The organism is Alkalibacterium psychrotolerans, assembly GCF_054784355.1.
In genome coordinates this window covers 1-57,671 of the sequence record NZ_BAAGPH010000023.1, presented here as the reverse complement: position 1 = coordinate 57,671, position 57,671 = coordinate 1, and the positions used below count along the sequence as shown (strand labels likewise).

Below are 57,671 nucleotides of genomic sequence, written 5' to 3'. Positions count from 1 at the left end.
TCGCCCGAAAAAACGGATTGTTTGTTGGAAGTTCAAGCGGCGCAGCATTTGCGGCAGCACTGAAAGAAGCAAAAACATTACCTGAAGGAAGCACCATAGTTACCATTTTTCCGGATGGCAGTGAGCGGTATCTTTCGAAAAATATTTATCATTATAAAGGAGACGATACAAAATGAAGATGAAAACAACATTTATACACGGTGGTATTAGTCATGACGAAGCAACTGGATCGGTGAACGTACCCATTCATCAGACTACGACCTACAAACAGGACAAAGTGGGTGTGCACAAAGGATTCGAGTACTCAAGAACCGGTAACCCGACTCGATTGGCTCTGGAAAAGCTGATAGCTGATATGGAAAACGGCCTTCGCGGCTTGGCTTTCGGATCAGGATCTGCAGGAACCCACACCATTTTTTCACTCTTTTCAAAAGGTGATCACATTATTGTGGGAGATGACGTTTACGGCGGAACCTACCGACTAATCAATAAAGTATTAAAACGTTTGGGCTTGACCTTCACTGTCGTGGACACAAGTGACCTGAGTACAATTGAACCGGCTATCACTCAAAATACTCGAGCGATTTTCCTTGAAACGCCAACGAACCCGCTGCTGAAAGTAACGGATATTGAAGGGGTAGCGAAGCTTGCGAAGGAGAAGAACCTGATTACGATAGTGGACAATACCTTTGCCACACCTTATCATCAGCGTCCGCTTGATTTAGGTGCCGATATCGTCCTGCACAGTGCCTCGAAATATTTAGGAGGACACAGCGATGTGGTTGCCGGACTAGTCGTTACAAAGAGAGAAGACCTCGCTGACGAGTTGAGTTTTTTACAAAATGCGATTGGTGGTATACTGGGACCACAGGACAGCTGGCTGGTTCAGAGAGGCATCAAGACTTTAGGACTAAGAATGGATGCTCATGAGTCCAATGCTAAAAAAATAGTTGAATTTTTAAGTCAGCATGATAAAGTTGAGAAAGTATATTATCCCGGTCTGGCGAGTCATCCTGGTCATTTAACAGCTAAAAAACAGACCAGTGGTTTCGGCGGTATGGTGTCGTTTGAATTGCAGGAAGGTTTGTCAGCAAAAATGTTTGTAGAAAGCCTCTCATTAATTACATTGGCTGAAAGCCTGGGAGCGGTAGAAAGTTTAGTCGAGATTCCCGCATTAATGACCCACGGATCGATTCCAGTAGAAGATAGACTGAAATCGGGTATAAAAGATGAGCTGATTAGACTGTCAGTCGGTATCGAGGACAGTGACGATTTACTTGAGGATTTAGCTAAAGGATTTTCGAATTTATAACAGCAGTATTAGGGAGATCATATGAAAGCATTCAGAGAATTCATTGAGACATATAAAAAAAATGATCCGGCTGCAAGGAGTACGCTTGAGATTGTGCTGACGTATCCCGGGCTATGGGCAGTAGCGTACCACCGAGTGGCGCACTACCTGTATCATTATAATTTGAAATTAGTCGCTCGAATGCTTTCGATGTTTGCCCGCTGGATGACCGGCATTGAAATCCATCCCGGTGCAACAATAGGCAGACGATTGTTTATTGATCATGGCATGGGAGTGGTTATAGGAGAAACGGCTGTTGTAGGTGATGATGTCATTATTTTTCACGGAGTCACACTTGGAGGCAGGGGAGACGAGACAGGTAAACGGCATCCCACTATTAAGGACGGCGTACTCTTGTCTGCACATGCTCAAATTATCGGCAATGTAACAATCGGTCAGTATGCAAAGATTGGAGCAAATGCTGTTGTCTTGAATGATATTCCCGAAGGTGTCACTGCTGTCGGTATTCCGGCCAAAGTTGTGAAGTCCAGAAAAGAAAATGAACAGTCTGCACCAGCTGAAAAGGAGTAGGCTAATGGGAAGAGAATTTTTAACAGTATTCAAAGACTGGGCTGAAGAGTATGATACAGTGGTAGCAGGAGGCGACCGGCAGTACCAGGATGTGTTTGAGAATTATGATGACATTTTGGATGAAATCGTAGTTTTATCGGGGGAATCAGTCATTGAGTTTGGGATTGGTACAGGAAACTTGACGAGCCGATTGCTGGCAGCTGGAAAGCAAGTGTGGGGTGTGGAGCCGTCGCATGAAATGAGAAGCGTGGCTGAAGAAAAGCTACCCCCTCACATAACTATCGTTGACGGAGACATGCAGAACTTTACAAAGCCACCTTATCACGTTGACAGTATAGTGAGTTCTTATGTGTTTCACCATTTATCCGACGATGAAAAGAAAGATGTACTCAAAGATTATGCAGCATTGTTAGCAGATGGAGGCAAACTGGTTTTTGCCGATACAGCATTTATTTCTGAAAAGGAAAAAGATAAACTGATTAGCCAGTATCCTGTTGAAGATTATCCAGACTTGATAGACGACTTGAACCGGGAATATTATCCCTATATGTCAACTGTCTATGAAGGGCTTAAAGAAGCAGGGTTTCGAAGAATTGGCTTTACTCAGATGAATCGATTTGTCTGGATAATAGAAGCAGAAATCTAATGATTTAAAAGGAGAAGATAAACATGACAGAGACAAAGATGAACGTAGAAAGTTTTAACTTGGATCATACAAAAGTAAAGGCACCTTACGTTAGAGTGGCCGACAGAAAAACGGGAAGCCAGGGCGATCTCATCGTCAAGTACGATATTCGTTTTTCTCAGCCTAATAAAGAGCACATGGATTCAATGGCCTTGCATTCACTTGAGCATTTAACGGCAGAACATATCCGCAATCACGCTGATTATGTTGTTGATTTCGGACCAATGGGTTGTCAGACAGGGTTTTACCTGACTGTACTGAACCATGATAACTATGATGAAATTCTGGACATTCTGGAAAAGACAATGCTTGATATTCTGGACGCAGATGAAGTGCCTGCCAGCAATGAGAAACAGTGTGGCTGGGCAGCTCACCACACATTAGAAGGAGCAAAAGAAGTGGCTCAGAAGTTCCTGGATAAAAAAGATGAATGGTCAGTTGTCTTCGCAGACTAAACTATCCCGTTAAACACAAACCGTCTGAGCTTAGTAAAAGTTCAGGCGGTTTTTTTATACACTACATTTTGTGATAGGGTAAAGTAAATTTATCGGACAACAGGAAAGTAAAAGACAGAACGTGCTATAATGAAGCCAAATGAATCAGGGGGAGAGTAATATGTCTGAAAAAGTGTTCGATCTGGAAAGTCAGTTGCTTGCTAACTACAGAAAGGAAGAAAGTGGAGACGGCGTTTCGGGGGAAAGGTTAGCGCGTCGTTTAGGAGAATTATCAAGAATCGGTCTGACAGCGGATAACGGGTCACGACGCCCAGGATTTTCTCTTGAAGAAAAAGAAGCCAAAGATAAAATTATAGGCTGGATGAAAGAGGCCGGTTTAAAAGTCAGGCAGGATGGTGCCGGAAATGTCTTGGGCAGACTGGATGGAAACAATCCGGCTAAGCCTGTTATTATGAGCGGTTCACATGTTGACACGGTTCCTAACGGAGGGCATTTTGATGGGGCATTGGGGGTTCTGTCAGCACTTGAGGTAGCTCAGGCTTGGAAAGATACGGCTTATATGCCAGGCAAACCCTTTGAGGTCGCTGTCTTTACAGACGAGGAAGGTTCCCGCTTTAACGGTGGGCTGACGGGAAGTGAAGCCATGATGGGTGACTCGGATATGGAAGGGTTACTGAAAAAACGCGATTACGATAATCGTCCGTTTGAAGACGTTTTAGCAGATGTCGGCTTAAGTGTGGACGGATTTAAGAATGCCAAGAGAGACTTCGAAGAAATCGAAACCTTTGTGGAAGTACACATCGAACAAGGCAAGCGGCTTGAACGGGAGAATCTGCCGTGCGGAATCGTGACGGGGATTGCCGGACCTTACTGGCTGAAACTGACCTTTAAAGGCAAAGCTGGTCACGCAGGGAACACACCAATGAATGACCGACGAGATGCATTAGTGACTGCAGGAGAGTTTATTCATTTTATCAGCCATCTTCCGGGCAGAATCAGTGAGTCGGCAGTAGCGACTGTAGGTAATATTGAAGTAAAACCGAATGGCACCAATGTGATACCGGGAGAAGTCATCGTGTATGTGGACATAAGAGATATTTATGAAGACTCCAGACAAAAACTGATTGATAAAATCAGACAGGCAGCAGATGATCTATCAAGACCGAGAGAAATTGAAGTGATCTATGAAACCGTTCATGATGTCCTGCCTGTACCTGTGAGAAAAGAACTGCAGCAGAAGATGGCAGAAGCAGCAGAAGAGTCAGGGGTCAGTCCCTATTATCTCTCAAGTGGTGCCGGACATGATGCCATGATTATCGGCCGTCATTTGCCGTCAGCACTCTTGTTCGTCAGAAGTAAAGATGGAGTCAGCCACAATCCGGAAGAATGGTCCGATTTGAATGACTGTGTGAAAGGCGTCCAGATTCTAAAAACTTATATTGAAAAGCTGCAGCAGGAGAGTATTTAAAAAAGGAGAGGTTCAAACAATGAGTTCGGTCACCTATTCGACACTTCCTTTTCTTCAGTTAGCTCCTTTTGAAGCAGTAAAAACCTGTCTGGCTAACGGAGCAGATAAAGTAGAGATTTTTATGGAAGGCCCGTATTGGTCAGACATGACTGATGGACAGTGGCTGGACTTGGCAGAAAAACTGAACCAGTTACCCTGTGAGTATAGTGTCCACCCGCCCCAGTTTGATTTGAACCTCTCGAGTAACTGGCAGGGTATTCGAGAGGCAGCTGTAACAGAGTATAGAAGGGCTATTCATTTTGCCGGTGCCATTAACGCTTCTCATGTCGTCATTGACCCGGGTCATAGACAGTTGGCCCTAACCAGTCTGGAGGGAACAAGAGAGACCGCTAAATTGGGAATTGAATCACTATTAACCGATGCAGAGAATTGCAACGTTCGTATTGGCATTGAGAATGGCCCGGTTGCCCGTCAATTATTATTCAATGAAGAAGAGTACATCCTATTTATCCAGTCATTCAATCATCCGATGGTGGGTGCAATACTGGACACTGGCCATGCCCGACTTGCCAACTGGGAGAGTGATCGTGTGATTAGACATCTCGGGTCCAGCTTACTGGCTGTTCATCTTAATGATACAAGTGGTCGGGTAGACAACCACCTGCCTTTGGGGAAGGGCGTTATCAAATGGCAATCCGTCTTTCATGAATTGAATCAGCTGACCAGCAGCCCGGACTTAGTTTTGGAGCTGAATTCTGAAACAGGAGTGGAAGCTCTTCTTAAAAGCCGGGAGTACATCCAGACTTTCATGCAGTAGCAACCTATTTAAGTTAAGAAAACACAAAATGGAGCAGCTTATCAGGCTGTAGATGAATAAACTGTCTTATGCCACTTTCTGAAAGAGAAAGTGGCATGAGGCAGTATTTTTTTATAGAAAAAAGCACACGACTTCAATAGAAGAAGTCGTGTGCTTTGTATGAATAATCCTTTTATCTGCGGTTTCTGCCGCCTCGACCAAAAATCAGGAAGAGTCGCAGTACACTTAAGAATGAAGCGATGGCAGCTGCCACATAAGTTAATGCTGCAGCGTTGAGTACCTTCTTGGCTTGCGGTATTTCTTCACGCGTCAGCAGTCCCTGTTCTTCGAGTACACGAATGGCACGTTTAGATGCATCAAACTCGACTGGAAGGGTAATGAGCTGAAACAGTAAAGTTAACGAAAACATCAGTATTCCGATGTTAATGAGTGTTTCATTGTAGCTCATAAATATTCCAAGAAAAAGAATAGGAAAAGCAGCAGTCTGTCCAAAATTAGTTACCGGTACAAGAGCCGCACGCAGACGAAGCGGACCATAATTGTCTCTATCCTGCATGGCATGACCAGCTTCATGCGCAGCAACCCCAATAGCAGCAACAGATGTGGAGTTACGCGTTGTATCAGACAAGCGCAAAACGTTATCCTGAGAATTATAGTGATCTGTCAGGTTCCCTCTGATACCTTCCAGGCGGACATTCTGTAACTGTGATGCATTTAAGATTTGTCGGCACACATCTGATGCTGTGTAACCGCGTTGACTTTTGACTTCACCGTATTTACTGTAAGTGGACTGAACATACATACTGGCGAATCCGGAAATAACCATACCGATTATGATAAGGATCATTGTCGGATCCCAATACAACGGGAAAAAAGGCATGATGTTGACCCCCTTTAAACTTTCAATATATTTTAAAATCTCATCGATTCTTCCCTAATTATACCATATTCTAACCCTAAGTAGGGTAAGAGCAGTTAAAATAACTATGTGTTCTTTGTGAAAGTTATATGACAGCAATGTGCTCAGGTGCGCGGGTTCCTTTTTAAAAGAGGGGGAATATGCTACTTAAGATACATGAAAAAGAAAAGGTTTACATTTCCAAGTAAAAATTTAGTAAAACTAATTGTTATTATTTACTAAAAAATGTACAATGAGAGTGACTAATAAAAAAGGAGCGAGATAGATGAAACGAAGCGAGCTGCTCAAAGAATTTAAAGAAGTATTTGGCTATCCGGGTGACAGAGTCTTTTTCTCACCAGGACGCATTAATTTAATCGGCGAACATACAGATTACAATGGAGGAAAAGTATTTCCCTGTGCCATCACAATGGGGACTTACGGGGTGGTCAAAAAACGGACAGATAATAAGGTGCAGGCTTTTTCCGGTAATTTTCCAGAGGTAGGCTTGCTGTCATTTTCACTCGATGACCTCAACTATAAAAAAGAAGACAATTGGACGAACTATGTCAAAGGCATGATTAAATACATTCAGGAAAAGACGCAGCCGCTGGATAAAGGCTTTGATTTGTATATCTACGGTACGATTCCTAATGGAGCCTCCCTGTCATCATCAGCTTCTCTTGAGCTTCTAACGGGCGTTATTGTCAGATCGCTTTACAATTTGTCTATCAGTCAGCTTGAACTAGTCAAGCTTGGCATGCGTACAGAAAATGAGTTTCTGGGATTGAATTCCGGAATTCTGGATCAGTTTGCTATCGGTATGGCTGAAAAAGGAAAGGCAATGCTACTGGATACCAATACGCTTGAGTACGAACAGGTGCCTGTGGATTTGCCGGATCACAAGATTATCATCATGAATTCCATGACCCGAAGAGAACTGGTGGATTCGGAGTACAATACCAGACGCCAGCAGTGCGAAGAAGCACTTGAGCAGCTTCAGCAAGTGGTGTCTGTCGAGAGCCTGGGTGAACTGACGGAAGAGTTATTTGAAGAGCATAAACATGTCATCAAAGACGATGTACTGATGAGGCGCGCGCGTCATGCGGTGTATGAAAGTATCCGGACAGAAAAAGCAGCGCAGGCTTTGATGGATGGCGACTTGGCAACCTTTGGACAGTATATGAATGACTCTCATGTGTCCCTGCATGACGATTATGAAGTGACTATAAAAGAGACCGACCTGCTGCCTCATTTGGCCTGGGAACAAGACGGGACTGTTGGCGCACGCATGACTGGCGGTGGGTTTGGCGGCTGCTGTATTGCGATTGTTGAAAACGAACACGTTGATACCTTTATCAAACAGGTAGGGCAAGGCTACGAAAAAGAAATAGGGCATCCTGCCGAGTTTTACATTGCAGAAACTGAGGATGGCACAAAGGAATGGGTGGAAAATGAGTAAGGAAAAACTGAATGGGATTGACCAGACAATAACGGATTTTGTTGAAGCAACTGTTCAAAACGGGATGATGGATGCTATTGACACTATTTACGTGACCAACAGGCTGGTTGAACTCCTCGGAAAAGAATCCATTGAAATGCTTGAACCTTCAGAGAACTTGCCGTCGTCACTTAATTTGCTGGACAACATGATTGACTACGCTGTTTCAGAGACTATCATTGAGGACCTCCCATCTGCTAAAGATGTTTTTGGTGCCAAATTGATGAATATCATAACGCCTTTTCCCTCTGAAGTTAACCGCAATTTTTGGGAAGCCTACAAAAATGGACCAAAAAAAGCCACGGACTTGTATTTTGAATTAAGCAAGCAGACGAATTATATCAAGACGAGAGAGATTGCCAAGAATATCGAATACAGTCATGACACAGAATACGGAGAGCTGGAGATTACCATTAATCTCTCCAAGCCTGAAAAAGACCCCAAGGAAATTGCCAAAGCACGTCAAAAGACAACACGCTATCCTGAGTGTGCTCTCTGTATGGAAAATGAAGGCTATGAAGGGCATTTGACTCATCCCGGAAGAGCGAATCACCGGATTGTCCGGATGGAAGTTAATGGCGAGGAATGGGGGTTCCAGTACTCTCCTTATGCTTATTACAATGAGCATGCCATCTTTCTGTCCCGTGAACACCGCGAGATGAATGTCGGCATTCGAGCGATTGAAAATCTGCTTGATATACTGACGACTCTGCCTCATTACTTTGTCGGCTCCAATGCAGGGCTGCCTATCGTTGGCGGTTCGATTTTATCCCATGATCATTACCAGGGCGGGCGCTACACATTCCCTCTGGAAGAGGCAGAAGCAGACTACGCCTTTGAATTGCCAGAGTACAGCAGTGTGAAAGCCAGCGTCATCAAGTGGCCGATGTCTGTCATTCGACTGCGTGCATCCGATAAAAGCGAATTAATACAGGCTGCAGATTGGGTGATGACCAGATGGGAGCAGTATTCAGATGAATCGGTAGGCATTTTTGCCGAAACTGACGGCACGCCGCACAATGCTGTTACACCAATAGCGAGACGAAAAGGGAAAGACTTTGAACTGGATCTTGTACTAAGAAACAACCGGACATCAGAAACCTATCCGGATGGTATTTTTCACCCGCATCCTCCTGTCCAGCACATTAAGAAAGAAAATATCGGACTGATTGAGGTTATGGGGCTGGCAATTCTCCCACCAAGACTCAAGATGGAGCTCCAGGAAGTGAGAAATTACCTTCTGGGTAAACCAAATGAAATTGATGCCATTCATCTTGATTGGGCAAACGAGATTAAAGGCGCACATGAGGTGACAGAAGAAAACGTGGAAGCTATTGTAGAAGAAGCCGTTGGAGAAGTATTCCTGCAAGTATTAAAGGATGCAGGTGTCTTTAAACGGGATGAAACAGGCGTAAAAGCTTTCAAGCAATTTGTTGATTATTTAACGAAAAATTAAAACAACTGGAGGAATTAACGTGTTCATAACAAGTAAACTTTATGGAAAAGTAAATACGACGGATGTAGAAGAATATACTGTGACTAATTCAAAGGGTGTAGCCATCAGCGCGATTCCTTTTGGTGCAACCTTAACCAAAGTAATCACACCCGATAAAAATGGCAACCTGGCTGATATTACATTAAATGTAGAAAGTCTGGATGATTTTATCACTCATCGTCCTTTTTATGGTGCAACAATCGGTCGCGTAGCGGGCCGTATTACTAAAGGGCAGTATTCTTTAGGCGGAACAGACTATCAGCTTGATGTCAATGAAGGAAACAACCTCCTGCATGGAGGGTCGGAAGGCTTTGACACGAAGCTTTGGCACATAGAAACAGAAACAACGGACAAGGAAGGCCGCCTGATTTTTACTTACACGAGTCCGGAAGGAGAAAATAATTTCCCTGGGAACTTGTGGGTAAAGGTGACCTATACATTAACAGAAGAAAACGAATGGATTATTGACTATGAAGCAAAGACAGATGCCCCTACACTGTTTAACCCGACTAATCATGTGTACTTTAACTTGACTGGAGATATCAAGCAGTCGATTGTGAACCACGAGCTCTACTTAAACAGTGAGTTTTTTGCGTCACTGGGAGAAGAGAATCTGCCAAGTGGTAACCTGGAAAAAGTTGAGGGGACACCATTTGATTTCACTACTCCTAAACAGGTCAAGGAAGCAGTGTTATCTGATCACCCACAAATCAAGCCACTAAATGGGCTGGATCACCCCTTTGTTTTGAGTCCGAAGGAAGAGGAAGCTCAAGGTGTATTATATGATCCGGAATCGGGTCGAGAAGTAACGCTTTATACTGACTGCAATAGTGTTGTTGTCTTTACACATAACGGTGAAGTGGATGATTATTCCATCGAGGGCGAGCCGGCCAGACAGTATGCAGGCATCACACTTGAAACGCAGACCCTCCCAGATGCAGTGAACCAGCCTGGGTTTGGAAATATTATTTTAAGACCAGAAGATACCTTCACGTCTAAAACTACCTATAAATTTGGCGTGCGAAATGATTAAAAACAGAAAGTAGGCGCAAAGTCATGGCAACACTCAAGGATATTGCTAATAAAGCGGGAGTGTCAACCTCTACAGTGTCCAGAGTATTAAATTACGATGCCACATTGTCTGTAGGTGAAGAAACGAAAAAACGCATTTTTGAAGTGGCTGAAGCCCTGGAATACAAAAATTTAAAGCGCGCGTCTTCCAAGAAAAAAGGCACCGTTGCTATTATCAACTGGGTCAGTGAATCAGAAGAACTGAATGATGTCTATTACATGTCCATCCGAATGAGCGCTGAAAACAAAGCCAAAGAACTTGGCTATGATTTCATTCGAGTATACGATCAGGACGAACTGAACGAGGAAGCTGCCCTTTCTGGGATAGTGGCGATAGGCAAGTACAGCCAAAAACAGGTTAAGAAGCTTGAAGACAATAATGTACCGGTCTGCTTCGTCGATTTTAAGCCCTATACAGAGAGTGACTGTGTACTGGTGGATTTCAAGTCAGCAATTAAAGATAATATTGACTTCCTGATCAATCAGGGGCACACAAAAATTGGCTTTATCGGTGGCGAGGAGTCCTTCAGCGATGGGACCGGTCACTGGATTGATCCGCGTGAGAAAATCGCCCGTGAGTATTTGAAGCGCAAGAAGCTATTCCGCTCAGAGTACTTTTTCACTGGTCAGTTTAGAGTCGAAGACGGCCGGACAAATATGCTGGCAGCACTGGACCAGCTATCTGAAGAGGAGCGACCTACGGCTTTTATAGCGGCTAATGATGCCATAGCAATAGGCTGTCTGAAAGCCTTGTATGAAAAGCAGATCAAAGTGCCGCAGGAAATGAGTCTGATAGGTTTCAATGATATCTCTACGGCAAAATATATTACCCCGGCTCTGACTACCGTTAAAGTCTACACAGAAGAAATGGGCAGGACAGGTGTCCAGCTTCTGCATGAAAGAATAAGCGAAGGAAGAGAAGCTAGCAAGACCGTTATCTTATCAACCAGTTTGATTGAACGTGAAAGTACGCAAGCTTCAAAAAAATAGTCCAACACACAACAAAACACCTCTACCCATTTGAAATGGGCAGAGGTGTTTTTCCTAATGGTTTAAAGCTTGTTCAATTTTTCAAATGCATTATCTTCAGGCTCGTAGCCTAGTTTGACCCGAGCGGAATCGATGTCCAGTCTTGGGAAAGAATTGTTTGAAATACCATTGACCAGTAAGTAAGGCTCTTCCAGTTTGGCAGTCAAACAGCAGTCAATCAGGTGATTCATATCGCGCTCTGAAAAATACATGGCCATTCCGTAAAAGTCGCTGTCGGGATCAATTTCGTCATCACTTGATGTATAATCGCCGATGCGAATGCCTATTGATTCAATTCCTTTTTTAAAGGCATAATAACTGCCTAAAGCTTCAAGGTAAGCTTTAGAAACACCATACAAATCATCCGGTCTGACCTGATCCGTTGTTTTAACCTGAACATTTTTTGGATAGGCATCACTGGCATGTATGGAACTGGCAAAAATAATACGTTTTAATGTAGGCGACTCCGCTGCTTTTTTATAAAGATTCTGGGGCAGTACATAATTCAGATCCACCAGTTCATCATAAAAATCAGCTTCAGGGTCGGGATTTCCAGCTAGTTGAATAACATACTCAACGCCGTCTAGGGCGTCATCCCACTTATCCAGTTTTGACAAGTCTGCCTCAACAATTTTTACGCCTTCTTTTAAATCTTCCGGAAAATCAGAAAAATCAATATCAGCCAGTACAAGATCATGTGAATCTCTTAAATGCTTCGTTAAATTTGTACCTATTTCTCCAGTCGCACCGGTAATCAGCAGTTTACTCATAAAATAGCTCCTTAATTTAGATTTTATAATAAAAGCCATCCTCAGAGCGAAAGCTCCAAGGATGGAAATACTGTGTTTTCGAGAGTGGTGAGGATTACTTAATCTCTATCTTCTTTTGCTTCTCCTACTGCGTCGTGTCCTTCGCCTTTAGCTTTCTGGGCTTTTCCTTCAGCCTGTTTTTTCTTGTCGTCAGCTGCATCTCCGTATGCGTCTTTCATGCCGCCGACGGCTTTATCTTTGGCCCCTTTAGCTTTATGTCTCAAACTATCTTTATTCTCATCCACAACAATTCCACCTTTCATTATTTGACTGTCATTAACTGTTCACATTTATTCTAAAATGAACAGTTTGATAATTCAAAAGATACGTCTTAAAGACTGCTGATTCGTTTCTCAATACAGTTAAAATATGCTAAACTTATTTTAACTAGAATGAGACTAAGGAGCAGTGAAATGAAAATACTCGGAATCGACACGTCTAACCAGGTAATGACGGTAGCTCTGGCTGAAAACTCGCGGCTGATTGCTGAAAAAACGGTTAATGTGAAAAGAAATCATAGCATACAGCTGATGCCGGCGATAGAAGAGCTGTTTAAAGAAGCTGAATGGCTGCCTAAAGACCTGGACCGCATTGCAGTAGCTAAAGGACCTGGATCCTATACAGGCGTGAGAATCGGAGTCACTGTAGCTAAAACACTGGCATTCAGCCTCTCTTGTGATATTGTTGGCATTTCCAGCCTTCAGGTCTTGGCGGGGAACGGAGAGCGCATTCCCGGCTCGTATATTGTTCCTGTTTTCGATGCAAGAAGAGGAAACATCTTCACAGGCTTATATCAGGTCAAAGGCAACAAGATTGTGCAGGTCAAGAAAGACACGCATATTTCCGTCAGCGACTGGGCAGAGAGATTAAAACAACTGGCGGCACCTCTGCAGTTATTGGGTGAAGACGTTGAAAAGCACAGCGAAACAGTTAAAGAGGTTTTATCAGACGCCTTAATTGAGTTGCCTATGAGCCGTCAGTATACACGAGCAAGTATACTGACGGAAATGGCTCTGGACTTGGAACCGGAGTCTGTGCATACATTTGAGCCGAACTATATTCGTTTAGCTGAAGCGGAACAGAAATGGATGGAGGCTAATCCGGAACTGACACAAGGGGGCGGGTGGATTGAAAAACTTTAAAGACTGGTTTTCAGATAAAGTAACGAGAACAACGGCAAAATCATTCGTCCCGCTGGCAGCCCGTGTCAAACTGGAACAGCCGTTTTATTCCCTGTCAGATGAATGGTTTCTGACTGCGAAGATTGCCCGTGAAGAAGACACGGACAGCATACTGACGATTGAGAAATTGTGCTATAACGGCAAGACACCGTGGAATCGGTCTGCGATTCTGCATGAAATCCGATTCAATAGAAACGCCTTTTATATCGTAGTGTATGATAATGAAAAGCCCGTCGCTTTTGTCGGTTCTTGGATTATTGATAATGAAGCGCACATCACGAATATTGCAACCATTCCTGACTATCAGAATAAAGGAATTGCCAGTTATCTGATGAAAGAAATTATTCAGGTAGCGGAAAAGGAAAACATCAAAGAAGTCACACTGGAAGTACGGGTGTCCAACAAGACGGCGCAAAGTCTGTATAGAACCCTTGGATTTGAAGATGGCCGAATTAAACACGGTTATTATGCAAATGATCACGAAGATGCACTGGAAATGAGATATCTCCTGCCGCAGACCAGTGAAGAATAGAAGGTAGCGAATTGATGACAGAAGATAGACTGACCATACGGGCATATTCACTGGAAGAAGAGCTAAGCCTTGATTTTTATGAACTGGCCGCTCAGTCTTTTGTTCATGGAGCACCCTGGACACTTCAGCAGTATGCGGAAACATTAGCAGACAGTCAGCTCAACTTCTTTGTGGCTGAATCAGAAGAGGAGATTGTCGGCTACGTCGGAGGCAAGCTGCTGTTTGATGAAGCTGAAATTTATTCTGTGGCTGTAAATACTAGCTATCAGGGCAGGCAGGTGGCCACTCGGCTAGTCAGAGCGTTTATGGAGTATTGTGAAAAGCAGGGGGTGACCACTGTCTTTTTGGAAGTTCGCGAGTCGAATGTCCCAGCGCGTACTTTATATGAAAAGCTGAATTTTACCGTAATAGGCAAACGGCCCAATTACTATACCCATCCGGTCGAAGATGCCATTTTAATGAAATGTACTATTGGAAAGTTGGAGCATGATGAGCAGTAAACTAATATTAGCTATTGAGACCAGTTGTGATGAAACAAGTGCAGCGGTTATTGAGAACGGTAATCGTATGTTATCTAATATCGTTGCCTCACAAGTGAAAAGTCATCAGCGTTTTGGCGGAGTTGTACCGGAAATTGCCAGCAGGCATCATGTGGAACAGATTACGCTGATAATTGAAGAAGCCATGAAAGAAGCAGGGGTTTCCTACGAGGAACTTGATGCAGTGGCTGTGACGGAAGGGCCAGGACTGGTCGGTGCGCTTCTGATTGGTGTGAACGCTGCGAAAGCCGTGGCATTTGCTCACCAGATTCCACTGATTGCAGTGAATCACATTAAAGGTCATATTTTTGCCAATCAGCTCGTGAATGACATGGCGTACCCATTACTGTCGCTGGTCGTCAGTGGGGGGCATACCGAACTGATTTACATGGAGAGTCCGGATTCGTTTGAAATTATTGGTGAGACCAGAGACGATGCGGCCGGAGAAGCTTATGATAAAATCGGTCGGGTCATCGGCGTGCCTTATCCGGGAGGGAAGCATATCGATGAAATGGCTCATAAAGGGGAAGACACCTATCATTTCCCCCGGGCCATGATACAGGAAGACAATTACGACTTCAGTTTCAGTGGTTTGAAGAGTGCGTTCATCAATACCGTTCACAATGCGAAACAAAAGAATGAATCGCTGAATGATGAAAATCTGGCAGCCAGTTTTCAGGCAGCTGTTGTTGAGGTGCTGGTAGCCAAAACCATGCGGGCGGTGAAAGAAAAGCAGGTTAAACAGCTTGTGCTGGCAGGTGGTGTGGCTGCGAATAAAGGTCTGAGAGAGGCATTGAGCGAGGCCGTCACTCAAGAAGCTCCAGAAGTGGAACTGCTGATTCCACCGCTGGAATTATGCGGGGACAATGCTGCAATGATTGGAGCAGCTGCCTTTGTGCAACTCGAAAAAGGTCAGTTTGCAGATTATACACTAAACGGCAGGCCGGGATTATCCGTCTAACTCTTAGTAAACAGTGGACAGAATCTCTATTAAAAAATAAACACGACTAGGCTATCACTATTTGAGTGAAAGACCTGTCGTGTTTTTGTATGAACGCCTTTAGTAAAGGAGTGACTACTCAGTGGAATCAGTTAATGTAATGCCTCTCGAATGTACGGGAGTGGAGAAGACAATCTGCGTGTAAGTTTTACCAAACTGCTGAAGATCATTGATAAAGTCATCCAGTTCAGTTGTCGTCGGGAACGCTACTTTAATCAGCATCGAAAATTCACCAGTCACACAGTTGCACTCAATCACGTTGGGCTTGGTCTCGATATAGGGGTAGAATTCTTTTTTCTGATTCGGACTCAAGTCGAGCTGAATAAATGCCTGAATGTGGTACCCCAATTTTTTAAAATTCACGCGCATAGTGTAATGTTCAATGTAACCTTCTTTTTCAAGCTTGGAAATACGATTTGAAATAGCAGGGGAAGAAAGAAATGTCTCACTGGCTATTTCTTTTAATGATACCCTGCTGTTTTCCTGTAATATCTGTAGAATTCTTAAATCCATCTGATCCATCTTCTGCGTCCACCTTACTTTCTCTCTATTGAAGTTCTTCGGTCATGACTAATCGTTGAGTAATTGCTCTAATGCTTCCTGCTCTGCTTCCCATTCTTCCAGCATCTCTTCCTGCCTGCTGAGCAGCTGGTCGTTTTCTTTGGATAAGCGCTCGATGGCGTTTGAATCAGTAAACAGTTCAGGCTTGCTTAACTGCGTCTGGACGGCATGGATGGCTTCTTCCACTTCCTCAAGTTTGGCTTCAAGGGCTTCAATGGATCGTGTCAGTTTTCGTTCTTCCTTCTGACGTTCTTTCCTTGCTTCAAAGGACAATTTAGTATCCGTTGCGTTAGTGGTAGTCTGTTCATCAGTTGAGTCAGTTGAACCGGCCTGTTCTTCAAGACTTTCAAGAGCCTCCAGCTCAGATTTTTTCTGAAGGTAGTAGTCATAATCACCTAAATAGAGAACCGCCCCCTCAGCGGATAGCTCAATGACTTTGGTTGCCAGTCGGTTGATAAAATAGCGGTCATGTGAGACGAAAAGCAGCGTGCCTTCATAATCAATCAGTGCATTTTCCAGAACTTCCTTGGAATCAATGTCCAGATGATTCGTAGGCTCGTCCAGAAGGAGGGTGTTGTTTTTCTCCAGAGCCAGCTTGGCCAGCGCGACACGTGCTTTTTCACCACCGCTTAATGAGCTGATGCGCTTATCTGTATCTTCGCCACTGAACAGAAAAGAACCAAGCAGAGTTCGGACTGCCTGCTCTGGAAGAAGGGGGTGGTCATCCCATACTTCATCAAGTACGGTCTTCTTTTCGTTTAATGTCTTCTGTTCCTGGTCGTAATACCCCAGGTCGACTTTTGTGCCTATTTTAATTTCACCACGTATTGGCGGCAATATATTCATGAATGTTTTGAGCAAGGTCGTTTTGCCGACGCCATTAGGCCCTACAATGGCAATGGAGTCTTCCTTGCGAATATCCAGGTCAATGCCCTCTGACACAGGGGCGTTCTCATATCCGATAGCCAAATTTTCTGTCTGAAGGACAACCTGTCCAGATGTTCGATTAGTACTGAACTGAAAGTGAGCACTTTTTTCCTCGTTTTGAGGTCTGTCCACCGTATCCATTTTTTCAAGTTGTTTTCGTCGGGCCTGGGCACGCTTAGTTGTAGATGCCCGGACAATATTCTTGTTGACGAAATCCTCCAGTTTTTCACGTTTCTTCTGCTGTTTTTCATAAACTTTCCATTCGCGTTTAATCTGTTCTGCTTTCTGCTTCAGATAGTTTGAATAGTTACCCGGGAAGTGACTGACGGACCCACGGCTGACTTCATAAATATCCTGTACCACTTTGTCCAGAAAGTAGCGGTCATGAGAGACAATCAGAAGCGCTTTTGGGTAGTTTTGAAGATAGTTCTCCAGCCAGGTTAATGTGTCAATATCCAAATGGTTAGTCGGTTCATCTAGAATAAGCAGATCTTTTTTCTCCAGAAGCAGTTTAGCCAGGGCTAGACGTGTCTTCTGTCCACCGGATAAATTGGCTATGGGTGTGTTATAGTCTTCTTCGTAAAAGCGAAAACCATGCAGGACGGAGCGCATTTCACTTTCAATGCCGTATCCATTCATTTCTCGGAATTGCTGCTGGAGAAGGTCATAGCGGTTAAGTATGTCTGCGTAGCTGCTTGACGACTTATCCAACTCACTGGAACTCAGCTGCTCTTCAATCTGATGCATGTCCTGTTCCAGTTTTTTTACAGGTTCAGCGAGCTTGACGATTTCTTCCCAAATAGTCAGGGAAGATTCCAGTCCCGTATGCTGATCCAAGTAGCCTATGGAACAGTCCTTTTTTTTGTGGATGGCACCCGCATCGGGTTCTTCACGTCCTGACAATATATTTAAGAGCGTTGTTTTTCCGGCACCATTTCTCCCGACCAGTCCGATGCGTGATTTGTTTTTAATTTCCACGCTCACATTGTCAAATAGCTTTTCAGCACCAAAGTAGCGTGCAATTTTTTGTGTTTGTAAAATTATCATAATTGTCCTCAATTTCTATACTGATATCAACCTTAACTTATAGTTTATCATACAGGAAAGTTAAGACAAGAAGAATAAATAGACTGATATTTGAGAATACTTTCAGAGAGAATGATAAAACTCTTCGTTATAAGAAAGTACATTGTTAGCAAACTTTGGCAGTTGTTTAAAATTAGAACGAATAAAATTTAAATATAAAGACGTTTTGCCTTTATTTTACAAGCTTTAGTGGTATAATATTATATGGTTAGTGAAAGATAGTTTGTGAATACACAAACCTGTAAGGCCGGAATTGATTAGAATGATTATAATTGAAAAGCGATTTGCCATTAAAATCATAGATAGATGAGGAGAATAAACATGGCTGAAAAGAAAATACCAAAAGCGACAGCACGAAGACTGCCGCTATACTACCGCTACTTGCGTTTTTTATACGAAGCTGGAAAAGAGAGAGTGTCGTCAGCGAAGTTAAGTGAAGCAGTTAAAGTGGACAGCGCCACTATCAGACGAGACTTTTCATACTTTGGTGCACTTGGTAAAAGAGGGTACGGTTATGATGTAGAAGCATTAATGAACTTTTTCAGTAAAACACTGAATCAGGATCGACTGACAAACGTTGCATTAATCGGAGTCGGTAACTTAGGTCAGGCATTACTGAACTATAATTTTAGACGGAACAATAACATCCGTATCAGTGCAGGTTTTGACGTTAAGGATGAACTAATTGATACCATTCATCAGGGTGTTCCGATTTATGCCATCGATGACATGGTCAACCAGCTGGATATTCAGCAAATTGATGTCGCTATTTTAACTGTTCCTTCCGAAATAGCACAGGAAATGGCTGATAAGTTAGTAGAGGGCGGAGTAAAGGGAATCATGAACTTTACCCCTATCCGAGTAACGGTTCCAGAACACATCAGAGTACACAACGTCGATTTGACGAATGAGCTGCAGACGTTAATTTACTTTATTAATTACTATCAGGATTTTGAAAACGGAGATAGTTCAGGTAAAGCGGATAATCCTTTAAACGACATGTTCTATAATGACTAAATAAAAAACACTTTCCTTTTTACTGGAAAGTGTTTTTTATATTATTCTTTGTTGTCTTTACTTTTTTTGATGCGATAAAATGCTTCAGCCATCCGTGTACCTTGGACAAAGTCCTTCGTTGCAAACAGGGCAAAGAGATAAGAGAAAAAGCCCCAGCCGTTCGATCCTACCGAATCAATTGTAAAGTAGAGAAATAAAAGAAAAAAGACATATTTAAAGCCTATTTGAAACAGTATCTGTTTTTCAGTCATAGTATTTCCTTTCTGTGTTCAAATCTATTTAAACGAGATAAAGGTTCGCCAGAACGGCCACAATATTCATCAGACAATGAGCGATAATCGGTGTCCAGATATTTTTAGTTTTAAAATAGAGCCATGCAAAAACCAGTCCCATTGAGGAGTAAACAAGCAGTAACCCATCAAAGTGAATGAAGGCGAACAGCAGTGAGCTGATGACAGCTGCCCCTATACCGCCAAGTTTTCCATACATTAAGCCAAACAGTGCTTTTCTAAATACAAATTCTTCCATTATAGGTCCTGCAATGCCAATGAGCAGAATAAACAGCGGGTAGCTCCGGACAACTTCTACAAGAAGACGTGTGTTTTCTGATTCCATAGGAGATCCTAGAAAATTCACCTCTATAATACTAGCAACACTCTGAACCAGTAAGGCTATAAAAACACCAGCAAGTCCCCAGATTAATATCGCTGATTTATTTGATTGAAAGGGCTGTTCAAACTCAAACTGCATGTTCCGCCGTCTTTCTATTATGAACATTCCGATAGCACCTAGTGAGAAGAGAACCATTGAGGGAATGAGAAAGGCAATCGCATCCAGTGTATCCGGTAGAAAGAGCGGAATAATACCAGATAACAGCTGAACGAGAAGAAATAATCCAATCATGTGTGTGGCGGCTTTTTTGTTGTTTTCAAGTGGAGACATTACGTTCATCCTTTGTGTTAAATTTACATAATACTAGTAATTTAACACAAAAATAAATCAGTTTCCACAAGAGAGTGAAATGAATAAAATTTTAAGATAGGGCTTGCAAGAATTGTGTGTTTTGAATATACTAAGTATTGGAGTTAGCACTCGAAGATAGAGAGTGCTAACTCACTTGACAGCCACTTAAAAAATGGCTCTAAATAAACTAAATTAAACTATATGGAGGGATTACACCATGTTAAAACCTTTAGGAAATCGAGTGCTTCTTGAAGTGAAGAAGCAGCAAGAAAAGACAGCGAGCGGACTGGTCTTGCCGGATTCTGCAAAAGAAAAGCCACAGACAGCTGTCGTTGTTGCAGTAGGCGAAGGCAAACTGATGGATAACGGTGGACGAGCGGCGATTTCAGTAGCAGTAGGAGACGAAGTGCTGTTCGAAAAATATGCCGGTTCTGAAGTGAAATACCAAGGAAAAGAATATTTGGTCGTTAAAGATACAGACCTTATCGCAATTGTAAATTAATTAAAATACTAACTTACATGAATTGAAGGAGAGGGAATACTTATGGCTAAAGATATTAAATTTTCAGAAGACGCACGTGCAGCAATGCTGCGTGGGGTAGATAAACTGGCTGACACAGTCAAGGTAACATTAGGTCCTAAAGGAAGAAATGTTATCCTCGACAAATCGTTTGGCGCACCTCAAATTACCAACGACGGTGTAACCATTGCTAAAGAAATCGAACTGGAAGACAAGTTCGAGAATATGGGCGCACAGTTAGTGGCGGAAGTTGCCAGCAAAACGAATGATATTGCCGGTGACGGAACCACCACTGCGACAGTTTTAGCGCAGGCAATCGTCAATGAAGGTATGAAAAACGTTACTGCAGGAGCAAATCCTGTCGGAATCCGTCGTGGAATTGAACTGGCTACAAAACAAGCGGTTGAGTCCTTGCGTGAAGCGTCTACTAAAGTGGAAGATAAAGAATCCATTGCTCAAATCGCAGCTATTTCATCTGGTGATGAAGAAATCGGACACCTGCTTGCAGACGCTATGGAGCGTGTTGGAAGTGATGGCGTTATTACTATCGAAGAATCCCAGGGGATCGAAACAGAATTGGATGTTGTTGAAGGGATGCAGTTTGACAGAGGTTATTTGTCACAGTACATGGTAACGGACAATGAAAAAATGGAAGCTAACCTGGACAATCCATATGTCTTAATCACTGACAAGAAAATCTCTTCTGTTCAGGAAATTCTGCCAGTACTTGAAAACATCATGCAGCAGAACAGACAGCTGTTGATTATTGCAGACGACATTGATGGCGAAGCACTTCCAACACTAGTCTTGAACAAAATCCGCGGAACACTGAACGTTGTTGCAGTTAAAGCACCAGGATTTGGTGACCGTCGAAAAGGCATGCTTGAAGACATTGCTATCTTGACAGACGGTACAGTTATCACAAGTGATCTAGGACTTGATTTGAAAGACGTAACCATTGACCAGCTGGGAACAGCCGGTAAAGTCGTGGTAACAAAAGACGACACGACTGTTGTAGAAGGTGCAGGAGAAAAAACGCATATCGAACAGCGTGTAGCAATGCTGCGTGCTCAGGCAGAAGAAACAACGTCTGAATTCGACCGTGAAAAACTTCAGGAGCGCATTGCGAAACTAGCAGGCGGTGTTGCTGTCATCAAAGTGGGAGCGGCTACTGAAACAGAAATCAAAGAGCGCAAGCTACGTATCGAAGATGCTTTGAATGCTGCACGTGCGGCAGTTGAAGAAGGTGTCATCGCTGGTGGTGGAACTGCGTATATCAATATTCTTGAAAAACTTGAAGGTATTGAAGCGGAAGGCGACGAAGAAACTGGAGTGAAAATTGTTCTCCGTGCTCTTGAAGAACCCGTACGCCAGATTGCCTCAAATGCCGGTCTTGATGGAAGCGTCATTGTTGAGCGATTGAAGCATGTTGAACCTGGTATTGGATTCAATGCAGCGACAGGTGAAATGGTCAACATGGTTCAAGCTGGAATCATTGACCCAACTAAGGTTACACGTTCAGCATTACAAAATGCGGCATCCGTTTCAGCACTGCTTCTAACAACCGAAGCAGCTGTTGCGGAAATTCCTGAAGAAAACGGCGGCCCTGCCGGAGGAATGGATCCAAGCGGAATGGGCGGCATGATGTAAGCTATTTAGCTAAAACTGAAATAAAATCATAGCACTCTGATTCATCAGTGGGGAAACCTTCCAACTGGCGAATCAGAGTGCTTTTTTATATGTTAAGTGGAACTCAAGGAATGTTTCCGACCTAGTTGGTGCTATTCTTAGAGATTTATGTAACTCGACGAATTGAGGTTGGCTGAGTTAATGGAAAACGGAGGGATTAAGGTAACTGGGGAGTTGGTGGTCAGATGAGTTAATGGAATAAAGAGGGATTAAGGTAACTGAGGAGTCGGCAGTCAGATGAGTTAATGGAAAACAGAGGGATTAAGGTAACTGGGGAGTTGGTGGTCAGATGAGTTAATGGAAAACGGAGAAATTAAGGTAACTGGGCAGTCGGCAGTCAGATGAGTTAATGGAAAAAGGAGAGATTAAGGTAACTGAGGAGTTGGCAGTCGACTGAGTTAATGGAAAAAGGAGAGATTAAGGTAACTGGGGAGTTGACAGCCGACTGAGTTGATGGAATACGGAGAAATTAAGGTAACTGGGGAGTCGGCAGTCAGATGAGTTGATGGAAAACGGAGAAATTAAGGCAACTGGGGAGTCGGCAGTCAGATGAGTTAATGGAAAACGGAGAGATTAGGGTAACTGGGAAGTTGACAGCCGACTGAGTTAATGGAAAACAGAGGGATTAAGGTAACTGAGGTGAGAGCAGTCGGCCGAGTTAATGGAATAAGGAGAGATAGGAATAACTCGGGAAATTTAGATCAAGTGAGTTAGAGTGAAAAACGAAAAGGCGGAAAGGCCGCTTGGGGCGGCCTGCATTTCAAAAGCAGATAATTATATGCTAAGTGGAATGGTTAACGTGGTAAAAGTAAAGATTCTCTGCTAGACTAGACTAAAATTAAGAAGTAAGGAGTGGCAGATATGAAAGTGAGCGGGATTCAACTGGCTGTTAAATACAATCAGCCGCAAGAAAATTTTGACATTGTTCACTCCAGTATCACTAAACTAATGGAGACAGAAAAGCCGGATGTTATCTTGCTACCTGAAATGTGGAATGTTTCTTTCTTCCCAGAGGAGCTCGAAGGTGTTGCAGATCATGAGGGGAAGGAGACACGCGCATTGCTGCACAGTTTATCAAAAAAACACGGCGTCAACATAGTTGGTGGCTCCGTTGCAACAGAGTACGACGAGGACTATTACAATACCAGCTACATTTATAATCGGGAAGGGCAACTGGTGCATACCTATCATAAAGTCCACTTGTTTTCTCCAGCGAACGAGCATGAAAAATTCAAGCGTGGCGATCATCTCGGCTTAGTGGAACTGGATGGCGTCAAAGTTGGCGTAGCAACCTGTTACGACCTGAGGTTTGTTGAATGGATTCGTCTTATGGCCCTGAAAGGAATGGAAGTTCTGTTCGTGCCGGCAGCCTGGCCGCATCCTCGACTGCATGTCTGGCAGACTTTACTGAGAGCACGAGCGATTGAGAATCAGGTTTATGTGGTTGGCGTAAATGAATGTGGAACAACGGATGACCTTAAGTTCTGTGGACACTCTGCTGTAATCAGTCCGTTAGGCAAAGTGATGATTGAATTAGATGAAGAGGAAGCGGCTTTTACTGAAAATCTGGATTTATCCAAACTCAAAGGAATTAGAAAAGATATCGGAGTTTTCAAAGACAGGAGACCGGAACTGTATCACTAAAAAAAAGCTTTTCACACGATGTCAATTGTGTGAAAAGCTTTCTAATTATCCTGTTGATTAGCGTTGAGTGCCGAATAACTGAGTAATATATAGGAACTCGTCATCGTAATGAACGCCTACACCAATTTCTTCAAAGTCAGGTTTAATCATGTTTTCGTAGTGACCCTGGCTCTCGACCCAGCCATTAAAAATCAGCTCAGCCATGTGTTCTTCCTGAAGGTGATAGGTGGCCATACCTAAATTTTCACCCGCTGTACGGTAAGGGTAGTGGATACCCTCTTCCTCGAATACGGTAAACGCATCCGTTCCATCCGGACGTGTATGCGAAAATTGTTCTTCCGTTTCAATTGCCCGAATAGTGGCCGCTGAACGGAGCATATCATTAGACGTTACAGCTTGCACATCCAGGTCTTCACGTAGTTCATTGACTAGGTTGATGACTGTTTCTTCTATTAAATGTATATCCAGTTTTTCTGCCTCTTCACTGGTTATCTCAGGAGCTTCAGCATTCTCTTGTGTTCCGGTTTCAGCCGGATCAAAGAAGGATTCACTGAAAAACGGCAGATCCTGTCCGGTCTGATTCAACTGATTGAAGTCAGTGGATGACGGAAAATAGCTGACAATCGTCTCCATCCAGTTACCGACAGTCGTCCCGTGTAAAATACCACTAGTGCCCAGCCAAAAGCCTATTAACAGGCTAAGAAGCAGGAAAAAAAGTTTTCGTAAATATCTCATGTTTGATTACCTCTCTTATCTAAAGGTATTGTATCAGAAAGGCTTCAAACTAAAAAGAAAAAGAATTATGAAATAATCGAAATGAAGATTCTTTACTTCATTTAATGAATTGGGTTCTGTATAATAGAGAAGTTAATTAGAATTCGAGATGAAATGGAAAGATTAAGAGGAGTAATAACTATGAAAAATATGAGCTCACAAGAACTGGGAAAAATGCCAATGAACAAATTGGTGCTGACACTGTCTGTACCAATGATGATATCCATGTTCATTCAGTCACTCTATAACGTTGTAGACAGTATGTTTGTTGCTCAAATCAGTGAAGAAGCGTTAGCCGCACTGTCCTTGGTCTTCCCGATTCAGATGCTGATGGTAGCCATTGGTATCGGAACTGGGGTAGGGATGAATGCAGAGCTGTCAAAGCGTTTAGGCGAAGGAAACCGAAAGTTGGCCAGTGCTGCTGCTAATAATGGTGTGTTTTTAACCCTGATGCACTACGGTCTGTTTCTGTTTTTCGGTATGTTTTTAGTTCGTCCTTTCTTTGAAATGCAGACAGACAATCCTGAGATTATCCGGTACGGAATAGAATACACTGTTCTGATTACCACTCTCTCTGTAGGGAAGCTGATGCAGTTTACGTACGAACGTATTCTCCAGTCTACCGGCCGTACATTTTATACGATGATTACACAGGGTACCGGGGCAATCTTAAACATTATTCTGGACCCGATCCTTATTTTCGGCTTGCTGGGCGCACCGGCACTAGGGGTAAGAGGAGCTGCGATTGCGACGATAATAGCGCAGAGTACCTCAGCTACCTTAGCCATTATCATAAATTCGCGAGTCAATCATGATATTGATATGCAGTACAGAGGTTTCCGACCTGACCTCGCTGTTATCAAACGGATTTATTCCGTAGGTGTCCCTTCTATGGTCATGACATCAATTACCTCTTTAGTTACCTTGTTGTTCAATAATATTCTGTTGCAGTTTACGTCCACAGCTATTGCCGTATATGGTGTCTACATTCGTCTTCAAGGTTTTATCTTTATGCCTGTGTTTGGGCTCAATAATGGTATGATTCCGATTGTGTCCTATAATCTGGGAGCTAAAAATAAAGAACGTATGATTTTGGCTATCAAAATCTGTCTGGCTTATGGAGTAGGTATTATGCTGACAGGAACAGTTCTCTTCCAGTTATTCCCGGAACAACTTCTGTATTTATTTAATGCATCAGATGAAATGATGAATCTTGGAGTAGCTGCTTTGCGTACGATTAGTTTAAGTTTTGCTTTTGCCGGCATCAGCATTATGCTGGGAACCGTCTTTCAGTCAGTCGGCAATCCAATGCTGGGCTTATGGGTACAAGTCATTCGCCAACTAGTGGTGCTTGTTCCAGCAGCCTATGCCCTGTCATTTACTGGCGACGTCAATATGGTCTGGTGGTCTAAGCTGATTTCTGAGACAGTTGCCGTTATCTTTGCACTCGTTGCTATGAAGTATGTCTACGCTAAGAAAATTCAGCCCTTGGCGGATGCCGAAACGGAACTCTCTTCGAGAAACATTGCTGAACAAGGCTTTGGTAAATAATTTTCATAAACAGCATACAGCTCATCCTTTACTAGAAGGTGAGTTGTTTTAATAAGCACTGTCATTTAAGGAATTTTCCTCCTTAAATGACAGTGCTTTTCTGTAGCTGATACAGATTATGGTTTTTCGACAAAGTCGCCATTATTTCTTTGATGAATAGAGACCAGTTGGTGACGCATTTAACCTTGAACTAGTCTCAATAAAGCCTTTAGAGACTAGTTCTTCGATTTGTATGAGTTAAAGTAGTCACAAAATGCATTTTGTGACTACTTTAATTGAAATGCGGAAAAGAACAGGTCTCAAAGAGTCTTTTGGCACCACTTCTGATAAAAAAGCAATTTGAACTGGGCACTAAATACGAATGAGTTTTTTGTATGAAAGGTAACCAATACCTTTCATACTAAGGAGGACCTATAATCGCTCTCTAATTGGCCCATAGCCGTCTTTGATATTAATGACATGCTTGAATCCTCTTTTTTCAAGTGCGCCTAAAGCAATACCTGATCGTACGCCTGTTTCACAATGAACGAAGACCGGCTCGTCCGTTTCAAAAGGAATATCTTCTTCCAGAAGATTTCCAAAGAGGACGCGTTTAGCGTTGTCGAGATGAGCTTCTTCCCATTCAGACTTGTTTCGGACATCAAGAATGTTTAATGGTTCTTTCTGGTATAATTTGATGAATTCATCCGTTTCAATAGTCAGCGAAGTAACAGTGTTTTTTAATTCCTCAACTGGGAGGTAGCCTTTCACACGGTCGTAGCCAATTTGCTGCAGCTGTTTAGCCGCTTCGTCGGCATCCTCTTTTGAACCTATAAAGGTGAGGTCGTTATCATAGTTGACAAACCAGCCAATGTAACTTGAAAAATTACTGTTCATAGGAATGTTCAAGGTGCCAGTTATATGACTGGACTGGAATACTTCTTTTGGTCTCAAGTCGACCACCAGATCCGTAAGCTCCTCTGAAGGTAGTGGGTAAACGCGGGTATCTTTAGCCAGTGGAATATTTTCCTTATTGATTTTTTTCATATGAGAAAAGTAAGTTGGCGGTTCCGGCTGATCAGTTGTCAGTTCTTTTTTAAATGCATCTTCATCTTCTATCTGATAGGCCCAGTTGTATTCTTTTTCGTAACCCAAGGTAGTCATGGTAACGGAACCGAGAGATTTTCCGCAGGCACTACCGGCACCGTGTCCTGGCCATATCTGCAAATAATCCGGGAGCTCTTTTGATTTCTGGACAGAGGTGAACATATCTTTTGCACCGGAATCCGTTGTTCCTTCCATTTCAGCGGCTTCTTCAAGAAGATCCGGCCGACCGACATCACCGACAAATAGGAAATCACCGGTGAACAATCCCATAGGAACACTGGAGCCGCCACCTTTATCTGTCAGCATGAAAGAGAGACTTTCCGGCGTGTGCCCGGGTGTAAAGAGAACCTCAAGCATGACTTTACCGACTTCAATGGTGTCGCCTTCCTTCAGATAAACCGTGTCATCAGGCATGTTTTCATACTTCCAGTCGTCCCCTCCCATATCAGAAACGTATAGTTTGGCGCCTAGCTTACGGTGGACATCTCTTAAACCTGATGCAAAGTCGGCATGAATATGAGTTTCAGCCGCGTGAGTAATTTTCAGGCCTTCATCTTCTGCAGCCTTGACGTGTTCATCCAGCTCTCTCAGAGGATCTATGATTATGGCCTCACCGGTTTGCTGACACCCTACGAGATAGGCCATCTGAGCTAAAGGTTTATCAAAAAATGATTTGAAATACATGTACAGTTCAACTCCTTATAAGTATGAGCGATGATTATGTGTAAAGTGTAGCATCTTCATATGCAAAGAGTAATTGTTATGCTTACAATGTGCTCGATAATAGCTAATCAATGCTTTTAATCTGATAAGTTGTTAAACTAGAGATATAGTCTCATCATTTTTTCATTTTATTTAAAAGGGGAGAGTTTTATGATACCGAAAATTATTCACTATGCCTGGTTTGGAGGCAATGAGCTGGGGCCGCTCGAGAAAAAGTGCCTGGAAAGCTGGAAACGCTACTGCCCGGACTGGGAAATTAAGCGCTGGGATGAATCAAATTTTGATCCGAAAGATCACGGCATTTATGCAGAACAGGCTTACGAAAGAGAAGAATGGGCCTTTGTCTCCGATGTCGCCAGACTGCATGCACTGAAAGAATACGGGGGAGTGTACTGTGATACGGATATGGAACTGATTAAACCAATTGACAAGTTCAGAAAATTTCCGGCCTTTTTCAGCTTTGAAATAGAAACAGAAATTTCAACGGGAATTATTGGCGCACAGCCGCATCATCCTTTCATCGAAGAACTGTACAATGATTATGATGGGAGAGAATTCATTCTTCCGGATGGTTCCAGAGACGAAAAGACGAACGTTATACGCATAACTGAAATTATGATCGAGCGCGGGTTGAAACCGAACAATACCCATCAGGAAGTTGAAGACTGCACCATTTTTCCTAGAGAGTATTTTTCACCCAAAGATTACTGGACAAGAGAAGTCGATGCGACAGATAACACTCATGGCATCCATCAATTCACGGGCAGCTGGTTGTAAGCGACCCGTATGACACACAGCCGGGACACACAGTTTATCTGTTGTCCTGGATTTTTTTATGCGAAAGGAATTAAAGCCCTCAAAAGGTATAAAGTGCGCAGAGGTTAGAGTATAATGAGAAAGGACTATTCAGTAGTCAGAACAACTGTTAAAAAGGTGGGTATATAATGAAGTGGTTTAAAAACGGTAAGATTTATAGTGAAAAAAATGAGTATTACGAGAGTATGCTTGTAGAAAATAACCGGATAGTTAAAGTGGGCAGTTCAGAAGACTGTCAAAAGGTGTTTACCGGTGAAGAGACTGTTGATTTGCAGGGAAAAACAGTGATTCCTGGATTTATTGATTCCCACCTGCATTTTCTGATGACTGCAGAATATCTGTCTATGCTTCCGATTACAGATGTGACTTCAATGCAGGAACTGATTTCAAGGTGTGCAGACTACATAGAAAAGAAGCAGCTGTCTGAAGGAGATGTCTTATATTCTGAAGGGTGGAATCATACCTCATTTACGGACGAAAAAAGAATACCTAACAGATATGACCTGGATAAAGCTTCCTCAACCGTTCCTATTGTCCTGGTTCGAGTTGACCGTCATGTCATGAGCCTGAATACAGCGGCCTTGGCTTACTTTGGACTGACCAGTCAGACTGAGGCTGGCAGTGGTGGCGAACTGGAAATAGATGAACAGGGCAATTTGACAGGCGTGCTTAAAGAAACGGCTCTTGATTTAGTGAAAGCCAAGCTTCCTGTGAAAAGCAGAGAAGAGAAGAAACGACTGCTGTCGGAGACAATGGCTTTGGCCAATAGCTACGGTATAACCTCTATGCATACCAATGACGCCAAAGATGACCAGATTGATGACACCTTGAGTTTTTACGAAGAAATGGACAAGAATAAGCAGTTAAGTGTTCGTTTTTACCATCAGATTTGGTTCAATGACGGTCAGTATCTTCCAGCCTTTTTATCTGGACCACATGACTTTCATAAAGGAACTGAGTGGAACAGAATAGGACCAATAAAGTATTTTATAGATGGTACGCTGGGATCGCGCACGGCAGCGTTGACGGAGCCCTACTCCGATGATGAAGGAACAATAGGGATTCATACGAAATCACAGGAGACATTAAACAGCGAAGTGAAAATGGCAGTGGATAATGGGTTTCAGGTCATCACGCATGGGATTGGCGATCGAGGAATAGAAATGATTCTTGATGCCTATGATTACGCCCTGGGCGAGAAAGAAAATAAGCTGCGTCTGGGCATCAACCATATGCAGATAACGAATCAAGCACTTATTGAGCGAGTAGCTGAAAAAGACTATCTGACTTATGTTCAGCCGCTGTTTCTTGAAGACGATCTGCCTATACTATATGAACGCGTAGGCAAAGAGCGGGCAGAGACCTCTTATTTATTTAATACGATGAAAAAGAAAGGCATACATCAGTCATTCAGCAGTGATGCACCAATTGTATCATTTAATCCATTTGACACCATTCAATGTGCTGTCACACGCAATAGATTGACAGATCCACTGCCCGACGCTTTCTTGCCGGATGAGGCTATGACTGTTGAAGAGGCGATAGATGCCTATACACTTGAAGGAGCTTACGCAAGTTTTGAAGAAAATAAAAAAGGCCGCTTAAAAGAAGGGTACTTAGCTGATTTTGTCATTTTGAATGAGGATATCTTCACGATTGAAAAAAGTGCTATCAGAAAGGTAACTGTTTCGGCCACTTATGTAAATGGAGAAGTCGTTTATACAGGGGAGGGCCAAGTTCATTGAAATCACTAATACCTAAAAACCGTTTTAAAAATCTGCTTCTGATTGTTGTCGGAGCGGTACTGTATTCTGTCAGTGTGAATGTCTTTACTGTCCCTAACGGCTTGTCTGAAGGCGGACTGACTGGTTTTTCTCTTATATTATTTTACCTGACGGATATTCCACCATCGTATACTATTTTTATTATCAATATTCTGATTTTAGCGATTGGTTATAAATTTTTGGATAAGAAGACCCTGCACTATACACTCATAGCAAACGGGATTATTTCAGTGATGCTGTTGCTGGTGACCCGCTATCAGTTTATTCCTGAAACAACGCTGCTTGCTCCCATCGGTTCCGGTATTTTCATGGGCGCAGGTATAGGCCTCATCATGCTGGGACATGGGACGACAGCCGGCAGTGATATTATCGCCAAGCTCCTGGAAAAATACTTAGGCATTAATGTGCCGACGGGTTTGCTGCTAATTGATGTCTTCATTGTTGTTCCCTCTGTCTTTATCATTGGACCGGAAAATGTGTTCTTGACCCTGATCAATTTATTCATTCAAAGTAAGGTGATAGACTTTATGCTGGAAGGTCTGAACCCGAGAAAATCCTTTTTCATCATTTCAGACAAGTACACGGAAATTGCTGATGCGATTGAAAATCAGCTGGGACGGGGCATTACCATATTGGATGGGCGAGGGTATTACACTAGAGAAAAGAAAAACATTCTCTACATTATCATCAGCAGGCGAGAAGTGCTTCTCATTAAACGAATTGTTTCGGCTATTGATCCTAATGCTTTTATGACCATTTCTCATGTTCAGGAAGTAGCAGGGGAAGGCTTTACCTATCTGTCACCTGAAGAACAGGCGGAACGGATTACCGAAGCAGAAGAAGAATGGGTAAAAGAGCAAAACAGTTGAGGAGTACCCGAATTTACTTTATAATAATTATAAAATGATAATCAGAATAAACAAGGAGCGCAACTATGAGCAGACCACAACTAACTGTTTCAAATATTGTATTTAAACCAGAAAGTCAGACTATATTAAAAGGTGTAACGTTCTCAGTTAACAAAGGAGAGCGTGTCATTATTACGGGGCCTTCAGGTGGTGGAAAGAGCACCTTGCTAAAGATTATCGCGAGCTTGATTAATCCAACTGAGGGAACCGTTGAATTTAATGGAGAAAATATTTTAGACGGAGATATTCTTGCTTACAGACAGAAAGTCAGTTATTTTTTCCAGAATGCTACACTGTTTGATCAGACGGTGCGGGATAACGTTGCTTTTCCTTACGAAATAAGAGATGAAGAGTTTGATGAAAATCAATGTGTGAAATTGCTTGAGCGCGTCAAGCTGGATAAAAGCTATCTGGATAAACCAATCAAGGAGTTGTCCGGTGGGGAAAAACAGCGAATAGCACTAGTAAGAAATTTGCTTTATCGACCTGAAGTCCTGCTGCTCGATGAAGTGACCAGTTCACTTGATGCAGAAAACAAAGAAATCATCTATACAATACTGGATGAACTAAACACTGAAAATGAGATTACTATTCTGTCAGTGACACATGATGAAAGAGAAATCGAAAAGGCTGATAGAGTACTGACCATTGTCAACGGAGAATTGGAGGATTCACAATGACAGGGAATTTAGAAATAAGCAATTTTTCACTTATATTGTCAACAGGACTGCTGCTGATAGCCATTTTTGTCGATTACAAAGAAAGACTGAATCTTGGAAATGATATCTTCATTGCAGGCCTTCGGTCAGTCATCCAATTGTTTCTAATAGGGTATGTCTTAAGCTATGTTATACAGCTTGACAGTATGATTGTAACTTTTGCAATGGTTTTATTTATAGTGTTTAACGCCGGCTATAATGCGCACCAGCGCAGTGAAGGCATTCCTAAATCGCTTTTCATTTCACTTTCTGCAATAGGAATAGGTACAGCTGTAACATTAAGTCTGCTAGTATTTACGGGGGCTATTGACTGGGTCCCATCTCAAATCGTCCCCATTACGGGAATGATAGCAAGTAACGCTATGGTCGCTTTAGGATTGACTTTCCAGACGCTTAATTCAAAATTTACAGATCAGAGACAGCAGGTGCTGGAAAAGCTGACGCTTGGAGCTACAGAAAAACAAGCCTCCATGAGTGTCATCCGAGATAGTGTCAAAACCGGTATGAGTCCTTCTATTGACCGTACCAAGACAGTTGGGCTAGTCAGCCTGCCTGGAATGATGTCAGGACTTATTTTTGCAGGAGTCGATCCGACTGAAGCGATACGGTATCAAATCGTAGTGATGTTTATGCTGATTGGCGTTACCAGTATAGCCAGTTTTATCGCCAGTTACTTGGCTTACCGAGAATTTTATAATAGCAATAAACAACTGATGATATAGACAGATTGACTTATTTGTCACATCAACAATATATGAGATAGGAATGAAATAGTCTCGTAAGATTATGAAGCTAACAATACAGGCTTACTAAAAACAAGTAACAGATGGTCTTAACCCCTTTTCTTTTAGCTCGTGGGTGGTATGATACGTACAGTTATCCGGGCAATGCCTAGGATAAGTAGTAGAAAAACCATACTAAGTAAAGAGCGAATTTACGAAAAGGGGTATTTTAATTGTTAATTCAAAAAAACAGATTAGTTAAAGCCGGAGTAACGTTATCGGCAGCCGCATTATTCCTACTGGCGAATGATTCAGAAGCTAGCGCTAGTCAATTTACAAGTGCTAACTGGGAGCCACGAACAGTTTCGGAAATCGAAAACGAAATTTCCGCACAGAACAATGAAAAAGGAGTCGCCAAGTATACTTTCCAATGGGGAGACACACTATGGGGGATTTCACAGGCAACAGATATTTCAGTAGATAAACTCGTACAGGTGAATGATATTGATAACCGTAGCCTGATACACGTAGGGTCTACTATCTTCTTGAGTAAAGATGCTTCTGTCATTTCTGTACAGAATGGCGAAGAGGAAGTAGTCAGCTACGATGTATCAACTGACGAAGTAACTGAAACTGAAACACCTGAAGAAGTTGAAGAATCTGCAAACGAAGAAGCAGAAGTAGAGGCTTCTCAACCAGTTGAAGAAACAGTTGTAGAAGAGCAGCCTGTAGAAGAACCGGTTGAAGAAGTTGTAGAGGAAGAGCCAGCTGAAGAAGCTGAAACAGTAGTAGAAGAACAACCAGCAGAAGCAGCATCTGAGCCAGTTGAAGAAACGCAAGCTACAGAAGCAACTCAGGCATCAGAAAGCAGATCAGGACGCTGGATGACAGTTGAAGCAACTGCTTATTCTCGTAACCAGGAAGTTTTAAGTAACTTTACCTTCACTGGGATTGACTTAAGAGAGAATTCTAGAGTCATTGCCGTGGATCCAGATGTTATTCCATTAGGTTCAACCGTTTATGTACCAGGATATGGCGAATATGTAGCTGGTGACACTGGCGGAGCGATTATTGGTAATCGAGTTGACTTGCATATGGAAAGCGTAGCGGATGCTTTTGAATTTGGCAGACGCACACTTGATATTCAAATCGTCGAATAACAGAATAATATGAAACAGGAGAGATTATCTCTCCTGTTTTTTTATGCATGAAGAAAGTATAAATAATACACTTTAATCAAAGTGTTATAAATGTAAATGAGTGAGAAGAAATTGTAAAAGCCTTTTCTTTGGAACTGATGCAATTTCGTGGTAGGCTATGATTTATAAATAAACTCTATCATTTTAACGGGCACTAAAACCCAGTTGTTTCTTTTTTCATATTCTTAGAAGTAGAATGAGAGTTCTCTAATTTTAAACGGCCCCAAGGCTTATTACTTTTAAATGAAATTGAAATTTGGTAATGTTTCGTTAGATAGAGAAAAAACTGTATAAAAGGAGAGAGTCTATGAACAAACTAGCGAAGTTCACTGCATTATCACTGACAGCGGGAGTGCTGCTGACAGCTTGTGGCGACGGGGAAGATATGGATGAAGAGTTTCCTGGCGTGGAAGATCCGGCAACGGAAGACGAGCTGGAAGATGATGGAATGGACGACGGTCTAGAAGATGATGGACTGGAAGATGACACTGACGAATAATGTTATCTAGATTTTCGTAAAATACAAATTTAAAGGGAGAGATTTTTGATGAAAAGATTAGCCAAATTAGCAACCCTATCACTGACAGCCGGAATGTTACTAGCAGCGTGTGGAGACGTTGACGAGACCGACGATACACTTCCAGGAACAGAAGAGCCTGCAGATGACGGCTTGGAAGATGATGGAATGGATGACGGTTTAGAAGATGACGGCATGATGGACGATGACTTAGATGATGATATGGATGACGAGTAATTAGTCAGTCGTAAACTAAGACAGTAACTCAAATTTAAGGAGAGATTGTTAATGAAAAGATTAGCTAAACTAGCAACCCTATCACTGACAGCCGGAATGTTATTAGCAGCATGTGGAGATGCTGACGAGACCGACGATACACTTCCAGGAACAGAAGAGCCAGCAGATGACGGCTTGGAAGATGATGGAATGGATGACGGTTTAGAAGACGACGGCATGGACGATGACTTAGATGATGATGGCATGATGGATGACGATTTAGATGACGATACTGACGATTAATTAAAATCCATTAAATCCTTAAACTCTAAAAAAATTAAAGGATCAATTAAAAGCACGGAAATTCTTAATCGAGTCTCCGTGCTTTTTGTCTACCAAGCTTTATAATAATGCAGTGCTGCCAGCAAACAGTTTTATTAGTCTAACAAGACATTCTGGCTCGCCTCAACTTCATTGTCTTTTAAATAGATTCTAGGAACCCGCTTACCGATGCCGCATAACAGTTCATAATGAAAGCTGTCTGTCAGCTCAGCCATCCTGTAAATAGAGGGGTGGCCTTCTTGTGGATCGCCTATAAATACAAGCTCGTCTGTACTGGAAAAACCGTTTATATCAGTTACATTCACCATCAACTGATCCATGCAGATACGGCCGACAATGGGTGCTTTGACATCCCCATGAGTCAGATGCCACCTGTTTGATAATTCTCGAGGGATTCCGTCTGCGTATCCCAGGAGAATGGTTGCAATCATTTCTTCTTTATCTGTCTGATAAGTTCTGCCGTAGCCGATGCTTGCTCCTTCAGGGACCTGTTTAACCAAAGCTGCATGAGTAGAGAGAGTCATGACGGGCTTCAGGTCAATTAAATGTTCAAGCGATTTGTCAGGATGGTAACCGAAAATGGATATGCCTGTTCGAATCATATCCAGATCAAATTCAGGATAAAGAAGAGAAGCAGCGGTATTACTGCAATGACGCAAGACAAACGTCACATCTTTTTCTTCTAGGTAAGTCACTATATCCATGAAGAATGTAAATTGGCTCTTAGTGTATGCTGGGTCGTCAACATTTTCGGCTTCTGCAAAGTGGGTGAAAATGCCTTCAAATAATATCGAAGGGGCAGTCAATAGGCTGCATAATTCGAGGGCCTCTTCTTTTGAACGAACCCCAATTCTCCCCATACCTGAATCGATTTTCACATGTACCTTAACCGTTTTTTCTGTCTGCTTTGCGTAATGGTTTACTGCGCGAGCACTATCCAGTGAGTAGACGGTTATAGCTATGTCATTTTCAATAGCTGTAGGGATAGTATCCGGTTCAATAGGGCTGAGCAGCAGTATCGGCAGGCGGATGCCGGCTTCTCTTAATTCCATGGCCTCATCCAGTACGGCTACAGCAAGGTAATCCGTATCGAGTGTTTCCAAGTGTCGGCCGATTTCAACAGCACCATGTCCGTATGCATCAGCTTTGATGACACTCATTATTTTGGTGCCTTCAGTAATGTGTTGTTTCATTTGTTTATAGTTAAAAGAAACTTTATCCAAGTCAATTTCTGCTTTAGTATAGCGGTAACTTCCGTAATCCATCTTATACAACTCCTTTGTAATCCATATTTTACCATGAAAACAACAGGGTCATGAAATGGAATTAATTAAATAGTTGAATCTATATGACACCTTGTCATTCGTTAGCTTTTTCGGTATGATACAGATATTAATGAGAAAAGGATGAGAGCAAATTGACTATTACACATGACCAGCTGAACCAGTTCAGAGAGGCATTTGAAGCAGATAAGGCAAATCATGCGGCGAAGCATGCCGTTGCTAAAGTAGGTATTAATAAATCGTCCATCGATAATAATTTAAAGAGACGGCACTCTTTCGTCTTTTCAGATGAAACGAAAAAAGGCGACATTACGAATCAGAAATCAAGTGGCCGCTGCTGGATGTTTGCTGCACTGAATACTGCACGCGTGGATACAATGAAGAAATTGAATATGAAGACATTTGAATTTTCGCAAAATTATACCTTGTTTTGGGATAAGCTGGAGAAGTCCAATTATTTTCTGGAAAGTATCCTGGAAACTACTGAGGAACCATTAAATTCCAGGCTGGTTCAGCATTTATTGAGTGATCCGGTCGAAGATGGCGGACAGTGGGATATGTTTTCCGGCCTACTTGAAAAATATGGAGCTGTGCCAAAAGCAGTCATGCCTGAAACCTATCACTCGTCTAATACGAGAGAATTGAACCAGGTGCTGACAGCTAAATTAAGGGAATTTGCGGCAGATTTGCGTGATGCCCATAAAGCAGGCCAGTCACAGGAAGAGTTGGAAGAAATCAAAGAACGGTCGCTTTCTTTTGTGTATAATCTGCTGACGAAAACTCTGGGAGAGGTACCCAATACCTTCTCTTTCGAATACCGTGACGAAGACAAGGCCTTTCATCGTATAGAAGACATCACGCCTGTCGACTTTTTTAATGAATACGTCGAATGGGACTTGGATGAAAGAGTCTCTCTGATTAATGCACCAACAGAAGACAAGCCGTATGGAAAGGCCTATACAGTCAAATATCTGGGTACAGTTAAAGAAGGAAAGCCGATTACTTACGTTAATGCACCGATAGAGGCATTGAAAGAGGCAGCTATTGCTTCTATAAAAGACAGCGAGCCCGTATGGTTTGGCTGCGATGTAGGCAAAATGCTCGACCGTGAAGCTGGTATAATGGATGAGTCGGCCTATGATTATGAAGCGACATTAGGAGAAGGTCTAAAATTGACGAAAGCGCAACGTCTGGATTATGGGGAAAGTCTCTTGACGCATGCCATGGTGTTCGTAGGTGTGGACTTGGATAATGACGGCCACCCCATTAAATGGAAAGTGGAAAACAGCTGGGGAGACAAGAGCGGCGATAAGGGTATTTATTCGATGAGTAACAGCTGGTTTGATGAGTATAATTATCAGGTTGCTGTCAAGAAAAAATATATTGATGAACAATGGCTGGAGGCTTTAAGTAAGCCTGTAGTTGAACTGGAACCGTGGGATCCGATGGGCTCACTGGCTCGAGTAAGGTAACAGCAGAAAAACCCTGGACACACCGGCTAAGAGTCGGAAGTGTTCAGGGCTTTAATTTGAGTAAATTTACATAGCTAAAAGAAGAGATGAACTGACAGCCCCACCTATGATGAAGTACATAATCATCTGAAGGAGAGGGAACCAGGCTAAATCATCCAGACTTTTGTCTTTATCATCAGCAACATGGGAAGTAATGAAATAGCCGATACCAACAGTAATTCCAAGAGCTGGAAACATTTGCTGAATTTGCATCGGGTTGAAATAGCCGAATATCAGACCGATAATGAACCCAAACAGCTGCAGTAAGCGCCTTTTCAATTTCTTGGACATATAAAAGCCCTCCTCTGTTTCTATTATAAAATAAAAAGAAGCATGCCTCCTCATCGGAAGCATGCTTTTTCTTAATATTATAATAGAACGTCTGCGCCAGGTCCTAATGGTAAGCCGAAGACATACCAGATAACCAATAGCAGTGACCAAGAAATCAGGAAGGCAATACTGTATGACAGCATTGTTGAAATAATTGTTCCTAATCCACTCTTTTCATCATAACGTTTTGCAAAGACAAGAATCATTGCGAAATAACTCATTAATGGTGAAATGATGTTTGTTGATGAGTCCGCAATACGGTAAGCCATCAGTGTCATTTCAGGTGCAACGTTAACCTCGAACAGCATTGGTGCAAAAACTGGAGCCATGATAGCCCATTTTGCTGAAGCTGAACCGATAAACAGGTTAAGGAAGGCAGTCACTAAAATGAATGCGAGGATAAGTGGTAAACCAACAAATCCAATAGCTTCAAGGAATTCGGCTCCGTTTACAGCAAGGATTAAACCTAAGTTTGTAAATGAGAAGTAGTTGATGAATTGAGCAGCAAAGAAGGCAAGAACTAAGTATCCACCCATTGATGCCATTGATTCAGACATACCTTGAACTAAGTCGTGAGATGTTTCAATTTTTCCTGTTGTTTTACCATAGAAATAACCAGGTACAGCAAACAGTAGTAATATCATAAACAGAAGACCGTTACTCAAGAAGTTATCAAGAGTCATTTCTCCAGTAGCTTCATTAACTGATCTCAAAGCACCATTCTCGGGAACCATGAGTACAGCCATAATTCCTAAGAATACAAGAAGTGCAATTAACGCGTTGCGCATACCTTTGTTTTCTTTTTCAGTAATTGGCTCATCGTTTGGCTTGTAGCTTCCTGTGTATTCACCGAGCCGGGGTTCGACAATCTTTTCCGTGACAATTGCGCCCACAACAGTTAGTAAAAAGGTAGAAGCAATCATGAAGTACCAGTTGGCAGTTACAGCTACTTCGTATTCAATCCCACCAGAAAGCAACGCTTCGTTAGTAATACCAACTAATAGCGCATCGGTAGGGCCGAAGATCAAGTTAGCTGAGAATCCGGCAGATACCCCAGCAAAGGCTGCAGCCAAACCGGCAATCGGGTGACGGCCTGCACCAGCAAATATGATGGCTCCTAATGGAATAACCACAACATACCCTGCATCAGATGCAATGTTGGAAATAATACCGGCGAACACCACTGTTGCAGTCAGCAAGCCAGTTGGCACATTTCCTAGTAATTTTTTAAGTGTACTGGAAATCAGTCCACTCCATTCTGCAATTCCGACACCTAGCATCGCTACAAGAACTGTACCTAAAGGTGCGAATCCTGTAAAGTTACCAACGGCACTATTAAAGATGTGAGCTATACCGTCACGAGTCATAAGTGAAACAGCTTCAACACTGACCATTTCACCTTCACTTGCGTTGAAGTACTCTACTGGCGCGCCAAATCGGGCAGCAAGTTCGGAAATTACGATAATAGCAAGCGCTAATATTATGAAAATAATAACTGGATGAGGTAAAGCATTACCTACACGCTCGATAAAACCGAGAAATCCTTTATTTGTGTTCTTTTGAGAATCACTCATAATTTTTCTTTCCTCCTAAAATAATATAATGGACAAAGATAACCTTACTAATAATCAGCATTTACAGATAATCATTAGTAAGATTAAAATTTGACTCCATTTTCTATTGTACTACGAATTCTATTTTAATACAATTACCATCACAATTTCAATAGAATATAATCAATAATATTTTTTAAAGTATACAAAAAATTTATATGCCTATAAAATAATCTTGTTTGCGCTTTACTTATATTTTCTTAACATGAGTAAACGATTAAAAAAGAATGGAATGAATAAAATTGTAATTAATGAATGGGTCTTTTATAATTTAAGTGACAGGTGTAAAGGAGCAGAGTGTAGTGAAGAAATTATTTAGTCAACAAAAAGAAATAAGTTATTATATGTGTGACCGCCATCAGCGAGTAACACTATCGATGCTGGTGAACCTTCTGTTAGATGTTTCAGAAAAGCATTCAGAAGAATTGGGGCGCGGGGAAGCCTATGTTAAAGAAAAAGGATTAAGCTGGATTATATTGCGGTATGACTTTGACATCAAAGGGCTGCCAAGAGTAAATGAAACAGTCCAAATCGAGACGGTGGCTACGGAATACAACAAACTGTTCACATACCGTGATTTTTATGTGAAAGATTCAGACGGGAATGAACTAATTAAGGTAACGACAACATTTGCCTTAATGAATCACGCTACCCGCAAAATGGCACGTATTTCAGAAGAGCTTGTTGAACCTTATCAGGCTAGTTTCTCAAAACGAATCAGGCGGCTGGAGAAACCCGTTGAAGTCAACGCAGAGGAGTGTAACAAGAAGCAATTCGAAGTGCGTTACTTTGATATAGACAGCAACCAGCATGTCAATAACTCGCATTACATTACCTGGCTTTTGGACAGTTTAGGAAGCAGATACCTTGCTGATCATGAAATTATGGCGGGCATTATTACTTTTGATAAGGAAATTAATGAGCATCAGGTAATCAGCAGCTTGTCGAGTATAAGAAATACAGATGAATTATGGACTGATCACGTTATTGCAAACGATTCAGTAAAACACTGTCAGGCAAGCTTTAAATGGAAAAAACTAGATTAGGAGGGTGGATAAACAGTGGTAAACATCAATGATATTGCCAAGCAGGCCGGTGTAGCCAAGAGCACCGTTTCACGTTATTTAAACAACGGCTCAGTGAGTGACGACACGCGTAAAAAAATCGAAAAGATTATTGAAGAAACTGGATACATGCCCAATGCCTTCGCGCGAAGTTTGAAGGCACAAAAAACAAATATGCTGGGAGTTATTATCCCTCGATTAAACTCAGCTTCTACCAATGAAGTTCTTCAAGGAATTGATGAAACCGCACGGAAATTAGGCTATCAGCTGATTATTACTAATTCCGATCAGGATAATGAGCGCGAATTTGAAAACCTTCAGACTCTGGCTAAGCAGAAAGTGGAAGGCATCATCATGTTTGCGCGGGAAATGACTGAAGAACACATTAATACCGTTAAGGCGATTGACACTCCTGTACTGTTTATCGGTCAAAAAGCAAATGGTATTCACAGTATGATTCATCAGGACTACGAAGCAGGCTGTAAAATTGGAAAGTTTGCGCTCGAATTGGGGCACAGACATTTTCTCTATGTCGGTGTACCTGAATCAGATATTGCAGTAGGCATTGAACGCAGGAAAGGCTTTATGGATAGTGTTCAGGCTATGAAAGGTACACGAGTGGATAGAATCGAGACCGATTTTTCACGTACGGCAGCCTATACCAAAGCGCTGACTTTCCTTAAAGAAACAGAGGCGACTTACATCGCCTGTGCAACCGATAATATTGCAGTTGCCGTTCTCAAGGCAGCACATGAGCTGAACTATGCGATTCCAGGAGATTTTTCATTATCCGGTTTCGGCGGGTATGAAGCGACCGCCTATGTTTCTCCGACGATAACGACTGTCAGTTACCCGTACCGACAAATGGGAATTGAAGCGGTAAACAAGCTGCGCTTACTGATTGAGAAGGAAGATGTCCCCCTAGTCTCGGATCTCTCAAACGAACTAATTGTGAACGAATCAACTGCACCAGCATAGGAGAAAAGAAAGTTCAAGAAAGTGCTTTCTTTTGTCTTGCAATTAGAACCGGTTCCTGTTATTCTTTAGGGGAACCGGTTCTAATTGCAGAACAGGACAAATATGAAAACGGTTAAATGAAAGGATGACAAAAATGAAGTATCAGAAATCTATAGATGCCTTATTCGATGCAGTAGGCGGTCAGGACAATATTAAAAACTTCGAACATTGTGCAACACGACTACGTGTCATTTTAAAAGATGACAGCAAACTTGATAAAGAAAAAGCAGAAGCTATTCCAGAATCGCGTGGTTATTTCTTCAACACTGGTCAGCATCAGTTTATATTCGGGACAGGTAAAGTTAATGCTGTGTATGCTGAGATGCAGGAAGTAATGGGTGAAACAGAGAGTAGTGACTCTAAAGGATTTAAAGATGATGTATATAAAAACTTGAATCCGGCTCAAAGAGTCGTTCGTGTGCTTGCGGATATTCTTGTACCGCTTATTCCCGCTCTGGTTACGACAGGTCTCTTAATGGGAATTCGCGGCTTGCTCATTGAACTTGGAATGAATATGGATGAGAATTGGCTGACACTTTTTGAAATGCTGACGGATACTGCTTTTGCATTCCTTCCAGTATTAATTGCTTTTAGTGCGACGAGAAAATTTGGCGGTAATCCAATATTAGGTATTGTTGTTGGATTGATGATGGTAGCACCGCAGTTGCCTAATGCATGGGCAGTTGCAGGAGGAGACGCTGAGCCGCTCGTTATATTCGGCCTTGATATTGTTGGTTATCAGGGATCTATTTTCCCAGCAATCATTGTCGGGTGGATGGTATCAAATCTTGAAAAATGGTTCAGAAAATTTGTCCCTCAAATTATGGACCTGATAGTTACACCATTTTTAACTATTACAATTACTCTAGCAGTGATGCTGTTTGCTTTAGGGCCAATCCTTCAAGTAACTGAATCAACTGTTATCAATAGTTTAGTTTATCTATTAGAAGCACCTTTAGGAATCGGTTATATCGTGTTCGGTGCTGTTCAGCAAGTTATTGTTATAACGGGGCTTCACCACTCTATCGGAATTGTTGAAATTGGTCTGTTAAACGCAACAGGCGAAAACGTTATTCAGACACTGACTACTGTAAGTATGGCAGGTCAATTTGGTGCAGCAATTGGTGCAGCATTATTATTTAAAGATAAAGTCAAAAAATCTAATGCTATCAGTTCAGCAGTACCTACTTTATTTGGTATTACTGAGCCTCTGCTATTCGGAGTGAACTTGCGTGCTATGCGTGTATTTGGTTCTGGTATGGCTGCAGGTGCTATCAGTGGCTTTATCGTCTATCTATTAAACTTAACATCAACAGGTATGGGTATCACCTTTATTCCTGGTTTGTTACTTTATACTGGAGATTTCACTGCTATGTTGCAGTACATCGGAGTTATTATAGTAGCATTCGTAATCGGATTCTCTCTTGTTAGAATTCAAGGCAGTGCTATCCGTGAAAGTTTCAAATAGGAGTGAAAAGAATGAGCGAATTAGATCAGTCTTACTGGGACAAGCTGGCTGAAGTTCAGTCAGAGTTGTCTGAGAAAATTAATAACGACCCGTGGCGTCTGACTTACCATCAGATGCCCGTCACAGGGTGGATGAATGATCCGAACGGTGCTGTTCAGTTTGAGGGCACCTACCACCTTTATCACCAGTATGTGCCGGACAACCCGGATGGCGGACTGGTGCACTGGGGACATAAAACATCAACAGATATGGTTCACTTCAAGGAAGAGGAACTGTTTCTATCTCCGGATAAAGCGTACAACAAAGACGGTGTCTACTCAGGCAGTGCTTTTGTAAAGGATGGCGAGCTTCATTTCTTCTATACAGGTAATGTAAAAAATCCTGGTGACCATGACTACACGTTCAGTGGGCGTGAACAGAATACTGTTCATGTCGTAAGCAAGGATGGATTTACAGTGGAGTCGGAAGAGGTAATTATTCCTCATGAAGCGTACCCTGAAGGCTTCACTGACCATATAAGAGACCCTAAAGTCTTTGAAAAAGACGGGATGTATTATATGGTTTTAGGTGCCAGAGCTTTAAATCACCGCGGTAAGATACTACTGTATTCCTCTAAAGATTTATATAAGTGGGATTATACCGGTGTATTTGCTGAAGGTGAAAAAGAAATGGGCTACATGTGGGAATGCCCTGATTTCTTTGAAGCGAAGGAAGCCGATGTTCTGATATTTTCACCACAAGGGCTGAAAGCGACGGCTCATCAATTTGAGAACACCCATAATGCCGGTTATTATTTAGGAAAAGCTGACTGGCAGACGCTTAAGTTTAACCCAGAATCAGCTTTTAAAGAACTGGACAGCGGCTTTGACTTCTATGCACCTCAGACTTTTGAAGACGAGTCAGGCAGACGTATTTTGTGGGGATGGATGGGACTCGGAGATACCAAACCTGAGTACAGCAATCCGACAGTTTCAAGAGGATGGCAGCATGCGATGACATTGCCACGAGAGCTGACTGTTGAAAACGGCAAACTGATGCAGCGTCCTTTGAAAGAGTATGAAGTATTACGAACGAATCACTCAGCTACACATATTTCTATCAACAATGAATCATCTGCTATGGAAGCCCTCAATCAGAAAGCATTTGAGCTGAAAGTAAGCATTGATTCTGTAGATAGTGACCTGTCCATCAGCTTGAAGGAAGACACCGTTTTGTCTTATGACAATAATGTCTTTACTCTAGCTCATGGACCTTCCGGTTATGGACGTTCGGAGCGAACGGTTGAAATCAGTGACCTGCATTCGATTCATGTGCTGGCGGATACCTCTTCACTGGAAATCTTTTTGAATGACGGCGAACAGGTTTTAAGTTCTCGTGTGTATCCTAAAAAAGAAAAAGATAGAATTCATTTCATTGGCTCAGCAGAGTTGTCTGTTGAAAAATGGGACTTGAATCCATCTGTTTAATTAGAAATAAATAAAAGCAATAGATAACTGTCGATGACTGATGGTTGTCTATTGCTTTTTTATTTACTCGAATGCGAATTGAGCTGGAGTGCTGATGATAGCCGCACTACTTTCTGGAGTCAGGAAGAATGCTGACTAGAGTACACAGAATAAAAAGGAAAGACAGCCTCAAACCAAGGAGTTTACACCTTAATTTGAGGCTGTCTTCGTCTATTGCTGAATATGATTGAAAAGTTGAAGCATCAGGCAGCTGCTGTGTACCATTTTTCACTTTTTGAAGATTGAAATGAGCTCATCAGTGCTTAAATTCTGTTCCAAAAGCACCAGCAGTTTAATGCGTGCCTTAACACCGGACAAGCCAGGTGCGAATATGACGCCCAGTTCTTTCAAGTGCTTGCCGCCGCCGGTATAAGCATAAATATCTTGAGCGATGCCGTTAAAGGCACGTGAGGTGATAACGACAGGAATATTGTTTTCAATCAGTTTTTTCAGTCCCGGTAAAGTTGCGGGAGGGAGGTTGCCGGCTCCCAGTGCTTCAATAACTACTCCGTCAATACCTTTGTCCAGCAAGGCGTCGAATAACAGGCTGTCCATTCCAGCGTAACTCTTCAGCAGGCAGACATTTCCGCTAATTTTTTCGACAGGATAGTGTTCATTGAATACCAGCTTCTGGAAAAAACGGACTTCATGCTTGGAGACGATTCCGATTGGGCCAAAGGTGGGTGTTCTAAAAGTAGCCACATTAGTCGTATGGGTTTTCGTTACATACCTCGCAGAATGAATTTCTTCATTCATGACGACCAGCACACCCTTGTCATTTGCTTCGCTGGATAAGGCTGTCCAGATGGCATTTTGCAGATTGCTGATACCGTCCGATCCCAGTTCATCTACAGGGCGCATGGCTCCTGTTAATACGATAGGAAAGCTCGTGTTGGCTGTTAAATCCAGAAAAAATGCTGTTTCTTCCAAGGTGTCTGTTCCATGAGTAATGACAGCACCATCGATCATGCCCTCCTCTTCTGCCTTTTGAAGCCTCTTTTGAATGAACAGCATATCCTCAGGTGTGACATGTGGAGAAGGGAGCTGTAAAATATCTTCTTCAACGATTTGAAGATTCTCCTCAAACAGATGGCTGTATTTGTGCAGGGGGTGCTCACCGCTTGGCTTAACAGCGCCAGTACGCTGATCGGTACTCATTGAAATCGTTCCACCGGTGTGGAGCAGTAAAATACGTTTCACTCTATCTCGCCTCTCTTTTAATAATTGAAATAGGAATCTGTATTGAAATAAGGATTTGTAGCTTTCTCATGCCCAATGCTGGTTTCTGGACCGTGACCAGGATAGACCACCGTATCCTCAGGTAGGCTTAACAGCTCTTTTTCAATCGAAGAAATCAACTTTTCAGGCTGGCTCCCCGGCAAGTCTGTTCGTCCGACACTGCCTTTAAATAACGCATCACCCACAATAGCTAGTTCATCTTCTCTAAACAAGAAGCTGACGCCGCCGGGTGAATGACCAGGTGTGGCTCGTACGGTGAATGCAAAAGGACCGATGGTTACCTTTTCTTCAGGTTTGAACAAGAATTCAGCTGGTCGTGCTGTTATTTCATGAGTCGAAAAGACGGAGAGATTTTTTTGAGGATCGCCTAGCCAGTCCTGCTCTTTTTCACTGATATAGACAGGAATAGAATAGTCAACGCGAATGTCCTCAAGTGAACCAATGTGATCGTAGTGTGCGTGTGTGAGAATGACCGCCAAAGGTCTAACCTTTAATTCTTCGAGTTCATTTTTAATTTTACTCGTTTCGTCTCCAGGATCGACAATCAGTGCGTCCTGTCCTTCGTGTATAATGTAGCAGTTTTCTTCAATCATTCCTGTTACGATTTTCTTTACTTGTACCATGATAGTCCCTCCTTAATAATTCCTCTTTTAGTATAACCGAATAAGCTGTTGCTGTCGAAATGCTTTGAATTGAATGCCGAGGCATTAATATTGAAAAGAAACTGACAATAAACCGTTAATATAGAAGAAACTAAAAATAACCAATTATAAAATGGTAGTATGTGAAACGTTTATCAGTAAAATTGTTTAATTCTGTCAAAAAGATTGCTATCCAACAAGAGGTGTGCTAATCTTTAATTATTAATTTTAGATTAAAAAAATGAGGTTTAAATGAGATTTTGCCAATAAAAAGATACTTAAGGAGATGGACAAATGAATAGTAAATTTAAAAAATTAGTAACCGCAAGCCTTTCTGCTTTGATGGGGTTATCCGCAGTCAGTCCTGCGTCGTTTATCCGTGCAGAAGGTGCGCAAAGCGAACCGTCAGAACCGACTCTTCATCTTGAAGCCGATTTGCTCTCGGAAGAAAGTATCACAGTGATTGTTGAACTGCAGGAAGAGGCAGTTAAACAAGCCAGACAAAAAGGCCGTCCTCAATCAGAGCGAGCCTTGGCTCAGGAAAGAGAGCGTATAGTCAACGAACTCAATTCACTGGGAACGGAAATTACAGTCAATCACGAGTATGATCAGCTGTTTTCTGGTTTCTCCGTTGATTTGGCTGAAAATGATTTAGGCAAGTTGTTGTCTATTGAAGGGGTCAAATCGGTTTATCCCAACCAGCAATATGAAGTAAACGAATCTGAACTGGTTTATGTTCCCGATGTTACAGCAGAAATGGACGACAGCGCTCCTTACATAGAATCACAGGCAGCCTGGGACGCTGGTTTTACCGGAAAAGGAGTTACCGTCGCTGTCATCGATACAGGTGTCGATTATACTCATCCAGATTTGGAGCACGCTTTCGGTGATTATAAAGGTTGGGACTTCGTGGACAATGACGATGATCCACAGGAAACATTAATAGGAGACGTAGAGAACCCGGCTGATGCAACAAACCACGGAACACACGTTGCCGGTACCATTGCGGCAAATGGAAAACTGAAAGGTGTAGCTCCTGATGCTCAGCTGCTGGCTTACCGCGTACTGGGGCCAGGAGGCAGCGGATCAACCGAGAACGTACTGGCAGCTATCGAACGTGCTGTTGAAGATGGAGCAGATGTCATGAACTTGTCTCTTGGTGCTTCCTTGAATGCACCGGACTACCCGACGTCAATTGCACTGAACACAGCGATGGGAGAAGGTGTCGTAGCGGTTACCTCCAATGGGAATTCCGGACCGGATAACTGGACTGTCGGCTCACCAGGAACGTCAAGTGAAGCCATTTCAGTAGGTGCTTCACAGTTGCCGTTTAATGTCTTCACTTCTTCTATTGAAACTGCGTCAGCAGACACTTACCCTTCTACAGAAGTCATGGGTTTCCCTACCGAAGATGCCTTATTAGGTTTGAATGGTGAAACGTTCGAATACGTTTATGCCGGCTTAGGAAGTGCAGGCGAATTCGCTCAAGTCGATGTAGAAGGCAAAATTGCTTTGGTCCAACGAGGTGCTTATCCTTTTGTAGAAAAAGCGCAGAATGCTTTGGATGCTGGTGCTGAAGGGGTCATCTTATTCAATAATGTGGAAGGTAGACAGCCGGAAATACCAGGCATGGCCGTTCCGACTTTAATGGTATCTTTAGAAGATGGTATTAAATTGTATGAGAATCTAGAAAATGGCAATAACGACGTCACTTTCTCAATCGAATTCAGCCATGTTGTAGACGAAACTGTTGCTGATTTCTCATCAAGAGGACCGGTAATGAACAATTGGATGATTAAACCGGACGTCGTAGCTCCTGGTGTGAATATTGTCAGTACAGTTCCAGGTGAAGCATACGCCAGCATGCAGGGAACGAGTATGGCGGCTCCCCATGTAGCCGGTGCAGCTGCGCTTGTTCTTGAAGCTCATCCAGACTGGTCCGTTGATTATGTCAAGGCTGCTCTGATGAACACGGCAGAACGCTTGACTGACAGAGACGGCGCTATTTATCCTCACAATGCTCAAGGAGCCGGAAGCATTCGTGTTCTGCAGGCGATTGAAGCAGAAACGCTAATCCTGCCGGGCAGTCATTCCTTTGGTATTTTTGATAAGAAAAGAGGAAGAGAGACGAGACGACAAAGTTTTGAAGTGCATAACTTGACGAACAGCAGACAGAGACACACCGTTGATTTCTCCGGTAATCAGGGAGTCAATATTTCAACCAGCAATAATCTGACTATTCCTTCTGGAAAAACCCAATCCTTTAACTTTAATGTTCAAGTGGACGCTTCTAATCTGGATGCCGGTTATAATGAAGGGACATTTGCATTAAATAACGGCAGCAGCACCTACGAAATGCCGGCTATTCTGTTTATTCAGGAACCGGACTTCCCACTTCTTAACAACGTTCAGTTTGGATTGATGGATGGTCTACTGGTAGGACTGGCAAGTGTAACGACTGATGTTGATGAGTTTGCTCTTCGCGTCAGAAACGCGGATACTGGCGAACTGCTGACAGTGGCAGCAAATGAACAGAATGTCGGAAGAGGCGAGCATTTCTTCGTCTGGGATATGCTAATAGATGGACAGCCATTGACGCCGGGACGTTACGCTCTGAACCCGACCGCCCGCTTGGGTGATCGTGTAACCGAGCTTGAAGGTGGCGTACTGACAGTCGGAGAATAGAAAAAAGATATTTGTACTAATTAGTTAACTATTTAAACACCGGCAGTTCAAGAATTATCCCCTTGGACTGGCGGTGTTTTTAACGTGGATTCTTAAGAGGATTTTCCCAAAATGCTTCTAATTATTGCATGTGAGTCAAGTATTCTCTCAGTTAGTTTTGTTCAAACTTTCAGTCCCACTCTACACAGTGGCTGTTGCCGTCACCAGTTCAGCGTTTCTCCGGATATACTGCGAACTCAGTGTCTGTTGCCGTCACCAGTTCAGCGTTTCTCCAGGGATACTGCGAACTCAGAGGCTGTTGCCGTCACCAGTTCAGCGTTTCTCCGGATATACTGCGAACTCAGTGTCTGTTGTCGCCGCCAGTTCAGCGTTTCTCCGGAGATACTGCGAACTGAAGAAGGTAAGGTTGGCTCAGTTATATCAATCCTTTAGGATAATGTTAACTCAGTCTAGTTTTGTTGGCTTAGTTAAGCGATGTGGGTTATCTTTTAAGCAATTCGCTTGAGTTTGTGAGAAACATAGCATAGACTTATAGTAGAAGAAAATATTAATAGGAGGCGTTTTAATTTATGGCAACAGAATCAGTGAAAGATTACTTGAACAATCTGGTGGCAACACAAGGACTCTTCTATATTAAACTTCACCAGGTGCATTGGTACATTAAAGGACACAGCTTTTTCGAATTACATGAGAAGATGGAAGAATATTACGATGAGCTGACTGAACACTTTGATGAATCGGCTGAGCGTCTGCTTCAGATTGGCGGAAAGCCTTACTCTACACTGAAAGAGTACATTGATCATTCGGCTATTGAGGAATCTCCAGATAACAAGAATTTGTCTCAGGAAGAGATGCTGAAATTAGTCGTTACTGACTACGAAACATTGAGAGACCATTTGGCACGAGGCATTGACTTGTCTGATGAACAAAATGATGATGTCACGAATGATATGCTGATTGCACAGAAGGCTCATGTCGATCAGGTCATTTGGATGCTGTGGGCATTTCTTGGAACGAACCCTCCAAAAGTGTAACAGTGTGCTCAAACCTTTTAAACAACTGACAACTTACAAAAGACGACTAACGCGCTTGAAAATGTTAGTCGTCTTTTAGCATCTTCTTGTATGTGTGCCAAATGCAATTGAATATGGTACTATAAAGTATATTTTTAATAAAGAGGGAATAAAAATGAAGCGACTCACATCTAGCGAAGAAGAAACAAAACTACTGGCAAGTGAAATAGCAGCACTGCTTGAGCCGGGAATGACCATTCTGCTGGAAGGGCAGCTGGGGGCTGGAAAAACGACCTTTACTAAAGGAATTGCAGAAGAACTGGGAATCGAACGTGCCATTAAAAGTCCGACCTATACTTTGATTAAAGAATATTCAGATGGGAAGCTTCCCCTGTACCATATGGATTTGTACAGAATGGAAGAAGCCGAAGATGAAGATTTGGGGCTCGATGAATACTTTTACGGGGAAGGTATCACAATTGTTGAGTGGGGATCATTTATGAAAGATGATTTGCCAGACACCTACCTCCTAATCAAAATGAAGGCCCTGGATGATTTAAATGAAAGAGAAATTGTATTAGAAGCAGTTGGTAGACCATACGAAAAATTACTGGAGCGATTAGACCATGACAAAGACTGAGCCAATCGATTGCATTATTAGAGAAGCAGTACCGGCAGATGCTGAAGCGGTCATTCATTTGCTGAATGAGACAGCGACTCAAACTGGATTTATGACGCAGGGAGAAGAAGGCCTGGGCATATCGGTGGAAGAAGAAGCAAAAGAACTGGATAAACTCTATTCTTCAGACAATAACTGTGTTCTGCTGGCGGTAGTTGACGAGCAGGTTATTGGGATAGCGTCCATTCATGGAACTTCCAAACCGAAGATAAGGCATATAGGAGAAATAGGTATTGTCATTGATAAGGACTACTGGGGAATGGGCCTCGGACGCCTAATGATGGAAGAACTTCTGGACTGGGCAAACGAGGCTGACGTATTGAAACGATTGCAGCTTCAGGTTCAGTTTAGAAACAAACGCGCCCGTGCACTCTATGAGTCCCTGGGCTTTGAACTGGAAACGGTCATCAAATATGGTGTAAAAGACAATGGGGAATACTTGGATGTCTGCCAGATGAGTAAACTGATTAACTTGCACTAAAAAAACAGCTGAGGACCTTGATGGTCATACTCAGCTGTTTTTCTATGCTCGTTATTTAATGAACCGTTTAACTGTATCGGGCCCAAACTCTTTTTCCTGGTTCAGCAGAATCGTGGCACAGGCTCTTGCATCGTCTAAAGCATGGTGATGATTTAAGTCGATACCGTAATAAGCGGCTACCGTATTGAGTTTGTGATTGGGCAGTGTTTTAAGCAGCGCTCGAGATGAACGAACGGTACACAGGGTCTGATACTGAGGAACCTGCAGGCCGTAGTAGGATAAAGTACCTGAAAGGATACGTTTATCGAAAGGCATATTATGTGCAATTACAAGCTGGTCTCGGGTAAAGAACTGGTTCATCTCAGCCCACACATCAGGAAATTTTGGTGCATCGTAAACGTCATCTTCTTTAATTCCATGAATTTGTGTATTGATGCGGTCAAACCATGTTTCCGGCTGAATAAGGGTATAGTATTCATCGACAATTTTGCTGTCTTTCACGATAGTCAGTGCGACTGAGCAGGCACTATGCGTCTGACGGTTGGCAGTTTCAAAATCAATAGCAGTAAAATTCATCTAAGTCCCTCTTTATCTTTAGTCTAAAGTGTCATTCATTGTCTACAAAGTATAGCATGTCCCGTAAAACTTTCAAGAAAAGATTGGAATCTGATACTGTAGCGGTTATGGAAAGTGAATGATTAATGACATCGCTCAATCTTTCTAATAAAACATAAAAAAGAAAGCGCTTGTCTGTAATCAATTACATACTCTAAGCTTGATTTGTAGGCAAAAATCAAAAAGAAAGCAGGAGGATACAAAGATGGCAAAAGATGGACTGAAAATAGTGACAATTGGCGGCGGGTCCAGTTACACGCCGGAACTGATTGAAGGCTATATCAAAAGGAAAGAACTGTTGCCCATCAAGGAAATTGTGCTTGTTGACATTGAAGCGGGTAAGGAAAAATTGGAGACAGTCGGTGCAATGGCTAAGCGAATGATTAAAGCAGCGGGACTGGACTGGACGGTTACACTCACTTTGGATAGAAAAAGTGCTCTGAAAGATGCTGATTTTGTGACCACGCAATTTAGAGTCGGCCTGCTGGATGCGCGTATAAAAGATGAACGTATTCCACTGTCGCATGGTGTCCTGGGACAGGAAACAAATGGAGCGGGGGGCATACTGAAAACTTTTCGAACCATTCCGGTTATTCTGGACATTATTGCAGATATGAAAACGGTCTGTCCTGATGCCTGGCTGGTGAATTTTACTAATCCTGCGGGAATGGTAACTGAAGCGGCAATCAGGCATGGCGGCTGGAAGAAAACAGTTGGCTTATGCAATGTCCCGATTGGACACCGTAAAATGGCCGCTGAAAAACTGAATATACCTGAAGAAGACCTGTTCTTTAAATTTGCCGGTATTAACCATTTCCACTGGCACCGTGTATGGGATAAAGAGGGAACAGAGCGGACAGATGAAGTCATTGATGCAATTTATAAGCCAACAGATGATGAGCAGGAAAGTCATCTGCAAAACATTCATAATGCCAGTTTCCATTACGAACAGATAAAAGCGCTGGAAATGCTACCGTGTGGGTACCACAGATATTATTACGCGGAAGATGAGATGCTCAAGCATTCCATAGAGGAGTTTGAGAAAGGTGAAACCCGTGCTCAAGTGGTCAAGAAAACAGAAGCTAGGCTATTCGAGCTCTATAAAGATCCGAAGCTGGATTACAAGCCAGAAGAACTGTCACAGCGTGGAGGAACGCACTACAGTGATGCAGCCTGTGAGATAATCGCCTCTATTCAGAATGATTTGCGGAAAGAGATGGTCGTGTCCACTGAGAATAAGGGAACAATTAGTGATTTGCCTTATGATTGTGTAGTAGAAGTATCCGGCGTCGTGACCTCACACGGCTTTGAAGCCTACAACTGGGGCTCATTTATCCCAGAAGCAAGAGGTCTTCTGCAGGGGATGAAAGGCATGGAAGAAACGGTGATTAAAGCAGCGATAGAAGGGGACTATAACCGTGCTCTCAGCGCCTTTATTGTCAATCCGCTTATTCCAGGTGGAAAGAAAGCCAAAGACATTTTGGATGAACTGCTGTATGCACATAAAGCCCATCTGCCTCAATTTGCTGAAAAAATTAAAGAGATAGAAAAAAATCAGCCAGCTACCGTCAAGTACGTTGATGAATTAATGGAAAGCAATTAAACAGAAAAAGTATAAGAAACGCGATGAATACCAAAAGGCCGTCTCCAGATGCTGAAGACGGCCTTTATTTGACTATTCATTAAAAACAAGTGTTAATTCGTCGGGAGGGGGAATAATTTTTTTCTGAGTTCCATAATTATAGTCGTCGCTAACGCAAGAGCTGCTGCAATGCCCCAGTGAACCAGACCGAATGTTTCCGGAATTGAAAAGACACCGCGTACGCCCGGCAGTAGAGTGAGGCCGTAGAGGACGGAACAGATGACAAAGGCCAGGATAACAAATTTATTCTTTAAAAACCCTGCCCCCAGGCTTGTTTGCGTGAGTGAACGGGCAGGAAAGACCTGCAGCGTTCTAGATAGAATCAAGGTTGTAAAGGCCATAGCGACACTGATTTCAGGCGTGTAATTCAACAGACCGATAAATTGGGATAGAATCACTGCTACACCAATCAGGCTTCCACGGAAGAGGACAGTCTGCAGGGTGCGTCCAGAAAAAATGGATTCTCCTGAGTCACGTGGAGCTTTACTCATCACATCGGGTTCTTCCGGTTCAAGCCCCAGTGCAATGGCAGGAATAGAGTCATTCGCTAAGTTGATAAATAACAGCTGAAGCGTAGTGAAAGGACTTACCCAGTCCATAATCAAAGCAAACAGTATGGCAATTACGGCTCCTAAATTGCCGGAGAACAAGTAAGCAATGGCTTTTTTTATATTACTGTAAACCGTTCTGCCGACCGATACAGCTCTAACGATTGAGACAAAATTGTCATCAGTCAAAATCATTGCAGAAGCGTCTTTAGCCACATCTGTCCCACTTCCCATCGCTATTCCTATATCCGCCTGTTTTAAAGCAGGGGCATCGTTCACACCGTCTCCTGTCATGGCTGTGACTTGGTTTTTTTTCTGCCAGGCATCGACAATTCGAATTTTGTTTTCAGGTGTAACACGAGCGTAAACGGTTATCTTTTCCAGTTTATCCATCAGTTCATGATCGCTCAATTCGTCAAGTTCCTGTCCTGTGAAAGCCAGATCTCCTGGTCCGCAGATGTTCAGGTCTCTGGCAATAGCCCGTGCCGTCGTTTTGTGGTCTCCGGTAATCATCACCGTTTTTATACCTGCCCGGGTAGCGTCTTTCACAGCATGATACACTTCCTGTCTAGGTGGGTCGATCATGGCCAGCAAGCCAATAAAAATCAAATCCTGCTCATCTTCAATGGAGACCTCTATAGAGTTGACTGGTTTATAGGCAAATGCCAGTACGCGCATGGCCTGGTCTGAAAAGGTCTCATTTTGATTGATAATCTCGTCTTTTATATCAGGGGTTAACTCAACCGTTTCACCATTCATTTTCACCTTGCTACAGAGAGACAAGATGACATCCGGTCCGCCTTTCACAAGCAGTCTTTGTTCATCATCGATCTCATGAACAGTTGACATGCGCTTTCTGCTTGAATCAAAGGGCAGTTCAGCTAGCCTAGGGTAGTTGTTGCGCACAGAATCATAAGGGAGGTTCTGCTTATTACTGTAATTGATTAGCGCGACTTCTGTTGGGTCGCCACTGGCGCTGCCGTTATCCGTTAAGGATGAGTCATTTGTCAGTGTGGCAATCTGCATAAGAATGGTTTCAGATTCAGACCATTTGGATGGGTCATCAGAAAAGAGATTGGACTCCCCATGTGGAATATAAGAATCTACGACTGTCATTTTGTTTTGAGTTAATGTACCCGTCTTATCTGTGCAGATAACACTAGTAGAGCCTAAAGTTTCAACTGCCGGCAACTGTCTGATAATGGCATGCTGCTTGGCCATTTTATTAGTACCTACAGAAAGAACAATAGTGACAATAGACTGGAGCGCTTCAGGAATAGCGGCTACTGCTACGGCTACCGCAAACATAAAGGCATTAATTAATGGGACAGTCATATCATCCGGGTCGCCTATAAATATACGCGCAGCCTGAATACCGAAAATGATAATCGATAGCAGAAGAATAGCCCACCCCAGTTTTTTACTGAACACTTCCAGTTTTTTCTGGAGAGGGGTCTGCTTAGCCGATGCATTTTGAATGAGACGGGCTACCTTCCCCATCTCTGTATTTTCACCAATAGCAGTTGTCAGGAATTTTCCGCGTCCATAAGTCACGAGGGTACCACTGTATACCATGTTCACTCGATCAGCCAAAGGCGTGTCTTCTTTTAGAGCAGCACTGTTTTTTTCAGAAGCAATAGATTCTCCTGTGAGTGCACCTTCCTGAACCTGAAGTGATTCAGACTCTATTAAACGACCGTCCGCTGGTATATTATTACCCGCTTCCAGAATCACAACATCTCCGACGGAAATGTCTCGGGACTCCACAATTGTGGTCCTTCCGTCACGAAGGACAGTTGCATCTGGGGAGGCCATTTTGCGCAAAGAGTCTAAAGAATCTTCCGCTTTTCTAGTCTGAACCACACTGAGAACTGAATTTAAAACAAGTACGGTAAATATAATCAGCGATTCCAGCTGTTCGCCAATCAGTATTTGAATAATGGCTACAATGAGCAAAACAATAACCATAGGGTCCTTGAAGCTTTCTAAAAAAAGTGAAAATAGAGATCGGCGGTCTTTTTCAGCTATTTCATTATAACCGTTTTCTTCGAGCCGCCGCTTAGCCTCCTCTGAGGTTAAGCCGGAAGAATCTGACTGAAATTCTTCATATAGTTCTTCTGGTGCCTTTTTGTATGCTGTCATTAGTCGATGTCCTTTCTTATGAGAAGCTGCAGGTAAAAAAAGACGCATACGGAAAATACCCGTATACGTCTCACAATTTAATGCAGTACCAGCAGATTTTCATCTACGGTTGGTGACACTGCAACAGAATTAATCTGCCTGTTACTCCCGTACAATATTCTTTTGTCAGGATTAGTATAGTCCTACCTCAATAAAAAGGCAAGAGAATTGTTTGATAACCCCCAATTTAATGTATTAAATATAAATTGGGTCAACAGAAAAATATTATAATCTTACATTTGTATTTGTCCACATTTTCTAAGAATTTTGATAAAATTAAGTAAACGAAAACAGAGGGAGCTACTGCAATGACCAAACTATTGATTAAAATAAAAAATTGGCCTAATAGTCTGAAGATTATTCTAGCAGCACTTCTGACTATTTTATACGGGGCGTTAGTGAGAAAACCCCTGGTTTCAACCAGGGGATGAATCACGTCTCGAACGCCCGCTATTGTATTCTTTTAGCTGGTCTTGAACGTATTGCAGCACAACTTCTTTGGAGATGTCGCCTACAGTANGTTCGGTGGAAAGGATACCACCATATGAATGTGATCATCCACGACCTCACTCTCCAGTATGGTGATGGCGTTGTTTTGAGCCGTCACCTGCAGGAAGTCTTTCATCGCCTGCCGGCGTTCGGGTGTGGTGAATACCGCTTTACGGTACTTGGTCACCCAGACCAAGTGGTAAGCGGTGCGGTAAACATTTGTCCGTGTTTTTGTATACATGTGTATGTCCTCCATTAACTTTAGTCAAGCGCTATAATAGTGTTATATACTTATCATATGTGATATAATAAGTATACCACATCACAAGGAGGATGCACACGATGTTAGTCGGCATAAAAGGTCAATTAACCCTTAAACCAGACCAACAGGCTAAGGTATTGCAGAACATCGGTAATGCCCGTTTTGTGTGGAATCAATTCTTAGGCATGTGGAATGAGCGTTACGCAAACAATCCCGCTATGCCAACATTAAGTGAGTACGACCTAAACCTCCTGCTTCCAACGTTGAAACAACAGTATC

58 protein-coding genes (1 of these 58 running past the window's edge) are annotated in these 57,671 nt (G+C 42.6%); 41 read left to right on the top strand and 17 right to left on the bottom strand.

The genetic code is table 11. From position 1 onward, the window contains the following. The 7 genes from ACYVLS_RS03615 to ACYVLS_RS03585 form a co-directional block, all read left to right on the top strand. Window positions 1-176 carry the final stretch of a PLP-dependent cysteine synthase family protein gene (locus ACYVLS_RS03615; protein WP_460321366.1) on the top strand. Its footprint begins 760 nt before the window's first position, so 176 of the gene's 936 nt are visible here — the last part of the coding sequence; the start codon falls outside the window, past its left edge; the stop codon is at window positions 174-176. After that, window positions 173-1,312, top strand: a complete 1,140-nt coding sequence (locus tag ACYVLS_RS03610; RefSeq protein ID WP_460321338.1) for a bifunctional cystathionine gamma-lyase/homocysteine desulfhydrase — start codon at window positions 173-175, stop codon at window positions 1,310-1,312. The genes ACYVLS_RS03615 and ACYVLS_RS03610 overlap by 4 nt, the downstream gene beginning before the upstream one ends. A gap of 21 nt (window positions 1,313-1,333) precedes the next feature. Beyond that, window positions 1,334-1,882, top strand: coding sequence for a serine O-acetyltransferase EpsC (gene epsC, locus ACYVLS_RS03605; protein WP_460321336.1), 549 nt, complete (start codon window positions 1,334-1,336; stop codon window positions 1,880-1,882). Window positions 1,883-1,886: 4 nt separating this feature from the next. Beyond that, entirely contained in the window at window positions 1,887-2,528 is a 642-nt protein-coding gene (locus ACYVLS_RS03600; protein WP_460321334.1) for a class I SAM-dependent methyltransferase, read from the top strand. A 23-nt stretch (window positions 2,529-2,551) separates the two neighbouring features. Next, window positions 2,552-3,022, top strand: coding sequence for an S-ribosylhomocysteine lyase (locus tag ACYVLS_RS03595; RefSeq protein ID WP_460321332.1), 471 nt, complete (start codon window positions 2,552-2,554; stop codon window positions 3,020-3,022). A gap of 160 nt (window positions 3,023-3,182) precedes the next feature. Continuing rightward, a complete protein-coding gene (locus tag ACYVLS_RS03590; RefSeq protein ID WP_460321330.1) occupies window positions 3,183-4,490 on the top strand; it encodes an allantoate amidohydrolase in 1,308 nt (435 codons plus the stop codon). 19 nt (window positions 4,491-4,509) lie between these two features. Next, entirely contained in the window at window positions 4,510-5,307 is a 798-nt protein-coding gene (locus ACYVLS_RS03585; protein ID WP_460321327.1) for a sugar phosphate isomerase/epimerase family protein, read from the top strand. Between the two features lie 172 nt (window positions 5,308-5,479). Here ACYVLS_RS03585 and ACYVLS_RS03580 read toward each other — a convergent pair whose 3' ends face one another. Next, window positions 5,480-6,190 (bottom strand): zinc metallopeptidase, encoded by a 711-nt coding sequence (locus ACYVLS_RS03580; protein WP_460321364.1) that lies wholly within the window; start codon window positions 6,188-6,190, stop codon window positions 5,480-5,482. A 301-nt stretch (window positions 6,191-6,491) separates the two neighbouring features. On the opposite strand from ACYVLS_RS03580, the gene ACYVLS_RS03575 reads away from it, so the two are divergent. Genes ACYVLS_RS03575 through ACYVLS_RS03560 form a run of 4 tightly spaced genes read left to right on the top strand, consistent with a single transcriptional unit; the run spans window position 6,492 to window position 11,262 of the window. Next, window positions 6,492-7,667 (top strand): galactokinase, encoded by a 1,176-nt coding sequence (locus ACYVLS_RS03575; RefSeq protein ID WP_460321325.1) that lies wholly within the window; start codon window positions 6,492-6,494, stop codon window positions 7,665-7,667. Beyond that, the gene (gene galT / locus ACYVLS_RS03570; protein ID WP_460321323.1) at window positions 7,660-9,162 is read left to right on the top strand and encodes a UDP-glucose--hexose-1-phosphate uridylyltransferase; all 1,503 of its coding nucleotides are present in this window, start codon (window positions 7,660-7,662) and stop codon (window positions 9,160-9,162) included. Before ACYVLS_RS03575 ends, galT begins: the two co-directional genes overlap by 8 nt. A gap of 19 nt (window positions 9,163-9,181) precedes the next feature. Continuing rightward, window positions 9,182-10,234, top strand: a complete 1,053-nt coding sequence (locus ACYVLS_RS03565; protein WP_460321320.1) for an aldose epimerase family protein — start codon at window positions 9,182-9,184, stop codon at window positions 10,232-10,234. 23 nt (window positions 10,235-10,257) lie between these two features. Then, window positions 10,258-11,262: a LacI family DNA-binding transcriptional regulator gene (locus ACYVLS_RS03560; protein ID WP_460321318.1), complete on the top strand. Its 1,005-nt coding sequence runs from the start codon at window positions 10,258-10,260 to the stop codon at window positions 11,260-11,262. A gap of 62 nt (window positions 11,263-11,324) precedes the next feature. Here ACYVLS_RS03560 and ACYVLS_RS03555 read toward each other — a convergent pair whose 3' ends face one another. Together ACYVLS_RS03555 and ACYVLS_RS03550 are read right to left on the bottom strand one after the other, a co-directional pair. Continuing rightward, a complete protein-coding gene (locus ACYVLS_RS03555; RefSeq protein WP_460321315.1) occupies window positions 11,325-12,071 on the bottom strand; it encodes an NAD-dependent epimerase/dehydratase family protein in 747 nt (248 codons plus the stop codon). Between the two features lie 98 nt (window positions 12,072-12,169). Further along, window positions 12,170-12,355, bottom strand: coding sequence for a CsbD family protein (locus ACYVLS_RS03550; protein WP_460321313.1), 186 nt, complete (start codon window positions 12,353-12,355; stop codon window positions 12,170-12,172). Window positions 12,356-12,523: 168 nt separating this feature from the next. On the opposite strand from ACYVLS_RS03550, the gene tsaB reads away from it, so the two are divergent. From tsaB to tsaD, 4 genes are read left to right on the top strand one after another with little or no spacing between them, the layout of a single operon-like run. Continuing rightward, window positions 12,524-13,252, top strand: a complete 729-nt coding sequence (gene tsaB, locus ACYVLS_RS03545) for a tRNA (adenosine(37)-N6)-threonylcarbamoyltransferase complex dimerization subunit type 1 TsaB (protein ID WP_460321311.1) — start codon at window positions 12,524-12,526, stop codon at window positions 13,250-13,252. Continuing rightward, on the top strand, window positions 13,239-13,823 hold the full coding sequence (gene rimI, locus ACYVLS_RS03540; RefSeq protein ID WP_460321308.1) for a ribosomal protein S18-alanine N-acetyltransferase: 585 nt from the start codon (window positions 13,239-13,241) through the stop codon (window positions 13,821-13,823). Before tsaB ends, rimI (ACYVLS_RS03540) begins: the two co-directional genes overlap by 14 nt. A gap of 14 nt (window positions 13,824-13,837) precedes the next feature. Then, window positions 13,838-14,323: a ribosomal protein S18-alanine N-acetyltransferase gene (gene rimI / locus ACYVLS_RS03535; protein ID WP_460321306.1), complete on the top strand. Its 486-nt coding sequence runs from the start codon at window positions 13,838-13,840 to the stop codon at window positions 14,321-14,323. Next, window positions 14,313-15,323 (top strand): tRNA (adenosine(37)-N6)-threonylcarbamoyltransferase complex transferase subunit TsaD, encoded by a 1,011-nt coding sequence (gene tsaD, locus ACYVLS_RS03530; protein ID WP_460321304.1) that lies wholly within the window; start codon window positions 14,313-14,315, stop codon window positions 15,321-15,323. The genes rimI (ACYVLS_RS03535) and tsaD overlap by 11 nt, the downstream gene beginning before the upstream one ends. A gap of 114 nt (window positions 15,324-15,437) precedes the next feature. Here the strand turns inward: tsaD and ACYVLS_RS03525 are convergent, their stop codons facing one another. Beyond that, the gene (locus tag ACYVLS_RS03525; RefSeq protein ID WP_460321302.1) at window positions 15,438-15,884 is read right to left on the bottom strand and encodes an Lrp/AsnC family transcriptional regulator; all 447 of its coding nucleotides are present in this window, start codon (window positions 15,882-15,884) and stop codon (window positions 15,438-15,440) included. 48 nt (window positions 15,885-15,932) lie between these two features. Continuing rightward, window positions 15,933-17,897: an ABC-F family ATP-binding cassette domain-containing protein gene (locus ACYVLS_RS03520; RefSeq protein WP_460321300.1), complete on the bottom strand. Its 1,965-nt coding sequence runs from the start codon at window positions 17,895-17,897 to the stop codon at window positions 15,933-15,935. Between the two features lie 360 nt (window positions 17,898-18,257). Between ACYVLS_RS03520 and ACYVLS_RS03515 the strand changes: the two genes are divergently transcribed. Next, window positions 18,258-18,953, top strand: a complete 696-nt coding sequence (locus ACYVLS_RS03515) for a redox-sensing transcriptional repressor Rex (protein WP_460321298.1) — start codon at window positions 18,258-18,260, stop codon at window positions 18,951-18,953. Between the two features lie 41 nt (window positions 18,954-18,994). Here the strand turns inward: ACYVLS_RS03515 and ACYVLS_RS03510 are convergent, their stop codons facing one another. Next, the gene (locus ACYVLS_RS03510; RefSeq protein WP_460321295.1) at window positions 18,995-19,204 is read right to left on the bottom strand and encodes a YdiK family protein; all 210 of its coding nucleotides are present in this window, start codon (window positions 19,202-19,204) and stop codon (window positions 18,995-18,997) included. Window positions 19,205-19,232: 28 nt separating this feature from the next. Beyond that, a complete protein-coding gene (locus tag ACYVLS_RS03505) occupies window positions 19,233-19,895 on the bottom strand; it encodes a lysostaphin resistance A-like protein (RefSeq protein ID WP_460321293.1) in 663 nt (220 codons plus the stop codon). Window positions 19,896-20,133: 238 nt separating this feature from the next. Here ACYVLS_RS03505 and groES point away from each other — a divergent pair, with 238 nt between their 5' ends. The 3 genes from groES to ACYVLS_RS03490 all read left to right on the top strand — a co-directional run bounded on the left by groES (window position 20,134) and on the right by ACYVLS_RS03490 (window position 23,769). Continuing rightward, entirely contained in the window at window positions 20,134-20,418 is a 285-nt protein-coding gene (groES, locus tag ACYVLS_RS03500; RefSeq protein ID WP_460321290.1) for a co-chaperone GroES, read from the top strand. A gap of 42 nt (window positions 20,419-20,460) precedes the next feature. After that, window positions 20,461-22,086, top strand: coding sequence for a chaperonin GroEL (gene groL, locus ACYVLS_RS03495; RefSeq protein ID WP_460321289.1), 1,626 nt, complete (start codon window positions 20,461-20,463; stop codon window positions 22,084-22,086). A gap of 900 nt (window positions 22,087-22,986) precedes the next feature. Then, window positions 22,987-23,769: a carbon-nitrogen family hydrolase gene (locus ACYVLS_RS03490; RefSeq protein ID WP_460321286.1), complete on the top strand. Its 783-nt coding sequence runs from the start codon at window positions 22,987-22,989 to the stop codon at window positions 23,767-23,769. Window positions 23,770-23,826: 57 nt separating this feature from the next. Here ACYVLS_RS03490 and ACYVLS_RS03485 read toward each other — a convergent pair whose 3' ends face one another. Beyond that, on the bottom strand, window positions 23,827-24,504 hold the full coding sequence (locus tag ACYVLS_RS03485; protein WP_460321284.1) for a CAP domain-containing protein: 678 nt from the start codon (window positions 24,502-24,504) through the stop codon (window positions 23,827-23,829). A gap of 180 nt (window positions 24,505-24,684) precedes the next feature. On the opposite strand from ACYVLS_RS03485, the gene ACYVLS_RS03480 reads away from it, so the two are divergent. After that, complete coding sequence (locus tag ACYVLS_RS03480) at window positions 24,685-26,094, top strand: MATE family efflux transporter (RefSeq protein WP_460321281.1); 1,410 nt, start codon at window positions 24,685-24,687, stop codon at window positions 26,092-26,094. A gap of 411 nt (window positions 26,095-26,505) precedes the next feature. On the opposite strand, the gene ACYVLS_RS03475 is transcribed toward ACYVLS_RS03480, so the two are convergent. Then, on the bottom strand, window positions 26,506-27,864 hold the full coding sequence (locus ACYVLS_RS03475; protein WP_460321279.1) for an MBL fold metallo-hydrolase: 1,359 nt from the start codon (window positions 27,862-27,864) through the stop codon (window positions 26,506-26,508). Window positions 27,865-28,017: 153 nt separating this feature from the next. On the opposite strand from ACYVLS_RS03475, the gene ACYVLS_RS03470 reads away from it, so the two are divergent. From ACYVLS_RS03470 to ACYVLS_RS03430, 9 genes are all read left to right on the top strand, one after another. After that, the gene (locus ACYVLS_RS03470) at window positions 28,018-28,680 is read left to right on the top strand and encodes a glycosyltransferase family 32 protein (protein ID WP_460321361.1); all 663 of its coding nucleotides are present in this window, start codon (window positions 28,018-28,020) and stop codon (window positions 28,678-28,680) included. Window positions 28,681-28,847: 167 nt separating this feature from the next. After that, the gene (locus ACYVLS_RS03465) at window positions 28,848-30,464 is read left to right on the top strand and encodes an amidohydrolase (protein ID WP_460321276.1); all 1,617 of its coding nucleotides are present in this window, start codon (window positions 28,848-28,850) and stop codon (window positions 30,462-30,464) included. After that, a complete protein-coding gene (locus ACYVLS_RS03460) occupies window positions 30,461-31,372 on the top strand; it encodes a YitT family protein (protein WP_460321274.1) in 912 nt (303 codons plus the stop codon). Before ACYVLS_RS03465 ends, ACYVLS_RS03460 begins: the two co-directional genes overlap by 4 nt. A gap of 65 nt (window positions 31,373-31,437) precedes the next feature. Continuing rightward, window positions 31,438-32,091 (top strand): ABC transporter ATP-binding protein, encoded by a 654-nt coding sequence (locus ACYVLS_RS03455; RefSeq protein WP_460321271.1) that lies wholly within the window; start codon window positions 31,438-31,440, stop codon window positions 32,089-32,091. Continuing rightward, entirely contained in the window at window positions 32,088-32,852 is a 765-nt protein-coding gene (locus tag ACYVLS_RS03450; RefSeq protein WP_460321268.1) for an ABC transporter permease, read from the top strand. The genes ACYVLS_RS03455 and ACYVLS_RS03450 overlap by 4 nt, the downstream gene beginning before the upstream one ends. Window positions 32,853-33,085: 233 nt before the next feature. Continuing rightward, window positions 33,086-34,012 (top strand): 3D domain-containing protein, encoded by a 927-nt coding sequence (locus ACYVLS_RS03445; protein ID WP_460321265.1) that lies wholly within the window; start codon window positions 33,086-33,088, stop codon window positions 34,010-34,012. A gap of 346 nt (window positions 34,013-34,358) precedes the next feature. Then, window positions 34,359-34,550, top strand: coding sequence for a hypothetical protein (locus ACYVLS_RS03440; RefSeq protein WP_460321263.1), 192 nt, complete (start codon window positions 34,359-34,361; stop codon window positions 34,548-34,550). A 48-nt stretch (window positions 34,551-34,598) separates the two neighbouring features. Next, entirely contained in the window at window positions 34,599-34,805 is a 207-nt protein-coding gene (locus ACYVLS_RS03435) for a hypothetical protein (protein WP_460321261.1), read from the top strand. Between the two features lie 51 nt (window positions 34,806-34,856). Next, the gene (locus tag ACYVLS_RS03430; protein WP_460321258.1) at window positions 34,857-35,087 is read left to right on the top strand and encodes a hypothetical protein; all 231 of its coding nucleotides are present in this window, start codon (window positions 34,857-34,859) and stop codon (window positions 35,085-35,087) included. A gap of 134 nt (window positions 35,088-35,221) precedes the next feature. Here ACYVLS_RS03430 and alr read toward each other — a convergent pair whose 3' ends face one another. Further along, entirely contained in the window at window positions 35,222-36,391 is a 1,170-nt protein-coding gene (gene alr, locus ACYVLS_RS03425; RefSeq protein WP_460321256.1) for an alanine racemase, read from the bottom strand. 152 nt (window positions 36,392-36,543) lie between these two features. Between alr and ACYVLS_RS03420 the strand changes: the two genes are divergently transcribed. Next, window positions 36,544-37,881 carry a C1 family peptidase gene (locus ACYVLS_RS03420; protein ID WP_460321253.1) on the top strand — a complete coding sequence of 446 codons (1,338 nt, stop codon included), beginning with the start codon at window positions 36,544-36,546 and terminating at the stop codon, window positions 37,879-37,881. A gap of 66 nt (window positions 37,882-37,947) precedes the next feature. On the opposite strand, the gene ACYVLS_RS03415 is transcribed toward ACYVLS_RS03420, so the two are convergent. Next, window positions 37,948-38,211 carry a hypothetical protein gene (locus tag ACYVLS_RS03415; RefSeq protein ID WP_460321251.1) on the bottom strand — a complete coding sequence of 88 codons (264 nt, stop codon included), beginning with the start codon at window positions 38,209-38,211 and terminating at the stop codon, window positions 37,948-37,950. A 77-nt stretch (window positions 38,212-38,288) separates the two neighbouring features. Beyond that, window positions 38,289-39,824: an AbgT family transporter gene (locus ACYVLS_RS03410; RefSeq protein ID WP_460321249.1), complete on the bottom strand. Its 1,536-nt coding sequence runs from the start codon at window positions 39,822-39,824 to the stop codon at window positions 38,289-38,291. A 341-nt stretch (window positions 39,825-40,165) separates the two neighbouring features. Here ACYVLS_RS03410 and ACYVLS_RS03405 point away from each other — a divergent pair, with 341 nt between their 5' ends. The 4 genes from ACYVLS_RS03405 to ACYVLS_RS03390 all read left to right on the top strand — a co-directional run bounded on the left by ACYVLS_RS03405 (window position 40,166) and on the right by ACYVLS_RS03390 (window position 44,878). Then, window positions 40,166-40,909, top strand: coding sequence for an acyl-[acyl-carrier-protein] thioesterase (locus tag ACYVLS_RS03405; protein WP_460321246.1), 744 nt, complete (start codon window positions 40,166-40,168; stop codon window positions 40,907-40,909). A gap of 15 nt (window positions 40,910-40,924) precedes the next feature. Continuing rightward, the gene (locus ACYVLS_RS03400) at window positions 40,925-41,905 is read left to right on the top strand and encodes a LacI family DNA-binding transcriptional regulator (RefSeq protein WP_460321243.1); all 981 of its coding nucleotides are present in this window, start codon (window positions 40,925-40,927) and stop codon (window positions 41,903-41,905) included. Between the two features lie 133 nt (window positions 41,906-42,038). After that, complete coding sequence (locus ACYVLS_RS03395; protein ID WP_460321241.1) at window positions 42,039-43,412, top strand: PTS transporter subunit EIIC; 1,374 nt, start codon at window positions 42,039-42,041, stop codon at window positions 43,410-43,412. A gap of 11 nt (window positions 43,413-43,423) precedes the next feature. Next, window positions 43,424-44,878 (top strand): glycoside hydrolase family 32 protein, encoded by a 1,455-nt coding sequence (locus ACYVLS_RS03390; RefSeq protein ID WP_460321238.1) that lies wholly within the window; start codon window positions 43,424-43,426, stop codon window positions 44,876-44,878. A 267-nt stretch (window positions 44,879-45,145) separates the two neighbouring features. On the opposite strand, the gene ACYVLS_RS03385 is transcribed toward ACYVLS_RS03390, so the two are convergent. Continuing rightward, complete coding sequence (locus ACYVLS_RS03385) at window positions 45,146-46,117, bottom strand: asparaginase (protein ID WP_460321235.1); 972 nt, start codon at window positions 46,115-46,117, stop codon at window positions 45,146-45,148. 17 nt (window positions 46,118-46,134) lie between these two features. Further along, window positions 46,135-46,779: an MBL fold metallo-hydrolase gene (locus tag ACYVLS_RS03380; protein ID WP_460321233.1), complete on the bottom strand. Its 645-nt coding sequence runs from the start codon at window positions 46,777-46,779 to the stop codon at window positions 46,135-46,137. 312 nt (window positions 46,780-47,091) lie between these two features. Here ACYVLS_RS03380 and ACYVLS_RS03375 point away from each other — a divergent pair, with 312 nt between their 5' ends. From ACYVLS_RS03375 to ACYVLS_RS03360, 4 genes are all read left to right on the top strand, one after another. Then, a complete protein-coding gene (locus ACYVLS_RS03375; protein ID WP_460321230.1) occupies window positions 47,092-49,482 on the top strand; it encodes a S8 family serine peptidase in 2,391 nt (796 codons plus the stop codon). A 569-nt stretch (window positions 49,483-50,051) separates the two neighbouring features. After that, complete coding sequence (locus tag ACYVLS_RS03370; protein ID WP_460321227.1) at window positions 50,052-50,516, top strand: Dps family protein; 465 nt, start codon at window positions 50,052-50,054, stop codon at window positions 50,514-50,516. A gap of 154 nt (window positions 50,517-50,670) precedes the next feature. After that, on the top strand, window positions 50,671-51,135 hold the full coding sequence (gene tsaE, locus ACYVLS_RS03365; RefSeq protein ID WP_460321225.1) for a tRNA (adenosine(37)-N6)-threonylcarbamoyltransferase complex ATPase subunit type 1 TsaE: 465 nt from the start codon (window positions 50,671-50,673) through the stop codon (window positions 51,133-51,135). Continuing rightward, complete coding sequence (locus ACYVLS_RS03360) at window positions 51,122-51,655, top strand: GNAT family N-acetyltransferase (protein WP_460321222.1); 534 nt, start codon at window positions 51,122-51,124, stop codon at window positions 51,653-51,655. The genes tsaE and ACYVLS_RS03360 overlap by 14 nt, the downstream gene beginning before the upstream one ends. A gap of 51 nt (window positions 51,656-51,706) precedes the next feature. On the opposite strand, the gene ACYVLS_RS03355 is transcribed toward ACYVLS_RS03360, so the two are convergent. Next, a complete protein-coding gene (locus tag ACYVLS_RS03355; RefSeq protein WP_460321220.1) occupies window positions 51,707-52,231 on the bottom strand; it encodes a 3'-5' exonuclease in 525 nt (174 codons plus the stop codon). Window positions 52,232-52,475: 244 nt separating this feature from the next. Between ACYVLS_RS03355 and ACYVLS_RS03350 the strand changes: the two genes are divergently transcribed. Next, complete coding sequence (locus tag ACYVLS_RS03350; protein ID WP_460321218.1) at window positions 52,476-53,873, top strand: 6-phospho-beta-glucosidase; 1,398 nt, start codon at window positions 52,476-52,478, stop codon at window positions 53,871-53,873. Window positions 53,874-53,965: 92 nt separating this feature from the next. Here ACYVLS_RS03350 and ACYVLS_RS03345 read toward each other — a convergent pair whose 3' ends face one another. Then, window positions 53,966-56,602, bottom strand: a complete 2,637-nt coding sequence (locus ACYVLS_RS03345) for a cation-translocating P-type ATPase (RefSeq protein WP_460321216.1) — start codon at window positions 56,600-56,602, stop codon at window positions 53,966-53,968. Between ACYVLS_RS03345 and ACYVLS_RS03340 the strand changes: the two genes are divergently transcribed. Then, entirely contained in the window at window positions 56,593-56,718 is a 126-nt protein-coding gene (locus ACYVLS_RS03340; protein ID WP_460321214.1) for a hypothetical protein, read from the top strand. The genes ACYVLS_RS03345 and ACYVLS_RS03340 overlap by 10 nt on opposite strands. A gap of 434 nt (window positions 56,719-57,152) precedes the next feature. On the opposite strand, the gene tnpA is transcribed toward ACYVLS_RS03340, so the two are convergent. Next, the gene (tnpA, locus tag ACYVLS_RS03335) at window positions 57,153-57,371 is read right to left on the bottom strand and encodes an IS200/IS605 family transposase (RefSeq protein ID WP_460321212.1); all 219 of its coding nucleotides are present in this window, start codon (window positions 57,369-57,371) and stop codon (window positions 57,153-57,155) included. 101 nt (window positions 57,372-57,472) lie between these two features. On the opposite strand from tnpA, the gene ACYVLS_RS03330 reads away from it, so the two are divergent. Beyond that, the coding region (locus ACYVLS_RS03330; protein WP_460321209.1) for a helix-turn-helix domain-containing protein at window positions 57,473-57,671 on the top strand (199 nt) is incomplete at its 3' end.

Coding starts and splice junctions, on each gene's coding strand:
- epsC (WP_460321336.1), top strand. CDS start 1,334: ATGAAAGCATTCAGAGAATTCATTGAGACATATAAAAAAAATGATCCG.
- alr (WP_460321256.1), bottom strand. CDS start 36,391: ATGGATTACGGAAGTTACCGCTATACTAAAGCAGAAATTGACTTGGAT.
- tsaD (WP_460321304.1), top strand. CDS start 14,313: ATGAGCAGTAAACTAATATTAGCTATTGAGACCAGTTGTGATGAAACA.
- ACYVLS_RS03345 (WP_460321216.1), bottom strand. CDS start 56,602: ATGACAGCATACAAAAAGGCACCAGAAGAACTATATGAAGAATTTCAG.
- ACYVLS_RS03440 (WP_460321263.1), top strand. CDS start 34,359: ATGAACAAACTAGCGAAGTTCACTGCATTATCACTGACAGCGGGAGTG.
- groES (WP_460321290.1), top strand. CDS start 20,134: ATGTTAAAACCTTTAGGAAATCGAGTGCTTCTTGAAGTGAAGAAGCAG.
- ACYVLS_RS03515 (WP_460321298.1), top strand. CDS start 18,258: ATGGCTGAAAAGAAAATACCAAAAGCGACAGCACGAAGACTGCCGCTA.
- ACYVLS_RS03575 (WP_460321325.1), top strand. CDS start 6,492: ATGAAACGAAGCGAGCTGCTCAAAGAATTTAAAGAAGTATTTGGCTAT.
- ACYVLS_RS03510 (WP_460321295.1), bottom strand. CDS start 19,204: ATGACTGAAAAACAGATACTGTTTCAAATAGGCTTTAAATATGTCTTT.
- ACYVLS_RS03610 (WP_460321338.1), top strand. CDS start 173: ATGAAGATGAAAACAACATTTATACACGGTGGTATTAGTCATGACGAA.
- rimI (WP_460321306.1), top strand. CDS start 13,838: ATGACAGAAGATAGACTGACCATACGGGCATATTCACTGGAAGAAGAG.
- ACYVLS_RS03375 (WP_460321230.1), top strand. CDS start 47,092: ATGAATAGTAAATTTAAAAAATTAGTAACCGCAAGCCTTTCTGCTTTG.
- ACYVLS_RS03415 (WP_460321251.1), bottom strand. CDS start 38,211: ATGTCCAAGAAATTGAAAAGGCGCTTACTGCAGCTGTTTGGGTTCATT.
- ACYVLS_RS03490 (WP_460321286.1), top strand. CDS start 22,987: ATGAAAGTGAGCGGGATTCAACTGGCTGTTAAATACAATCAGCCGCAA.
- ACYVLS_RS03370 (WP_460321227.1), top strand. CDS start 50,052: ATGGCAACAGAATCAGTGAAAGATTACTTGAACAATCTGGTGGCAACA.
- ACYVLS_RS03600 (WP_460321334.1), top strand. CDS start 1,887: ATGGGAAGAGAATTTTTAACAGTATTCAAAGACTGGGCTGAAGAGTAT.
- ACYVLS_RS03525 (WP_460321302.1), bottom strand. CDS start 15,884: ATGGATCAGATGGATTTAAGAATTCTACAGATATTACAGGAAAACAGC.
- ACYVLS_RS03485 (WP_460321284.1), bottom strand. CDS start 24,504: ATGAGATATTTACGAAAACTTTTTTTCCTGCTTCTTAGCCTGTTAATA.
- ACYVLS_RS03465 (WP_460321276.1), top strand. CDS start 28,848: ATGAAGTGGTTTAAAAACGGTAAGATTTATAGTGAAAAAAATGAGTAT.
- tsaB (WP_460321311.1), top strand. CDS start 12,524: ATGAAAATACTCGGAATCGACACGTCTAACCAGGTAATGACGGTAGCT.
- ACYVLS_RS03435 (WP_460321261.1), top strand. CDS start 34,599: ATGAAAAGATTAGCCAAATTAGCAACCCTATCACTGACAGCCGGAATG.
- groL (WP_460321289.1), top strand. CDS start 20,461: ATGGCTAAAGATATTAAATTTTCAGAAGACGCACGTGCAGCAATGCTG.
- ACYVLS_RS03585 (WP_460321327.1), top strand. CDS start 4,510: ATGAGTTCGGTCACCTATTCGACACTTCCTTTTCTTCAGTTAGCTCCT.
- ACYVLS_RS03350 (WP_460321218.1), top strand. CDS start 52,476: ATGGCAAAAGATGGACTGAAAATAGTGACAATTGGCGGCGGGTCCAGT.
- ACYVLS_RS03505 (WP_460321293.1), bottom strand. CDS start 19,895: ATGTCTCCACTTGAAAACAACAAAAAAGCCGCCACACACATGATTGGA.
- ACYVLS_RS03430 (WP_460321258.1), top strand. CDS start 34,857: ATGAAAAGATTAGCTAAACTAGCAACCCTATCACTGACAGCCGGAATG.
- ACYVLS_RS03555 (WP_460321315.1), bottom strand. CDS start 12,071: ATGAGTAAACTGCTGATTACCGGTGCGACTGGAGAAATAGGTACAAAT.
- tsaE (WP_460321225.1), top strand. CDS start 50,671: ATGAAGCGACTCACATCTAGCGAAGAAGAAACAAAACTACTGGCAAGT.
- ACYVLS_RS03480 (WP_460321281.1), top strand. CDS start 24,685: ATGAAAAATATGAGCTCACAAGAACTGGGAAAAATGCCAATGAACAAA.
- ACYVLS_RS03475 (WP_460321279.1), bottom strand. CDS start 27,864: ATGTATTTCAAATCATTTTTTGATAAACCTTTAGCTCAGATGGCCTAT.
- ACYVLS_RS03355 (WP_460321220.1), bottom strand. CDS start 52,231: ATGAATTTTACTGCTATTGATTTTGAAACTGCCAACCGTCAGACGCAT.
- ACYVLS_RS03595 (WP_460321332.1), top strand. CDS start 2,552: ATGACAGAGACAAAGATGAACGTAGAAAGTTTTAACTTGGATCATACA.
- galT (WP_460321323.1), top strand. CDS start 7,660: ATGAGTAAGGAAAAACTGAATGGGATTGACCAGACAATAACGGATTTT.
- ACYVLS_RS03395 (WP_460321241.1), top strand. CDS start 42,039: ATGAAGTATCAGAAATCTATAGATGCCTTATTCGATGCAGTAGGCGGT.
- ACYVLS_RS03390 (WP_460321238.1), top strand. CDS start 43,424: ATGAGCGAATTAGATCAGTCTTACTGGGACAAGCTGGCTGAAGTTCAG.
- ACYVLS_RS03360 (WP_460321222.1), top strand. CDS start 51,122: ATGACAAAGACTGAGCCAATCGATTGCATTATTAGAGAAGCAGTACCG.
- ACYVLS_RS03340 (WP_460321214.1), top strand. CDS start 56,593: ATGCTGTCATTAGTCGATGTCCTTTCTTATGAGAAGCTGCAGGTAAAA.
- ACYVLS_RS03590 (WP_460321330.1), top strand. CDS start 3,183: ATGTCTGAAAAAGTGTTCGATCTGGAAAGTCAGTTGCTTGCTAACTAC.
- ACYVLS_RS03450 (WP_460321268.1), top strand. CDS start 32,088: ATGACAGGGAATTTAGAAATAAGCAATTTTTCACTTATATTGTCAACA.
- ACYVLS_RS03560 (WP_460321318.1), top strand. CDS start 10,258: ATGGCAACACTCAAGGATATTGCTAATAAAGCGGGAGTGTCAACCTCT.
- ACYVLS_RS03380 (WP_460321233.1), bottom strand. CDS start 46,779: ATGGTACAAGTAAAGAAAATCGTAACAGGAATGATTGAAGAAAACTGC.
- ACYVLS_RS03520 (WP_460321300.1), bottom strand. CDS start 17,897: ATGATAATTTTACAAACACAAAAAATTGCACGCTACTTTGGTGCTGAA.
- ACYVLS_RS03455 (WP_460321271.1), top strand. CDS start 31,438: ATGAGCAGACCACAACTAACTGTTTCAAATATTGTATTTAAACCAGAA.
- ACYVLS_RS03410 (WP_460321249.1), bottom strand. CDS start 39,824: ATGAGTGATTCTCAAAAGAACACAAATAAAGGATTTCTCGGTTTTATC.